Origin of the sequence: Umezawaea sp. NPDC059074 (assembly GCF_042738955.1) — a bacterium.
Classification (GTDB): Bacteria; Actinomycetota; Actinomycetes; order Mycobacteriales; family Pseudonocardiaceae; genus Umezawaea.
Window position 1 is genome coordinate 15,633 of the sequence record NZ_JBHYHC010000051.1, and the last position, 53,131, is coordinate 68,763.

Below are 53,131 nucleotides of genomic sequence, written 5' to 3' on the forward strand. Positions count from 1 at the left end.
GGCCCCCGGGGGTGCGCCCCCCCCCCCCCCCCCGGGCCGCTACCGCGTGGCGTCGAGGATCCACTCCACGAGTCCCAGCAGGCCGTCCACGTCGTCCGCCTGGTACATCAGGTCGACGAGGACGTGCCGCACGTCCGTCTGGTCCTGGACCCGCTTGATCGTGTCCGCCACGTCGGCGACGACCGTCGTCGAGCGCACGGTCGGGTAGACCCGCAGGATCGCGTCGAGGGTGGCGGGGTCCCGGCCCAGGTCGGCCCGCATCGCGCGGATGGCCGCCAGCGGCTTGACCACCATGGCGTCGAGGTCGGTCATGCCGGGCGGCGCGACGGCGGGCAGCCAGCCGTCGGCCCGGCGGGCGACCCGGCGCATCGCGGCCGGGGCGAAGCCCGCGAGGTAGACCGGGGGACGCCGCACGGGCTTGAGCGCGGACTTCGTGGCGGGCACCTGCCAGTGCTCGCCGTGGAACTCCGCCGGGTCGGCGGTCCACAACTGCTCCAGCGCGTCGAGGGTCTCGTCGAGCCGGGCGCCCCGCTCCTTCATCGGCACCCCCGCCGCCACGTACTCCTCGGGCGACCAGCCCGTGCCGAACCCCGGCACCAGGCGGCCGCCGCTGAGGACGTCGAGCGTCGTGAGCGTGCGGGCCAGCAGGGCGGGCGGGTACCACGGGGTGTTGAGGATGTTGCTGCCGATCTCCACCCGCTCGGTCGCCGTCGCGGCCACGCCGAGCAGCACGAACGGGTCGAGGATCGCGCTGAACTCCTCGGGGAACGTGTCGGCGCCGTTGTAGCCGATCTCGGGGTCCACCGGGGAGAGCAGCCGGTCGATGACCCACAGGCTGGCAGCGCCCAGCCGTTCGGCCTCCCGCGCGTACCGCGCGACCTGCGGAGCCTGCCAGGCGACCTTGCCGACCTGGGGAAGCGTGAATCCGATCTTCACGAGTCACTCCCTTGGAGAAGCTACTTCTTATTTAGAAGTGCCCCTCGAGATTAGCATCAGCTCATGTCCGACGAGTGCGAACGCGGGGACGCGGCGCTGACCCGCGCGTTCTCGCTGCTGGGTACGAGGTGGACCGGGCTGCTGCTGGGGCAGCTCGGTCGTGGTCCGGCCGGGTACCGGGAGCTGTCCCGGAGCCTCGGCAAGGTGAGCGACTCCGTGCTCGCGGAGCGGCTGGCGACGCTGACCGACGCGGGCCTGGTGTCGCGGACGGTGTCCGACGGCCCGCCGGTGGCCGTGACCTACGCGCTGACCCCGGCCGGGTGCGCGCTGATGCCCGCCCTCCAGCAGATCTCCGACTGGGCGGAGCTCCACCTGCCCGCGTGAACGCCGAAAGGCCCCCCGACCTGGCGGTCGGAGGGCCTTGTCGGTGTGGCGACTACGAGTTGATGGTGTAGCTGTCGCCGTAGACCTTCCACCTGAGCGGCGGGGTGAGGTCGAAGTTGCCCGCGTTCAGGAACACCCGCTGCGCGGTGTCGACGCGCGAGGTGTCCGAGTGCGCCTCCTCCTGCTGCATCGCCCACACGCGGGCGTCCAGGAACGCGTTCAGCCACGCGGTCTCGTCGCCGCCCTGCGACGGCGGCTTCGCCTTGCCCAGCGCGCGGTTGCGGATGCCGCGGAAGCCGGTGCCGCTGCCGTCGCCGTGCATGACGATGGCGTCGTAGTAGATGAACTGGCCGAGCGTGCGGACGCCGTCCGACTTGCCCTGGTTCACGGCGGGGTTGAAGTACACCCGGTCGCGCTCGTCGTTCTGCGACGCCTGGAAGACCGGGTCGCTCGCGGCCGTCTTCCAGTCCCTGGTGTAGTTCGGGTCCAGGCCGTCGTGCGAGTCCGAGCCGTCGACCTCGCGCAGGGCGGGCAGGTACTTCTCCAGCACGTTGCCGGGAGCCCGGTTCGAGTACTCCTGGACGAGCTCCAGCATGTCGTGCGTGCCGGAGCAGAAGCCGATGATGCCGCCGGTGTAGCCGCGGCCGTCGCCGATGTCCTCGATGTAGCCGTACTGCGCCTTCCAGTCCAGCGAGGAGTTCTCCGCGCTGGAGACGAGCTTCATCGCGATTTCCTTCTTGGCGGGGTCGTCCAGGCCGACCGCCGCCGCCCGGACGTCGTCCGCGGCACGAGCGCCGTCGGCGGCCATCGGCCGCGCCAGGGCGCTCGTGGTTCCCGCGGACACGAGCGAGATCGAGAGGGCTGCTACTGCGGCGAGGCGCAGGAGCCTGCCTGAGTTCAGCACGAGAGGAACCTCCGCGGAACAGGGGATGGGACACGGCGGCGGGGTGTCCGTTCGGGTGCCACCCGGCAGGGAGCTGGGTGGGCGATCGCCACCGTAACGGCGTCACCGCCTATTGGGCAACCTTCTTGCCATATCCAGTTTTTCGGAGATTCCTGTTTAACGGCAACGGTTTCCAGGGGAACGTTCGGTCTACTCAGGACGCGAAACGGCCCCCCGACCGAGTGGGTCGGGGGGCCGTTGCCGGTGTGACGACTACGAGTTGATGCTGTAGCTGTCGCCGTAGACCTTCCACTTGAGCGGCGGGTTCAGGTCGAGGTTGCCCGCCTTGAGGAACACGCGCTGCGCGGTGTCGATGCGCGAGGTGTCCGAGTGCGCCTCCTCCTGCTGCATGGCCCACACGCGGGCGTCGAGGAAGGCGTTGAGCCACGTGGTCTCGTTGCCGCCCTGTGACGGGGGCTTCGCCTTGCCGAGCGCGCGCTTGCGGATGTTGCGGAAGCTGGTGCTGTCGTCACCGTCGCCGTGCACGACGATCGCGTCGTAGTAGGCGAACTGGCCAAGGGCGCGGACGCCGTCGGCCTTGCCCTGGTTCACGGCGGGGGTGAAGTACACGCGGTCGCGCTCGAAGTTCTGCGAGTCCTTGAAGACCTGGTCCTTCGCGGCGGTCTTCCAGTCCTTCACGTACGCGTTGCCGAGGCCGGTGTGCGAGTCCGAGCCGTCGACCTTCTTCAGCGCGGGCAGGTACTTCGCCAGGATGTTGTTGGGCGAGCGCTTGGTGTACTCCTGCACCAGTTCGAGCATGTCGTGCGTGCCGGAGCAGAAGCCGATGATGCCCGCGGTGTAGCCGCGGCCGTCGCCGATGTCCTCGATGTAGCTGTACTGGGCCTTCCAGTCCAACGACGAGTTCTCGGCGCTGGAGACCAGCTTCATCGCGATCTCCTTCTTGGCCGCGTTGTCCAGGTCGACCGCGGCGGCGCTGACCCCGTCCGCGGACATCGGCTTCGCGAGCGCAGCCGTGGTGGTGACCGAGGAGACCAGGGCGATCGACATCGTCGCCACCGCGGCCAGGCGCAGGAGCCTGCCTGAGTTGAACACGAAAACCTCCGCGAAAACAGGGGATGGGACACACGGCTGCGGCGGCTGGTGTCTGCATCTTTCGTGAGGCACCCGGTGGGATCTGGGGTGATGGCGGTCACCGTAATCCACGGAAACGCTATTAGGCAACCTTCTTACCCAATTCGTCTGACATGCACTTTTGGACCACTCAGTACCAGTGGTCCAGGTGGGATATGGAGGTCCATTCGCGGACAAATCAGACAGTGGTCCGGACCTGTTGCCTAGCCGACCCGGTACTCGGAGTCCGGCACGTCGGTCACGAACATGTGGCCCGGCGCGTGGGTGATGGCGAACGGCGGCCTCGACGCCATCAGCGCGGCCTGCGGCGTCACCCCGCACGCCCAGAACACCGGCACGTCACCGGGCTCGGCGGCGACCGGGTCCCCGAAGTCCGGCGCGGCCGGGTCGGCGACGCCCAGCGCGGCCGGGTCGCCCACGTGGACCGGCGACCCGTGCACCGCGGGCATCCGGCCGCTGACCCTCGCCGCGGTGTCGACGAGGTCCTCTGGGATCCAGCGCAGCGACACCACCATCGGCCCGTGCACCCGGCCCGCCGGGCGGCACTCGCGGTTCGTCACGAACATCGGCACGTTGCGGCCCTGCTCGACGTGCCGCAGCGGCACCCCGGCCCTCGCCAGGTCGCCCTCGAACGTGAAGCTGCACCCGATGAGGAACGCCACCAGGTCGTCGCGCCAGAACGGCGTGGCGTCGGTCGGCTCCTCGACGAGCGCGCCGTCGCGCCACACCCGGTAGCGCGGCAGGTCCGTCCGCAGGTCGGCGCCGGGCGCGAGGACGGTCCGCGGGCTGCCCGCGTCCGTCACGTCCAGCACCGGGCACGGCTTCGGGTTCCGCTGCGTGAACAGCAGCACGTCGTACGCCCAGTCGGCCGGGACGGCGATGAGGTTCGCCTGCGCGAACCCCGTCGCCAGACCGGCCGTGGGCCCGCTCGCGCGGGCCCGGACCTCCTCCGGTGTCACGTCAGCTCCCGTCCCAGGGTCTCCGGCAGTCCCAGCAGCGCCAGCACCGCGACGCCGTACGCGGCCGCCCCGAACACCATCGCGCCGCCGACGCCCATGCTCTCCGCCAGGAACCCGACGCCCGCCGGGAAGAGCGCCCCGACGGCCCGGCCGAAGTTGTAGGTGAAGCCCTGCCCGGTGCCGCGCACGTCCGTCGGGTACAGCTCCGCGAGGAACGAGCCGAACCCGCTGAAGATGGCCGACGCGCAGAAGCCGAGCGGGAACCCGAGGAACAGCACGGCCGTGTTCGCGCCGGTGGGGATTTGCGTGTAGAGCATGATCAGCACGGCGGACAGGACGGCGAAGAGGGCGAAGGTCTTCTTGCGCCCCAACCGGTCCGTGACGAACCCGCCGCACACGTACCCGATGAACGCTCCGGAAATCAGGAACGCGTAGTAGCCCGTGGTGTTGATGACGGACAGTCCGCGCTCGGTCTTGAGGTACGTCGGCAGCCAGGTGGCGAGCGTGTAGTACCCGCCCTGCACGCCGGTCGCCAGGAGGGCGGCGAAGAACGTGGTCTTCCTCAGGTCCCTGGCGAAGATCGCCGAGAAGTTCCGCGTGCTCTTCTCGCGCTGCTCCACGGTTCCCGGAGCGTCCTGCACCGTGCGTCGGATGTAGAGGATCAGCACCGCGGGCAGCGCCCCGGTCCAGAACATGATCCGCCACGCCAGGTCCGGCCCCGCCACGGAGAACACGACGGTGTAGACCACCACCGCCAGCCCCCACCCGACCGCCCACGCGCTCTGGATGAACGCCACGGCCCGCCCGCGGTACTCCGGCTTCGAGTACTCGGCCACCAGGATCGCCCCGGCGGCCCACTCCCCACCGAACCCGAGCCCTTGCAGGCCGCGGAACACGAGCAGCATCTCGTAGCTGGTGGCGAACCCGCAGAGGACCGTGAACACGGCGTAGGTGAGGACCGTGAGGAGAAGGGTCCGCACCCGCCCGATCCGATCGGCCAACACCCCGGCCACCGCACCGCCGAGCGCGGAGAGTACCAGCGTGGCCGTGTTCAACAGCCCGGCTTGGCCTTTGGAGATCCCGAAGAACGACGTGATCGCCACGAGGCTGAGGGGAAGGATCCAGTAGTCGTAGGAGTCGAGGCCGTAACCGCCGAACGCCCCGACGAACGCCCGCTTACCACGCGGTCCAAGCGACCTGAACCAGCCTTGCCGAGCCTCCGGGGTCGTGGATGTCGTACTCATTCGCACCTCTCAACGGGTCTCGCGATGGGTGGGGGGAGAGTTTGTGCTGTGGCTCACACGGTAGGGGATTGTTGAACAATCCTTCAAGGGGGCAATCGGCGGAAGCTTCCGCTTGTGGCGGGGTGCATTCGGGTGTGCCCTGGAGGGTTGGGGGTTCGGAGGGGGGCGGTGCAGGGAGCGGCTGCTCGGCGAGTGTGGTGTGTGGGTGGCGGTGGAGGGTTGGGGGTTTGGCGGGCGGGCGGTGTGTGGGTGGGCGGTGATGGGCTGCTTGGCGGGGGTGGTGTGTGGGCAGTGGAGGGCTGCTCGGCGGGGTTGGGCGTCGATGGGAAGTGGAGGGCTATTTGGCGGGGTGGCGTGCGGGCGGGCTGCTCGGCGGGGTGGCGTGTGAGTGGGCTGTCCGGCGGGGTGGCGCGTGGGTGGTGGCGTGCTGTTCGGAGGGGTGGCGAGCGGGGCCCAGCCGTCTTGGCGGGTGGCTGGTGGAATGAAGACTTGGCGAGTGGCGGCGGTGCCGGGCCGCTTTGGTGCCATGGATGCCCGCCGAGGGGGCGGTCGGCGGGGCGGTTGGGAATCGCTGCGGGTGGCTTCTGCTGGTGGATCGCTTCGGTGGCTGCGGTGGGGGCGACTCGCGCCCTCTGCCGCAATCTGCCGCGACTCCGGAGACGACCAGCCCAGGTGACCGGTCCACTCAGGCCGCGCCGCAGCCCCCAAGCCGGTGAACGGTCCATTCGGCCGAAACGGCAGCCCAAGGAGGCCGGGTGAACGGTCCGTTCAGTCCATGCCGTGCCCCTGGGGGCTGGTGAGCGGTCCATTCAGCCTGAATGGCAGGTTCTCGAAGGCTGGTGAACGGTCCGTTCAGCCGGATCCGACTTGGCGCGAGGGCCGATGGTTGGCCCGCTCGACCCCGATGCGACTCTCCGGTTCGGTCGCCGAGCTTGATGAACGGTCCATTCAGCCGGAACCGGCTGCGAGCCCGGTGAACGGTCCATTCAGCTCGAACCGCAGGGATTCCGAGGTTCGTGAACGGTCCGTTCGGCTGGACTCGGCGCGGTGTGGGACTGGGTGAATGGACCGTTCAACCCTCGCACTGCTCCGGCTCGGCTGCCGGGTGTTGGTGAACGGTCCGTTCGGTCGGGCTCGGTGAGGTCTGAAGCGGGTGAGTGGACCGTTCGATTCCCTGCCGCTCCGACTCGGTCGCCAAGTGTCGGTGAACGGACCGTTCAGGCGGAACGGGCGAGCCGCGAGGTCCGGTGAACGGGCCGTTCAGCCCCAACCTCGCGGCCCCGCACCTAGTTCGGGTTCGGCAAGTGCCCGAACTCGGCCAGCGGTACCGGCACGGCGCGCAAAGCGCTCAAGATGCCCGCCTCCCGGTGCAGCATCCGGCGGACCAAGCGCAGTCTCCGGGCCGCCGAGGTCTCCTCCAGCAGTCGCTGCCGGTCCTCCAACGCCAACAGGCAATCCCCCGCCAGCAGGTACGACAACAGCTCGTGCGTGGTTTCCGCTGGTGGTGGGGCCCAGTCTTCCTTGTGCCACGCGGCGGCGCAGTAGCGCTGGTGGGCGGCGCGGGCGGAGTCGGCCATCAAGGGCAGGACTTCGGCCACGGGTGGGGGTGTCGGGGTGTCCGGTAGCCATTCCACCTCGCCCACCAGGTACGGCGCGGCGGTGTGGTCCACCGACAGCAGCTTGAAGCGTTGTTCGCCGCGGGTGACGATGTCGAACCTGCCGTCGTTGAGCCTGCGCGCTTCGCGGAGCAGGGCGGAGCAGCCCACTTCGCGCATCGACGCCACGTTGTCGGTGCCCATCGCCCAGCCCTCGCGCAGCGAGATCACGCCGAACTGGCGGTCCGGCAGGACGCCGGTGACCAGGTCGACGGTCAGCTGGCGGTACCGGGGCTCGAAGATGTGCAGCGGCAAGGACGCTCCGGGCATCAGCACGGTGCCCAGCGGGAACAGGGGGAGCGTCTCGGTCACGCCTTCACGTTACGACGTGGCGGTCGTGCCCGCCGGACGGCCGGTCGACGGCGGGCGCAGCACGGCGAACTGGTCGGTCACCAGGATTCCCCTTGCGCTGAAACGGAAAAGGGCCGCGGGCCTGCCGCCGGTGGGGCCGGGTGGGCTGGTGTCGCCGGTGGGTTCCAGCAGGCCGCGGCGGGAGAGGACGCGTTGCAGGTTGGTGGCGGAGACCCGGTAGCCCAGTGCCGCGGAGTACAGCTCGCGGAGCGCGGAGATGGTGAAGTCCGGTGGCGCCAAGGCGAATCCGAGGTTCGTGTACGACAGCTTCGAGCCAAGCCGGTGCCGGGCCTTGTGGATGATCGACCGGTGGTCGAACGCGGTCACGGGGAGGTCGTCGACCGGGAACCACTCGGTGTCCGCGGGCACGACCGGGTCGATGTCGGAGGGCACCAGGCCGAGGAACGCGGTCGCCACGACGCGCGGTCCGGGGACCCGGTCCGGGGCGCTGAAGACCGACAGCTGCTCCACGTGCGAGAGCTGCCTGACGTCGACCTTCTCCGCCAGCTGGCGGCGGATCGAGGCCTCGATGTCCTCCCGGTCGCCGAGCGCGCCGCCGGGGAGTGACCACCGGTGAGCGTGCGGTTCCCGAGCGCGTCGCCAGAGCATGACCTGGAGTGATCCGGCTCTCACCTGGAGTACTGCGGCCAACACCTCATGTCCCGCGAGACCCACGGGCTGATACTATCGGTCACGTTTTCGACCCAAAGGCGAAAACCTCGGAGAGTCGCGAGGAGGACCCCATGGTCGCTACCGCATATGTGGAGCGAACCTCAGACGGCGCGTACGACGGCATCGAGGCCGACGCGTCCTGGCGCGCGGAGGTGCTCGAACTCGCACGTCAGCGCGACGCGGTGATCCTCGCCCACAACTACCAGCTGCCCGAGATCCAGGACATCGCCCACCACACGGGCGACTCGCTCGCGCTGAGCCGGATCGCGGCCGCCAGCGAGGCCTCCACGATCATCTTCTGCGGCGTCCACTTCATGGCCGAGACCGCGAAGATCCTGGCCCCGCAGAAGACCGTGCTGATCCCGGACGAGCGGGCGGGCTGCTCGCTCGCCGACTCGATCACCGGCGCGCAGCTGCGCGAGTGGAAGGCCGAGCACCCCGGCGCGGTGGTCGTGTCCTACGTGAACACCACGGCCGAGGTGAAGGCCGAGACGGACATCTGCTGCACGTCCTCGAACGCGGTCGACGTCGTCGCCTCCATCCCCGCCGACCGCGAGGTGCTGTTCCTGCCGGACCAGTTCCTCGGCGCGCACGTGAAGCGCGAGACCGGCCGCGAGAACCTGCACATCTGGGCGGGCGAGTGCCACGTGCACGCGGGCATCAACGGCCCCGAGCTGGCGGCGCGCGCGGCCGAGGACCCCGAGGCCGACCTGTTCATCCACCCGGAGTGCGGCTGCGCCACCTCGGCGCTCTACCTCGCGGGCGAGGGCATCGTGCCCGCGAACCAGGTCCGCATCCTCTCGACCGGCGACATGATCACCGCCGCGCGCGGGACCACGGCGAAGTCCGTGCTGGTCGCGACCGAGATCGGCATGCTGCACCAGCTGCGCAAGGCCGCGCCGGAGATCGACTTCCGCGCGGTGAACGACCGGGCGTCGTGCAAGTACATGAAGATGATCACGCCGACCGCGCTGCTGCGCTGCCTGCGCGAGAACAAGGACGAGGTGCACGTCGACCCGGAGACCGCCAAGCGGGCGCAGGCGTCGGTGCAGCGGATGATCGAGATCGGCAAGCCCGGCGGCGGCGAGTGAGGCCGCGGTGGGAGGCCCGTGCCGACCTCGTCGTGGTCGGCACGGGGGTGGCGGGCCTGACGGCCGCGCTGCGCGCCCACGAACTGGGCCTGCGGGTCCTCGTCGTCACGAAGGCCAGCGGGCCGGACGGCAACACGCGCTGGGCGCAGGGCGGCGTCGCCGTCGTGCTGCCCGGTGAGCACGACGAGGGCGACACGGTCGACGCGCACATCGGCGACACGCTCGTCGCGGGCGCGGGCCTCTGCGACACCGACGCCGTCACCGCGGTCATCTCCGGCGGACCGGAGGCGGTCACGCGGCTGCGCGAGCGCGGCGCGGTGTTCGACGCCAAGCCGGACGGTCACCTGGCGCGCACCCGCGAAGGCGGGCACACGGCGTTCCGCGTGGTGCACTCCGGCGGCGACGCGACCGGGGCCGAGGTCGAACGGGCGCTGCTCGCGGCCACGGTCGACGGTCGACTGCCGGTGCTGGAGCAGCACGTCGCGGTCGACGCGCTGCGGACGCCGCTCGGCGCGGTGTGCGGGCTGCTGGTGCTGGACGGCAACGGCGTCCCCGGCGTGATCGGCGCGCCCGCGGTGCTGCTGGCCAGCGGCGGGCTCGGCCAGCTCTACCAGGCCACGTCCAACCCCGAGGTCGCCACCGGCGACGGGCTGGCGCTGGCGATGCGGGCCGGGGCCATGGCCGCGGACGTCGAGTTCGTCCAGTTCCACCCGACCGTCCTGTACACCGGTCGCGGCGCGCGCGGCCGCTGCCCGCTGATCACCGAGGCCGTCCGCGGCGAGGGCGCGGTGCTCGTCGACGCGACCGGCGCGCGGGTCATGAAGGGCGTGCACCCGTTGGAGGACCTGGCTCCTCGCGACGTGGTCGCGGCGGCCATCACCCGGCACATGGCGGCCGGTCCCGGCGGGGTCGACGACCACGTGTTCCTCGACGCCACCGGTCTCGGCTCGATGGCGACCCGGTTCCCGACCGTCCACGCGGCCTGCGTCGCGGCGGGCGTCGACCCGGCGCACGACCCGATCCCGGTCGCCCCGGCGGCGCACTTCGCGTGCGGCGGCGTGATGGCCGACGTCGACGGGCGCACCGCCGTCACCGGCCTGTACGCGGCGGGCGAGGTGGCCCGCACCGGGCTGCACGGCGCGAACCGCCTGGCGTCCAACAGCTTGCTGGAGGGACTGGTCGTCGGCACGCGGTCCGCCGAGGCCATCGCGGCGGACTTGGCGCTGGGCCTGCTGGCCGACCCGAAGGCCGCGCTCGACCCGGTGCTGCCGACGGCCCCGGTCGCCGACCGCGACTCGCTGCAACGGGTCATGAGCCGGTACGCGGCCATCGGCCGGGACGCCGAGGGCCTCGCGGTCGTCGGCTCCGTGCTCGACCTGTCCACTGTGGACCGGGTGCTCGACACCCGGCGGCTGGTGGAGGACGCGGCGCTGACGCTGGCGGCGCGGGCGCTCATCGCGGCGGCCGCCGAGCGGACCGAGTCGCGCGGCTGCCACGTGCGGACCGACCACACCGAACGGGACGAGGTGCGCTGGCACCGGAGCCAGGTCGTCCGGCTCACGCCGACCGGCCAGCCCGTGCTCGCGGATCCCGTCATGGCCTGGGGAGCGGCATGACCACGCTGGACCTGGAAGACGCCCGCCGGGCGATCGCGCTGGCGCTCGCGGAGGACCTCCGCTACGGCCCGGACGCGACGACGGAGGCGACCGTGCCCGCCGACGCGGTGGCGGTCGCCGAGCTGACCCCGCGCGCGGCGGGCGTGCTGGCCGGGGTCCCGGTGGCGCTGGAGGTGTTCGGCTCCGGCGTGGAAGTTCTGTCGCACAAGCAGGACGGGGAGAAGGCCGTGCCCGGCGAGCCCGCGCTGGTCGTGCGCGGCAGGGTGCGCGACCTGCTCACCGCCGAGCGCACGGCGTTGAACTTCCTCACGCACCTGTCCGGCATCGCGACCGCCACGGCGGCGTGGGTCGACGCGGTGGCGGGCACGAAGGCCCGCATCCGCGACTCCCGCAAGACGTTGCCCGGCCTGCGTTTGCTGGAGAAGTACGCGGTCCGCTGCGGCGGCGGGGTCAACCACCGCATGGGTCTCGGCGACGCCGTCCTGATCAAGGACAACCACGTCGTCGCGGCGGGGTCGGTGAAGGCCGCCATGGCGGCGGTCCGCGCCCACGCCCCCGACCTGTTCTGCGAGGTCGAGGTGGACAGCCTCGACCAGCTCGACGAGGCCGTCGCCGAGGGCGCGGAACTGGTGCTGCTGGACAACTTCACGCCCGAGATGTGCGTCGAGGCCGTCCGCCGGGCGGGCGGGGTCCCGCTGGAGGCGTCCGGCGGGCTCACGCTGGCCGTCGCGAGGGCGTACGCCGAGACCGGCGTCGACTACCTCGCCGTCGGCGGGCTGACGCACTCCTCGCCCGCGCTGGACCTGGGCATGGACCTGCGCTAGAGCGGGCTCGTCGCGAACGGGCGCAGGTACGGGAGCTGCGGCAGGCGTTCCGCGCCGTAGAGGAAGCGGGCGAGCAGCACGGTCAGCCACGGCGCGCTGAACCCGGCCAGGCACAGGGGTTCCGCGGCGGCGAAGTTCAGGAAGCACACTGCCCGCGGCGGGTCGGCGGTGAACTCCACGACGCTGTCGTGGTCGAAGGAGAGCCACCGGCCCGCCGCGAAGCACAGCGTGCGCCGGTCCGTCACGACCGTGCGCGCCGCGCAGTGCTCGCGCCACTGCGGGGCCGCCAGCTGCTCGGCCCGGTTCCTCGCCATCGAGTTGCCGACGGCGTTCGCGGCCAGTCCCGCGGCGACGAACAGCGGCGAGCCGAAGAAGAAGCCGCTGTTCGTCTCGTAGCCGACGTCCATGGCGTAGAACCGCGAGTACGTCAGTGTCACGTCGGAGTACGACGTCTCACCCGGTGCGAGGCGCACGGGCGTGAAGACCGGCTGTGGCTCGCCGCCCGCCGACAGGTGCCGGTACAGGTGGGTGGCCGCGCCCCACGCCTGGTACCACTCAGCCGAGTTCGTCATGCCCGTGCCCCATGCGCTGAGAAGATCATCCGGACGGTCTCCGCGGTCCGCAAACGTGCGGAAACCTCCCGGTCAGAGCCGCCGGTTCGCCAGCACCGGCAACGTCCGCCGAGCGCTCTCCACGGCCTCCGCGTCGATCTCCACCACCAGCAGGTCCGGTTGCGCCCCAAGGCTTCCCACGACGTTGCCCAACGGGTCCGCGACCGTGCTGTGCCCGACGCCGGTGGGCGCGGACCCGAGGTCGACGCCCGGATCGGCCTGCCCGCACGCCAGCACCCACGAGGTGCAGTCCAGCGCCCGCGCCCGGACCAGCAGCTCCCACTGCTCGACCTTCCCCGGCCCGGCGCCCCACGACGCCCCGAGCAGCACGGCGGACGCGCCCTGGTCCGCCAGCGCCCGGAACAGCTCGGGGAAGCGGATGTCGTAGCAGGTGGCGATGCCCAGCGTCAGCCCGTCGACCTCGATCGTCACCGGCTTCGCGCCCGGCGCGACCGTGCTCGACTCCTGGAACCCGAACGCGTCGAACAGGTGGATCTTGTCGTAGCCGAGGTGCACGTCCGCCCCCGTCACCAGCAGCGTGTTGGTCACCCGGCCGTCCGCGGTGGGCGTGAACATGCCCGCGACGACGACCACGCCGTGCTCCACGGCGATGGCGCGCACGGCCGTCGCCCACGGGCCGTCCAACGGCTCGGCGATCGGCTTGAGGGACACCCCGAACCGGCACTGGGTCGCCTCGGGGAAGAGGACGACCCTGGCGCCGTCGGCGGCGGCGCGGCGGACCCCGTCGCGCACCAGGTCGAGGTTCTCCGCGGGGTCGGTGGTCGAGCTGATCTGGCTGAGCGCGATGCGCACGGGGTGATCCTCCTCTGGTATACACACAGTATGCAGGTGTCCGGTCGCGACAAGGCGTACGAGTTCCTCAAGGACACCATCCTGGCCGACCCCGAGATGCAGGGGCGGTTCATCAGCGAGCAGGACGTGGCCGACCGGATCGGCGTGTCCCGCACCCCCATCCGCGAGGCGCTGCTGCTGCTCGCCGCGGAGGACCTCGTGCAGCTCGTGCCGAAGAAGGGCGCTTACGTGGCCCCGATCTCCGGCCGCCAGGTCGCCGAGCTGATGGAGCTGCGCGGCGTGGTCGAGCGGTTCGCCGCCGAGCGCGTGCTGGCCGCCGGTACCGCGCCGATCAGGGCGATGCGCGAGGCGATCGAACGCCAGACGTCGTTGCGGGGCATGGCGGACGCGCGCGAGTTCATCGACGTCGACCGCCGGTTCCACGCCCTGCTGGTGGCCGCGACCGGCAACGAGCTGATGGGCAAGGTGTACGAGGGCCTGCGGGCACGGCAGGTGCGCGCGGGCGTCGTGGCGCTGTACCGCTCGGAGGGCAGGCAGGACGCGGTGCTGATGGAGCACGAGTCGATCGTGGCCGCGCTCGAGTCCGGGGACGTCGGCGCGGCCACGGCCGCCATCAGCGCTCACCTGGAGTCGACGCTCAAGGTGCTGCTCGGCGCCTGATCCTCTTCGGGATCGCGCCCGAGGTAGAGGCCGATCAGCGTGACCACGCAGGCGATCGTCACGTAGGCCGCGACCAGCACCCAGGTCTTGAACGACGCCAGCAGCGCGGTGAACACCAAAGGCGCGACGGCCCCGCCGATCACGCCCGCGAGGGTGTAGGCGAGCGAGCTGCCGGTGTAGCGCAGCCGGGGCGTGAACTGCTCGGAGATGAACGCCGCCTGCGGGCCGTACATGAACGCGTGGAACGCGAGCCCGACCACGATGCCCAGCACCAGGTACAGCCGCGACCCGGTGTCGATCAGCGGGAAGAACACGAACGGCCACACCGCGCCGCACAGGGCCGCGCCCGCGTAGAGGACCCGGCGGTTCACCCGGTCCGACAGCCACCCGGCCAGCGGCATCAGGACGAGCTGGCACGCCGAGGCGATCAGCACGGCGGTGAGGCCGGCGTTGCGCGGCAGGCCGAGCTGCGTGGTGATGTAGGTCAGGACGAACACGGTGAACAGGGCGTAGAGCACGTCCGGGCCCACGCGGCACAGGACGGCGGCCACCAGCGGGCGGCGCTGGGTGCGGAACACCTCGCTGATCGGCGCGGTCGGCCGGTCGCCGCTCTCCTGGATCGCCTTGAACACCGGCGTCTCCTCCAGCTTCAGCCGGATCCACAGGCCGAACGCCACGAGCACCGCGGACAGCAGGAACGCGACCCGCCAGCCCCACGACAGGAACTGCTCGTCGGTGAGCAGCGCGCCCAGCAGCGCCAGGACGCCGTTCGCCATCAGGTTTCCCGCGGGCGGCCCGATCTGCGCGGCCGACGCCCAGAAGCCGCGCTGCTTGGGATCGCCGTACTCGCTGGACAGCAGCACGGCCCCGCCCCACTCGCCGCCGAGGCCGACGCCCTGCGCGAAGCGCAGCACCACCAGCAGCACGCCCGCGAGGCCGCCGATGGCCGCGTGCGTGGGCAGCAGGCCGATCAGCATCGTGGCGAAACCGGTGATCAGCAGGGTCGTCACGAGCACGCGCTTGCGGCCCAGCGTGTCGCCGAGCCTGCCGAACAGGAACCCGCCCAGCGGTCGGGACAGGTACCCGACGGCGTAGGTGGAGAACGCCAGCAGGGTCGCGGTCAGCGGTTCGGAGCTGGGGAAGAACAGCGGGCCGAGCACCACGGCGGCGGCCACGTTGTAGATCGCGAAGTCGTACCACTCCAGCGCGGTGCCGGAGAGCGACGCGGCGAACGCGCGGATCAATGCGGGCCTGCCCACGGCGGTGGTCTGAGTCGACGGCATCGTGTAATACTGCCTGTATACAACTCGTATGCGCAAGGAGCGGCATGGCAGATCTGCGATTCGACCTCCCCGACGGCAGCACCGTCGCGGTGACCGTCACGACCCTGCTCAACGGCGGCTACGCGGGCCGCAGCCAGGACGACGTGGCCGCCCACGTGCGGGAACTCGCCGAACTGGGCGTTCCCGCGCCGAGCGAGACCCCGAGCCTCTACCCGGTCGCGCCCTACCTCGCGCAGCAGACCGACGAGGTGCCCGCGCAGCACGACCGGACCTCCGGCGAGGCCGAGTGGGCGCTGGTCGTGACCGACGACGACGTGCTCCTCACCGTCGCCTGCGACCACACCGACCGGGCGCTGGAGGTGCACGGCGTGGCGTGGAGCAAGCAGGCCGGGCCCGACGTGCTCGGGCGGAAGGCGTGGCGGCTCGCGGACGTGGCCGACCGGATCGACCAGGTCGAGCTGACCGCGTGGGCCGACGGCGTGGAGATCCAGGTCGGCACGCTCGCCGAACTGCTCGCGCCCGCCTACTGGCTCGACGTGCTGCGGGCCCGTGACCTGCTCCGGCCCGGCACGGTGCTGCTCTCCGGCACCATCCCGATGCGCGAGGGCGTGAACCAGTTCGCGCGGGAGTGGCGGGTGGCGCTGTGCGACCCCGCGACCGGCGACACCATCGAGTGCGCCTACGCCGTGCGCCCACTGCCGGTGGCGATCGGCTGACGGCGGCGGAGCGCACGCACTAGGGTCGGGTGTCGTGCGCTTCCTGTTGCCCCCCGTCCTGCTCGTGGCCGCCGTCGCCGCCTCCGCGTGCACCGGCACGACCACGCCCAGCGCGGAAGGCACGAAGGACAACAGCTCGATCGTGCTCGCCGACGCCACCGAGCCCGCGACGCTCAACCCGTTGCTGGGCTACGGCTCCGAGGGCGTCTCCAAGATCTTCGACGGGCTGGTGGAGCACCGCGCGGACCGCACGCTGCGGCCGCAGCTCGCCGCCGAGGCCCCCCGGCCCGCCGCGGACGGCCTGTCCTGGACGGTGAAGCTGCGCACCGACGTGAAGTTCACCGACGGCACCACCTTCGGCGCGGAGGACGTCGTGGCGACCTACCGGGCGCTGCTCGACCCGGCCTCCGGGGCGACGGTGCGGTCGAAGTTCGCGATGCTCACCGGCGTCGAGCAGCTGGACGCGCAGGACGTCCGGTTCACGCTGTCGAAGCCCTACGCGCCGTTCCCGGACCTGCTCGTCCTCGGCATCCTGCCCAGCGAGGCGCTGGCCGCCGGGGGACCGCTGGCGACCAGCCCGGTCAACACCCGGCCCGTCGGCACCGGCCCGTACCGGCTGACCGAGTGGACCAAGGGCGACAAGATGGTCCTGGAGGCGAACCCCGAGCACCTGGAGGGCGCACCCAAGATCAAGAAGGTCACGGTGGTGTTCGTCCCGGACGACAACACCAGGGCGCAGCGGATGGAGAAGGGCGAGCTGGACGGCACCGACCTGCCGCCGCGGCTGGCCGCGAAGTTCGCCCAGACCACCGGGATGCGCGTGCTCGACCACAGCACCGCCGACCTGCGCGCCATCACGCTGCCCACGGCCAACCCGGTCACCGGCGACCCGGCCATGCGGCTCGCGCTCAACTCCGCCGTCAACCGGCAGGGGATGATCGACACCCTGCTCGCGGGCAAGGGCACGGCCGCGAGCACCCCCGTGCCCGCCGCGCTGCCCGAGTTCGTCGACCCGGACGCGACGTTCCGCTACGACAAGGCGCAGGCCGACTTCCTGCTCGACCAGGCCGGGTGGGTCAAGGGCGCGGACGGGCTGCGGGCCCGCAACGGCGTGACCGCCTCGTTCACCCTCATGTACCCGACCGGCGACGTGGTCCGCAGCGACCTGGCGACCGCGTTCGCCGCCGACGCCAGGGCCGTCGGCGTCGACGTGCAGCTCGCCGGGCTCAGCCGCGAGGCCATCGTGCCGCGGCTGGCCAAGGACGCCGTCCTCGGCGGCGAGGGTGACCCGTTCGACCCCGACCAGGCGCTGTACGGGATGTTGCACACCGGCGCGGCCGCCAACCCCGCCGGCTACTCGAACCCCGAGGTGGACGCGGCACTGGACGCGGGCCGCACGCTGCTCGACCCGGCCCAGCGCGCGGCCGCGTACGTGCAGTTCCAGCGCGCGTACCTCGCCGCGCCCGGCCTGGTGACCCTCGCCTTCGTCTCGCACACCTACGTGGTGCGGGAGAACTGGACCGGCTACCAGCAGGTGGTCGACCCGTCCGTCCACGGCGGCCTGTCGTGGGGCCCGTGGTGGAACCTCCAGAAGTGGACGCCGAAGTGACCAGCGGTGATCGGACGCAGTTCTCGATCGACATCCATCGAGACACCCCCGCCGCGCTCGACCAGGTGTTCCTGGACAGCGCGGGCTCCTCGCTCCCGCCGACGCCGGTGCTGGACGTCCAGCTCGACCACCTGCGCCGCGAGGCCGAGGTCGGCGGGTACCGGGCCGCGGCCGAACGCGCCGACGACTTGGAGGCGGGCTACGGCGTGCTGGCCGAGCTGCTCGGCGCGGACGCCGACGAGATCGCGTTCAGCGACAGCGCGACCCGGTCGTGGCTGGGCGCGTTCGACGCCGTGCCGCTCGCCGAGGGCGACCGGGTGCTGATCACCGAGGTCGAGTACGCGGGCAACGCCGTGCCGCTGCTGCGGCGCGCGGAGGAGACCGGCGCGACGATCGAGACCGTGCCGTCCGACGCGCACGGGCAGGTCGACGTGGCCGCGCTGCGCGAGCTGCTGGACGAGCGGGTCAGGCTGGTGTCGGTGGTGCACGTGCCGACCAACGGCGGGCTGGTGAACCCGGTCGCCGAGATCGCCGCCGCCGCGCACGAGGTGGGCGCGCTGGTGCTGCTGGACGCCTGCCAGTCGATCGGCCAGTTCCCCGTGGGGCTGCGCGACCTGGGCGTCGACATGCTGTCCGGCACCGGCCGCAAGTGGCTGCGCGGGCCCCGCGGCACCGGTGTGCTGGCCGTGCGCCGCGAGGTGCTGCCGCTGCTGCGGCCGAGGCTGGTCGACCTGCGCAGCGGCGAGTGGACGTCGCCGACGACCTACGCGCTGCGCGAGGACGCGCGGGTGTTCGAGCTGTGGGAGTCCTCGGTCGCCGCCAGGCTCGGGCTGGTCGAGGCCGCCCGGTACGCGCTCGGCGTCGGACTGGACACCATCGCGGCCGAGGTCGGCGACCGCGCCAAGCGCTTGCGCGCCGGTCTCGCGGACCTGCCCGGCGTCCGGGTCCGCGACCTGGGCGAGCGGCAGTGCGGCCTGGTCACGTTCACCGTCGACGGGGTCGCCGCCCCCGAGGTGCGGGACCGGCTGGCCGAGGTGGGCGTGACCGTGACGGCCAGCTTCGTCAGCTCGACCAGGATCGACATGGCCAAGCGCGGGCTCGACGAAGTGGTGCGGGCGTCCCCGCACTACTTCGTCTCGCCCGAGCAGGTCGATCAGGCGGTCGCGGCCGTCAGCAGGATTGGCCGATGACCCGCGGCACGCAGTCCGCGTAGCCGAGGAACAGGTCCACGGCGGTGTCGTTGCGGGTCACCTGCGCGGCGATGGCCGTGTCGCGCGGGTAGAAGCCGTTCAGGCCCGTGCCCGACTTCGGGTACATCTCGAAGGTGTAGCTCCAGATCTTGTGCGTGGCCCACATCCAGTCGTTGATGCCGCCGTCGGTGATGTACAGGTCGCTGGACTGCTGCGGCGTGTACCCGTTGCGGCTGGCCATCTGCCGCCCGAGCGTCGCGAAGGCGTTGGCCTGGTCGGCGTTGAGGCCGGTCGCGGTGTCGTTGTAGGTGTAGCCGTAGGGCCACAGGATCAGCTCGGAGTAGGTGTGCCAGTCGATGTGCGCCTTGATCTGCTGCACGCCCCCGACGACCCGCGAGTTCACGAAGTCGCGCACCCGCTGGGTCTCCGGCGCGGAGAACGCGCTCGGGCCGCGGTAGGTCTCGCTCGACCCGGTGCCGCTGGACCCGCCGCAGCAGCCCCACTGGTAGCCCCAGTTGCGGTTCGGGTCGGTGCCGGTGGACGTCGAGTTCGGCTGCCGGTTCTTCCGCCACCCGCGCAGCGTGCCCGCCGCGATGTCGTACTCCGCGCCGTCCGGGTTCACGCTCGGCACGACCCAGATCTCCCGGCTGTCCACCAGCGCCTTGATGGCGGTGTTGGTGGCGTAGCCGTCGGTCAGGCGCTGGATGATGTGCAGGCACATCTCGACGGTCAGGTGCTCGCGGGCGTGCTGGTTGCAGGTGAACAGCACCTCCGGCTTCGCCTGGTCGGCCGAGGGGTTGTTGCTGATCTTCAGCGCGTACAGGGACCGGCCCTGGTAGGACGTGCCGATCGTCTGCAACCGCGCCAGCGTCGGGTGGTCGGCGACGGTCTGGTTCAGCTCGGCCGTCGTCTCGGCGTAGTTGTGGTAGCCGGTGTAGCCGGACGGGAAGTCCAGCGTGCCGATCTCGGCCTTGCCCAGCTGGGCGAGCTGCTCGTCGGCGTCGCCCTTCGACTTCACCGCGAGGCCGGTGGAGCGCAGGGCGCGCAGCTGCGACGGCTCGGCGATCACGGTCAGCTTGTCGCCGTCCATGCCGAGCACGTCGACACCGGTGCGGGCGACCTTGGTGCGCGCCACCGCGTCGGCGGCGGTGACCTCGTAGACCGTGCGCTGGGAGTGCACGGGGGTGGTTTCGGCGGCCACCGGGGCCGCCGCGGCTATCAGGGCCAGGCAGGCTAACGCGACAAGGCCACGTCGTTTCGCGAACATGGGCGTCTCTCCATCATCAGCAGGGGTTTGCGACGGAGTGGTGCTGTTCGAGGGTGGCGCGGTCCGGGTTGTCCAGATAGCGCCGTTTGCGGGGTACGCCCTGCTCCGCACCGGGCTGACAGTTGACACAATTCCGCTTCGCCTAGGCTGAGGGTCATGCTCAACCGCACCGACCTGCGAGGCAGTGTCCCGTCACCGACCGAACTCCGCGCGGTCCTCCCGCGTGCCGAGGTGGACGTGGACGCGGTGCTGCATCAGGTCCGGCCGCTGGTCGAGGCGGTGCGCGAGCGCGGTGCCGAGGCCGCGCTGGAGTTCGGCGAGCGCTTCGACAAGGTGCGGCCGACGTCCGTGCGGGTGCCCGCCGACGAGATCGCCAAGGCCCTCGACGGCCTCGACCCGGCCGTGCGCGCCGCCCTCGATGTGTCGATCGAACGGGCCCGCAAGGTGCACGCCGAGCAGCGCCGGACCGACAAGACGGTCCAGGTCGTGCCCGGCGGCACGGTGACCGAGCGCTGGGTGCCCGTCGCCCGCGTCGGCCTCTACGCGCCCGGCGGACTCGCCGTGCTGGCGTCCAGCGTCGTGATGAACGTCGTCCCCGCGCAGGAGGCGGGCGTGGAGGCGATGGTCGTCTGCTCGCCCCCGCAGGCCGAGTTCGGTGGACTTCCGCACCCGACGATCCTGGCCGCCGCCGCGCTGCTCGGCGTGGACGAGGTGTGGGCCGTCGGCGGCGCGCAGGCCGTGGCGCTGCTCGCCTACGGCGGCGTGGACACCGACGGCGCCGTGCTGGAGCCCGTCGACCTGGTGACCGGGCCCGGCAACCTGTACGTCACGGCCGCCAAGCGGATGCTGCGCGGCCTGATCGGCATCGACGCCGAAGCCGGCACGACGGAGATCGCGGTCCTCGCGGACGCGACGGCCGACCCGGTGCACGTGGCCGCCGACCTGATCAGCCAGGCCGAGCACGACCCGGCCGCCGCGAGCGTGCTGGTGACCGACTCGGTCGAGCTGGCCGACGCCGTGGACGCCGAGCTGGAGCGCCAGGTGAAGGCGACCAAGCACCACGAGCGGGTGCGGACGGCGTTGGGCGGCAAGCAGTCCGGCACCGTGCTGGTGTCCTCTGTGGACGACGGGCTGCGGGTGGTGAACGCCTACGCGGCCGAGCACCTGGAGATCCAGACGGCCGACGCCTCCGCCGTCGCGGCACGGGTCCGGTCCGCTGGCGCGGTCTTCGTCGGCCCGCACTCGCCGGTGTCGCTGGGCGACTACTGCGCGGGCTCCAACCACGTGCTGCCCACGGGCGGCTGCGCCCGGCACTCGTCCGGGCTGTCGGTGCAGACGTTCCTGCGCGGCATCCACGTGATCGACTACTCCGAGGACGCGCTGCGCGAGGTGGCGGACCACGTCGTGGCCCTGGCCAACGCCGAGGACCTGCCCGCGCACGGCCAGGCCGTGAGGGCGAGGTTCGCCCGATGAAGCCGGTCGGCGAGCGCGTGGAGCTGTCGGACCTGCCGCTGCGGGAAGACCTGCGGGGGCGCACGCCGTACGGCGCTCCGCAGTTGGAGGTGCCGGTCCGGCTCAACACCAACGAGAACCCGTACCCGCCCACGCCCGCGCTGGTGGCGGACGTGGTGGCGGCGGTCGCCGAGATCGCGAGCGAGCTGCACCGGTACCCGGACCGCGACGCGCTCGCGCTGCGGTCGGACCTCGCGGCGTACCTCGCGGACGCGACCGGCGTGCCGCTGACCGAGCGGAACCTGTGGGCCGCCAACGGGTCGAACGAGATCCTCCAGCAGATCCTCCAGGCGTTCGGCGGCCCCGGCCGCACGGCGCTGGGGTTCGAGCCGTCGTACTCGATGCACCCGATCATCGCCGCGGGCACCCGCACCGAGTGGTCGCCCACGCCCCGCCGTGAGGACTTCTCGCTGGACACCGAGCGGGCCGCCGAGATCGTGGCCGAGCGGCAGCCGGACGTGGTGTTCGTGACCAGCCCGAACAACCCGACCGGCCAGAGCGTGCCGCCGTCGGAGCTGCGCGACCTGATCGCGGCGGCCCCCGGCGTGGTCGTCGTGGACGAGGCGTACGCGGAGTTCTCGCCGCGCCGCAGCGCCGTGGAGCTGATCGAGGAGTTCCCGGCGAAGCTGATCGTCAGCCGCACCATGAGCAAGGCGTTCGCCTTCGCGGGTGGACGGCTGGGCTACCTGGCCGCCGCGCCCGCCGTGGTCGACGCGCTGCTGCTCGTGCGGCTGCCGTACCACCTGTCGGCGCTGACGCAGGCCGCCGCCCGCGCCTCGCTGCGGCACGCCGCCGAGACGCTCGGGTCGGTGGCGAGGCTGGCCGCCGAACGCGACCGGGTCGCGGAGTCGTTGGCGGGACTGGGTTTCCGGGTCGTCGAGAGCGACTCGAACTTCCTGCTGTTCGGCTGGTTCGAGGACGCCCACGCGACCTGGCGGTCCTATTTGGAGCGTGGCGTCCTGATCAGGGACGTCGGCATCGCAGGGCACCTGCGGGTCACCATCGGAACGCCCGAGGAGAACGACGCCTTCCTCGCGGCGAGCAAGGAGGTTCGTCGGTGAGTCGGGTCGGCAAGGTGGAGCGCGCCACCAGCGAGTCGTCGGTGTACGTCGAGATCGACCTCGACGGCACCGGCCAGGTCGAGATCGACACCGGGGTGCCGTTCTACGACCACATGCTCACCGCGTTTGGCGTGCACGGGAGCTTCGACCTCAAGGTCCGCGCGACCGGCGACGTGCACATCGACGCGCACCACAGCGTCGAGGACGTCGCGATCGTGCTCGGCCAGGCGCTGCGGGAGGCGTTGGGGGACAAGAAGGGCATCCGCCGCTTCGGCGACTGCTGGATCCCGATGGACGAGACCCTCGCGCACGCGGCGGTCGATGTCTCGGGCCGCCCGTACTGCGTGCACATCGGGGAACCGGAGCAGTTCAACACGTTCACGATCGGCAACAACTACCCGTTCGTGCTGAACCGGCACGTGTTCGACTCGCTGGCGTTCCACGCGCAGATCGCGCTGCACGTCCGCGTCGAGTACGGCCGCGACCCGCACCACATCACCGAGGCCGAGTTCAAGGCCGTCGCGCGGGCGCTGCGCGCGGCCGTCGAGCCGGACCCGCGGGTGGTGGGCGTGCCGTCCACCAAGGGCGTCCTGTAATGCCGAAGGAGTACGTCGGCATCGGGCTGCTGGCCCTCGCGGGCTTCCTGCTCGGTGGCGTGTACAGCACGTGGAAGACGGCCAAGGCCGTGGCGGTCGTGCTCGGCTTTTGCGGGGGGGGGGCGGGGGGGGGGGGGGGGGCGTGGCTGCTCTGTGGGGGGGCCGCCCCCCCGGCCGGGGGGCGGCCCCGGCGGGGCCCGCTCCAGCCCTTAGACGCCCGCGAGTTCCGCCGCGCGGCGCAGCAGCGGCTCGTAGGCGGTCGGGTCGTCCTTGGCGATGACCGGGAAGCCGACGCCGAAGCCGCCGTTGACCCACGAGACGTCGACGCCGGGGTTGGCCGCGTTCGTGCCGTCGGCCAGGAAGACGTGCGGACTGCAATTGACGCGGTCGTTCTCGGCCGCGGCGAACTGGGCCATCACCGCCGCCCTGGCCCGGCCGTCGTCGAGCGCCTCGGCCAGCGCGGTCACGTCCACGACGCCGGTCTTCGCGGCGACGTCGAGGATCTCGTGCCGCAGCGAGATGCACCGGCCGTCCGCCCAGAACGCCCGCCGCAGCGCGCGGTCCAGTTCCTCGCTCGCCTGCCAGGACTGGGCCTTCGCCGCCTGCACGGCCTCCAACGGCGGCAGCATCGTGACCGGGTAGGTCCAGTCCGGGCCCTGCCACAGCCGCCAGCCCGCGTCCGGTTCGAGCGCGCCCACGGTGGCGATCTCGGAGTCGACGCCGGGGCGCTGGTTGACCTCGCGGTTGAACAGCTCCAGCGGGAACGCGCGGTGGTCGAACCAGAGCTTGCCCACCAGGCCGAGCCTCGCCCGCGACTCGTGCAGCCGGTGCACGCCGAGGTGGGCGAAGGAGCAGTTCAGGTCGCTGAAGACCACGAGGGTGTCGGGGCTGGTCGGCAGCCGGCGGTCGTCAGCCACGGGGCACCTCCGCGTCGCGTTCGGGGAAGGCCTTGCACAGCAGGAAGTAGCCCGCGCCCGCCACGACGAACGGCACCACGCAGCTCAGGTCGACACCGCCCGCGATCCCGGCGAGCGGACCGGTGTAGACCGGGTTCGCCGCGAGCAGCAGGCCCAGGACCACGGCGGGCAGGAACGCCGCCACCGCGCGGAGGTTGACCCCCGCGGTGAACCAGTAGCGGCCGGGGCCGAGGAGTTCGTCCGGTGCGTACCGGCCACCCCGCTGGGCGAAGCCGACGAGCATGATCGCCGACCACGGCGCGATGAGCGCGAGCAGGAAGAGGATGAACGTGGAGATGGAGCCGATCGCGTCGTAGGCGATGGCGCCGACGTACAGCACGCCGACGCCCACGGCCGCCATCGCGACCGTGCAGGTCACGCGGGAGGCCTTGCGCGCCACCGAGTTCGCCGTCAGACCGGCGGCGTACACGCACAGCGCGCCCTGCGGGATCGTGCCGAAGAAGCCGAACACGACCACGAACGCGACGAACCACGGCGGCACGACGTCGGTCAGCGCGATCACCCACGGCACGGACGGGTCGGCGAACATGGTCGTCGCCATGATCCCCACGACGAGCGCGATGGCGTTGCTGAGGAACATCGCCAGGCCGTTCCAGCCGACCGCGCTCCGGTCGGTCGTGCCGGGCCTGAGGTGCCGCGAGTAGTCGCCCTGGAGGGTGGCGTAGGTGATGGGCACGGTGACGCCGAACGACACGCCCAGCGCCCACGTGGGCCAGAAGCCCCCGAGCAGCGGGGTGCCGGTGACACCGGGGTCGAAGCCGGGCAGCAGCGCGACCACGAGGCCCAGCAGGACCAGGCCGCCGATCACCGTGACCGCCTTGTAGGTCGCCATCAGCGCGCGCAGGCCGAACACGGCGACCAGCACCACCGCGAGGGCGACGACCGGGATCACCGCCGCCAGCGCGCCGGTGCCGGACGGGGTGCCGAACATCCGCTGGCCCGCCACGAGCACGGCGGTGCCGCCGGTCCACACGGCGATGGCGAAGAAGCCGATGGCCACGCACAGCGTGATGACGTTGGTGACCACCCGGCCGCGCACGCCGAAGTGCGCGGCGCTGGACACGGCGTCGGTGGCGCCGGTCCGCATGCCGAACCGGGCGAGGGGGGCGAAGACGAGCGTGCCGAGCAGCAGGCCCAGCAGGGCGGACGTGACGCTGCCCCACCAGCCGAGGCCGAAGCTGACCGGCACCGAGCCGAGCACGACGACGCCGAACGAGAACTGCGCGGAGTGCCAGATCCAGAGGAACTCGCGCGGGGTGGAGGTGCGGTCCTCGACGGCGACGAGTTCGCCGTCGGGCTTGGCTATCTCACCCAGGTCGGGGCTTTCGACGGACAAGGACATGAGCGGCGGCTCCTGGTCGGGTCGAGGGGGGAGCCCGCCGGCCACGCGGGGAGAGTCGTGGCCGGCGGGCGGGTCAGACGGCCTCCGCGACCTCGGCGGGGACCGGGTAGGGCGCCGGGCCCTCCAGCACGGTCACCTTGAGCGAGCCGCACGGCGGTCCGGCGACCTGGTCGCCGGTCGTCAGGTCGAAGGTGGAGTGGTGCAGCGGGCAGGTGATGCGCAGCCTGCGGTCGTTCACGTAGCCGAACAGCAGCCTGCCCTTGCGGTGCGGGCACTCGGCCTGGGTGAGGAACTTGTGCTCGCCGACCTCCACGAGCAGCAGGTCGGCGTTGAGCTGGCGCAGCACGGCGTTCGTGCGCCCGGCGCTCACCGGACGCTCCTCGCCCTGGCGACCACCGCGTCCACGGCCTCCGCCACGACCGCGCTGGTCAGCTCGACGCCGGTCCACACCTTCCGCAGGTCGACGCCGCGCTCCACGTCCAGGTCGCGGATCGCGGCCTGCATCTGCTTGCTGTGGAAGGCGTCGATGTAGAGGTGCTCGGTGTAGTACCGGTCGTGCCGGACGCCCAGCCGCTTGCTCGCCGCGGCGAAGCTGCGGAACGCGTACAGCACGCTCGACTCGAAGTACGAGTAGGCGCCGAGGAAGTAGTCGGGCTCCGGGGCCCGCGCGGCCAGCCAGTAGAAGAGGCCGACGAACGCGAGCACGCCGTCCTCCGCCCGCGCCACGTGGTGCTCCAGGTCGGTCGGCAGGCCCAGCTCGGCCAGCAGCCCGGTGTAGAGCCCCGCGTGCTCCTGGTCGTCGTTGCCGCAGCCGAACTCGTCGATCAGCACCCGCAGCACGGCCATCCGCGACCGGCCCGGCAGCCGGGGGATGATCGCGAGCAGCGACTGCGACTCGATCATCCCGTCGACCGCGAACTGCGAGACGATCTCCTTGAACTGCTCCAGGGTCGCCTGCTCGGCGATGAACAGGTCGCTCTCGCTCGGGTTGGCCTCCTCGTCCGCCAGCTTCTCGGCCAGCGCCCGCACGAGGTCGCCGCGGGTCGCGAAGTGCGGGGCGTTCGCCTCGATCTCCGCGGCCCGAGCGGCGAAGTGCTTGTGCTCCAGCGCGAGGATGGTCCGGTAGCCCTCGACGTCGGGCACGGACCGGTTGAGCCGGTAGAGGGTGCGCAGCTCCGTGTCCACCAGCTGGGAGGTCATGCCGGCACCACCGATTCCGGCACGACCAGGTCGGTCTCGATCACGCCCCGGCGGACCAGTTCCGCCTTCAGCGGCCGGTACCACTCGTCGGTGAACAGCCCGTACTTCTCGCACGCGGCGTTGATGGCGTCCTGCCGCTCGGGCGTGGGGTCGGCCAGCGCGGCGGTGACCAGGCCCGGCTCCAGGTTCACCAGCGGTCCGATGAACCCGGCCACGCCGCGCACGTCGACCAGCAGGTTCTCCCAGCCCTCGAACACCGGGATCCCGGTGCCGGCCTGGGTCATCGCGGTGGTGAAGGCCGCGTCGCCGCTGGACTCCTTGATGCCGACGATGCCGGGCAGCTTGCAGATCCGCAGCAGGGTGTCGAGCTCGATCCGGTTGCCGGACACGGCCTCCTCGTTGTAGAGGAAGACGCCGACGCCGATCGCCTCGCGGATCCGGCGGAAGTGCTCGACGATCGCGTCCTGCGTGACGTCGACGCCGTACGGCGTGGTCACCACGATCGCGTCCACCCCGAGGTCGACCGCGAGGCGGGCCCGCTCGATCACCTCGTCGGTGGTCGGGAGCTGGATGCCGGACAGCACGGGCAGTCCGCGCGAGTGCTTCCTGGTGGCGGCCACCATCGCCGACCACTGGTCCGGCGAGAGCTTCCAGCCCTCGCCGGTGCTCAGCGTCGGCATCAGCGCCGTGACCTCGTCGCCCAGCGACCCGATCAGGGTGTCCACACTGGACTCCGACACCGCGCCGCCCGCGTCGAGCGGCGTCACGAGCGGCACGATCGCTCCGTTGTAGGCCATTTCCGTCACCTCACACGTCTTCGGGTTTCACCAGCAGTGCCAACGACTCCCGGTACATCCGCTCCAGCGGCTCCGGGAACGGCACCTCGTCGCCGTCCGGCAGCGGGCCGAGCGGCAGGTCGGTCCGGTCGACCAGCAGCGGGTCGACCGTGAACAGCGTTCCGCCGCGGTTGAGGGCGAACGCCACGGTCAGCCGCCGGGTCAGCGGCAGGTCGGCGAGCAGCGAGGACGTGAGCGCGAGGCGCAGGTCCTGCTCGTCGTACCCGACCCGGTCGATCTTCATGTCGGTGTGCAGGTTGTCCATGAACGGGTAGTAGGCGTCCTGCTCCGCGCGGGAGTGGTTGCCCCAGATCACCGCGTCGCACCGCCCGACCTGCTCCAGGCTCATCACGGCGCCCGTGTCCAGGCGTTCCACGAAGAACCGCTTGCCCGCCCGGCGGATCCGGTCGTCCGTGCTGTTCATCGCCATGAACAGCGACGCGTCGATGACGGCCTCACCACTCATCGCGGTCCAGCACCTCGCGCAGGGCGCGCATGGCGCCGTCGAACATCTCCGGCTCGCGGGCCAGCGCCAGGCGGATGAAGCGCTCGCCCTTGACCGGCTCGTTCCAGTAGAAGTAGGTGCCGGGGAGGACGTAGACCTCGTTCTCCAGCAGCTTCTCCTGCAGGCGGGTCGCGGTCAGGCCCTCGGGCTTGATCCGGAACCACGCCACGCTGACGTTCACCGCGGGCTCGACGTACTCGAGCACCTCGCCGTCCAGCATCGACTTGGCCAGCGCCCGGTTCGCGGTGATGACGTCGCGCACCGAGGCGAACTCGTCCTCGATCGAGTCCTCGACGTAGTTCGCCAGGAAGTTCAGCACGAACGGCGAGACGTTGAGCAGCACGCTGGTGTGCAGGTTGTAGACGGCCTCGTGGATGTCGTCGCTGGCGGTGATCATCGCGCACTTGGCGTCCTGCACCGGCCACGTCTTGCCGGTGTCCTCGATCGCCATGTAGCTGACGCCGGAGGACTCCAGCAGCTGGTAGATGTCGAACCGGCCGACGTTGCGGTCGGCCAGCGCGAACGACGCGAAGCACTGGTCGATCAGCAGCAGCTTGCCGTGGTCCACGCAGTAGCGGACGACCTGCTCGAAGCCCTTGCGGCCGTCCTTGAGGAGGCTGAACCCGGTCGGGTTGTTCGGGTCGACCAGGAACAGCGCGTCCGTGTGCACGGTGCGCACCAGGTTGTCGTAAATGGTGTCCGGATCGTGCAGTTCGCTCTCGTTGATCGGTTTGATCTCGACCTGCATGTTCCGCAACAGGTCGACGAGGTTGTCGAAACAAGGCTCGATGAGCGAAACGGACATATCGCGCTGCTTGAGGAACATTGCCGCGACCATCGTCGAGATGCTCGCCGCGTAGGAGAGCATCGTCTTGTTCAATTCAGCCGCGCCCGGTTGCCGGTGGAGCCGGAAGAAGGCCTCGATGAATCGCTTCTCGTAGAACGACTGGAGACCCTCCTCGGCTTCTCGCCATAATTCGGGAAGAGAGTTCACAATCTTGTCCTGGCTGTCCGACTGGCGCTGGTGCGTGTGGGCGTCCGCCAGGTTGAAGCGGGTCTTCAGCGCCAGGATCTCGTGCTGGGTGAGATCGACGAAGCCGCTCACGTCCGGTGTGGCCGTCTCGGGTGCCTGCTGGGCGTTCTGGTCCCTCGTGGTCGTTTCGGTGCTCATGTGGGTAATCCCCCAGGACTGATGATGGGCACGGTGAACAAAGGGACCCGTACGGGTCCCCGAGGTAATTCGGATTCTTTCCGCCGCCGGGTCGGACTGACCAAGTCGCCTGCTGACGGGTGCGTGGCCTCGATGGCATCCACAGCGTAACGAAAGAAACGTCCCCGTAACGGGGGCCCGTGACGCTGCTTCGGTTATCCGCAAGTGGGAAAATAAAAAAGGGCGACACCGGGGGAATTGCTTCCCCGGTGCGCCCGATTTCAAATATGGCGAACGGATTTGTGAGCCTGCGTCAATTCCTCCGGTAAACGGGAATGGTGAGGAGTGCGGGACTCAGGCGGCGGACCGCTTGAGCAGGTCGTCGACGGCGTGCGGGTCGACCGCGCCGATGATCGGCCAGCCCACGCCGTAGTCGCCCGCCCAGCCGACCTCGATGCCGGGGTTGGCGTGGTCCGTGCCGTCCGGCAGGAACAGGTGCGGGCTGCAGTTGACGACCTCGGTCGCCGAGATCGCCGCCTGCTCGGACAGCGCGCGCCGGGCGCGGCCGTCGTCGAGCGCCGCGGCCAGCTCCGGCACGTCGACCACGCCGGTGCTCTCCGCCGCGTCCAGGATGACGTGGTAGTTGGCGATGCTCTTCGACTCGGCCCAGAAGGCCTTGCGCAGCGCCAGGTCCAGCTGCTCGGACGCGCCGAGGCCCTGCTCCTTCGCGGCCTGGATCGCCTCCAGCGCGAGCAGCGTGCTCGACGGGTACAGCCAGTCCTTGTCCTGCCACATCTGCCAGCCCGCGTCGGGCTCGACGCTGCCCATCCTGGCGACCTCGCTGTCGGTGCCGGTCCGCGGGCTCGGCTTGCGGTTCAACAGCTCCAGCGGGAACGCCCGGTGGTCGAACGACACCCGGCCCTCCAGCCCGAGCCTGCGCCGGGCCTCGTGCAGGCGGTGGATCGTCACGTGCGCGAACGAGCACCAGATGTCGGAGAAGACGACGACGACACCGGGTTCGGGCGTCAGGTTGTGCGTGGTCATGGGTTTCCTTCCGGGATCAGACCTGGTGCGCGTCGGCGACGGCCGCCAGTTCGGCCTCGTGGCGTTCCAGCACCGCCTCGACCTCGACGTCCTCCGGCGGCAGCCACGGCGTCATCGACGGGATGCCGCGCATGGCGGTGAGCAGCTCGCCGGTGCGGTTGGTGACCACCGGGCCGTGCGAGCTGAGGATGTGCTTGGGGTTGAGCTTCGCGATGCCGTCGATGACCTTGCCGAACTTCGCCTCGTCGACCAGCGCGGTCCACGGGGCGTTGGCGCGGGTGAACAGCGCGAGCCCGTCGAAGTAGTCCGCCTCGGACACGTCGTGCGCGTGCGTGGCGAACTGCGGCAGCACGGTGCCGAAGCTGTCCGCGCTGAACAGCGCGTCCAACCGCTGGTCGTAGACGGCCAGCGTGGCGGGGGAGTCGTAGGCGGGCGGGCGGAGCAGCGTGATCCGCCGGTCGCCCAGGTCGAGCGAGCGGCCGGGGTTGACCGTGCGGACCCGGTGCCGGGGCACGTTCCAGTACTCGGCGATCCGGTCCACCGAGAGCTGGTTGGTGATCAGCGTCGCGTTCGTCGCGGCGGCCAGGATCTCCCGCAGGCTGCCGATGTGGTCGCGGTCGTCGTGCGTGACGATGATCCAGCGCAGGTCGAGCGGGTCGATCAGCGACCACAGGGCCTCCTCGAACGGCCCCATGTCGATCGGCAGGCCCGCGTCGACGAGCACGGGCTCGTGGGCGCGGATCAGGTACGAGTGCACCGGCAGCACGCCCGCGCCCTCGATGGGCAGCTGCGACGGCAGCACGAAGACCTCGGGCGCGGCGGTGTGGATCGGCAGCATCTTCTTCTCACTCCGGGGTTTCTGGGGCTACTTGGCCACTTGGACCAGCACCGAGCCGATCAGGAGCAGGGCGACACCGGCGATCCGCGCGCCGGTCAGCGGGCGGCGGGGGAGCCGGAACAGGCCGTACTGGTCGATCACGACGGACGCGAGCTGCTGGCCCGCGACGGTGAACGCGACCGTGGTCGCCGCGCCGATCTCCGGGATCAGCAGGAAGGTGACGGTGACGTAGGTGGCCGCGCACGCGCCGCCGAGCCAGCCCCACCACGGCATCTCGCGCAGCGTGCCGAACTTCGGCTTCGGGGTCTTCTTGGACGCCACCAGCACGCCGAGCACCAGCGCGATCGCGATGACCGCGACCACGAAGCTGATCGTCGCGACCGTCAGCGGCGCGCCGAGCTCGTGGCGCAGCAGCGCGTTGACCGCGCCCTGCACCGGCAGCACGCCACCGGCGACGACGCCGAGCACGAGCCAGCCGAGCTGGGTCGACAGCGCGGGGCGGGCGTCGGACGCGACCGCCGTGCCGGGCCCGACCTTCGCGGTCTGGTTGATGCTGCGGACGATCACCGAGATGCCGACCAGCACGAGGGCCGCGCCGAGCACGATCAGCGCGTTCACCGGGACCTGCTTCACGCCGATCAGGCCGCCGAGGTCGAGCACGAGCGACGCGATCATCTGACCGGTCACCCACAGTCCCACCGTGGTCAGCGCGCCGAGGCGGGGGATCAGCAGGATGCCGCTGGTGATGTAGAGCGGGCTCGCGAGCCCGCCCAGCAGGTGCCACCAGGTGACGTCGGACAGGCCTTGCAGCGCTCCGAGGCTGCCCGTGGCGGCGGCGAGGACCGCGAGCAGCACTGCGGCCACCGTCAGCTGGAGCGTGGACGCCCCGTACGGGGTGCCCACCGCGCGGTTCAGCTGCAGGTTCACCGATGCCTGGACGGCGAGGAGCGTGCCGACCAGCAGGGCCGCAGCGAGGAGGGCGATGTACATGGGGCAGACCGTACCGTGGAAGTGGACACGGCGTCCACTTACAGTTTCCGGTGAAGGCGGACGACTTGTCCGTTTTCCCGAACTGCGTAAGGTGGGCCCATGGCAAGTGAGCCGGTGGACGTCGTCCTCTCCTTCGGCGGGCGCCCTCCGACCCGCGAACGGGCCGACGCCGCGCGCAACCGGCTGAAGGTGCTGGTGGCGGCCGAGAAGCTCTTCGCGTCGGCGAACGCCACCGACGTGACCATGGAGGACATCGCCCGCGAGGCGGGTGTCGGCCGCGCGACCCTGTACCGCCGCTACCCGGACCCGGTCTCCATCGCGCAGGCCCTGCTGGGGGAGCACGAGACCGAGTTGCAGCAGCGGATCCTCTTCGGACCTCCGCCGCTGGGGCCGGGCGGCGAACCGGCCGAACGGCTGTCGGCGTTCTACGGGGCCATGGTCGACCTGCTCGAACGCCACCTGCACCTGGTGCTCGGCGCGGAGACCGGCAGGGCCCGCTTCCGCACGGGCGTCTACGGGTTCTGGCGCAAGCACGTCGAGGTGCTGGTCCGGGCGTCGCGGATCGACGCGCCCGCCTCGGTGGTCGACGTCCTGATGGCGCCGCTCGCCCCGGAGCTGTACGAGTACCAGCGCGGCCTCGGCCTCAGCACGGCCGAGATCGCCGACGGGCTCAGGTGGCTGGCGACCCGGACCCTGACCCCGCCCCCGGTGAACGGCCTCCGCCCGCACTGAGCAGGTCCGCCTCGGCCAGCAGCAGGTCGGCGTTCGCCACCAGGAAGTCGCGCAGCTCGACCGGGCGAAGATCGATCGAGTGAACTTCGGCGAGGGCCACCACGTCCGTCTCGAACCGCCCCCGCGTCGGGTCGCCGTACTCGGCCCCGGTGCGCGCCTCGGGGTCCAGCGTGAGCAGCCGGGCCAGGCGGAAGTGCGCCACGGACACCCCGCCCTCACGCCGTTCGCTGGTCAGGAACACCTGCTCGCCGATCACCGCGGTGGCCCCGAGCTCCTCCAGGATCTCCCGTACGACCGTCGCCTCCCGGTCGGCGTCGCCGGGCTCGACGCCACCGCCCGCCGTGGTCCAGTAGACCGGCCGACCGGGCCTGGTCCGCTTGAGCAGCACCAGCCGGTCGTGGTCGTCGAGCAGCACGGCCCGGACGGACCGGCGGACGATCGGCGTCCTCGCACTCATGGGTCTCCGGGAGCGGTCAGTCGGCGGAGTGGGCGGTGTTGTCGATCCAGTGCTGCGCCAGGGAAGCGTCACCGTCGACGGCGAGGCCGTCGAGGGGGAGTCGTCGGGTCAGGGCCGGCAGCAACGACCGTGCCGGGCCGGTCACGGTCACGTCGGCGGGCCGGGTGTCGGACAGGGAGGTCGCCCCGTCCGGCCGCCGTTCGACGAGCCAGTCGCCCGCGTCGGTGGCCCGCCACCGCAGGACTTGACCGGTGCCGCGGAGGGCGTGGGCGGACTCGGCGCGGCGCATCTCCCACGTGGGGGAGGTCAGCATCGCGAAGTGGTTGCCGATCAGCGCGGCCGCCACGACGGCGTCGACCTCGACCGGCCGGTCCGCGGCGATGGCCGCGTCGAAGCCGTGGACCACGGCCTCGTTGACCATGCTCGTCAGCCAGAACCACGTCCCGGACCGCTCGTCACCGGCGGCGTTGAACACCGGCGCGTCGAGGGCGTCGTCGGAGCACGCGGTCGCGACCCGCTCGGCGGACGCCGACAGCCACGCCTGCCACTCGTCGGGACCGGCGGGAGGCGCGGCCATCTCCGTGGGCAGCCGGGTGGGATCGGTGATGCGCCGCTCGATGATCTCCGCGACCCAGTGCTGGGTCTGGCCCAGGTGCAGGACCAGGTCGGTGACGGTCCACTTCGGGGCCGTGGGCACGGCGGCGTCCGGTCCGGCCGCGACGGCCGCCTCCGCCAGGCGCCGGGTGTGGTCGACGATCGCTCGCCGGGCGAGGTCCGCGGTCAGCTCGGTCATCGTGTCGTCCTCCGTGTCGGTGCGAGTGCCTACGACCACGCGTCGAACGGCAGGGGCCCGGATCGACAAGCCCGCCAGAACTTTTCCGACTCAGGAGGAACGTACCTGTCCCGGCAGCTCGGACAGGTACTCCGGCGGCACGGCGGGGGCCAGCCACACGCCGTTCGCGCTCACCCGGAACTCGTGCCCGGCCGCCCGCATCGCGGCCGCGTCGACCACCAGCACCACGGGCCTGCCCCGCCGCGCGCCCACCCGTTGGGCGGTCTCGACGGTCGTGGACAGGTGCACGTCGTGGCGGTTCATCGGGCGCAGGCCGTCGCGGTGGACGTCGGGCAGCACCCGCCCGACCGTGCCGTGGTAGAGCACCGCGGGCGGTTCGGCGACCGGCAGGTCGAGGTCCACGGCCACGCTGTGGCCCTGGCTCGCGCGGATCCGGTCGCCGTCGATCTCGAAGCGCTTCTTGTCGTTGCGCTCCACCACCTCCACGAGCTGGGCGCGGGTGACGCGGAGCGCGGCGAGCAGGTCGTCGACGCCGACCCAGCCCGCGGCGTCCAGGCGCAGGCCGATCGCCTCCGGGTCGTGTCTGAGGTGCTTGGAGAGCCGCTTGGACAAGCGGATCATGTCCTTCTCTTGCATGGGCCACAGCTCAGCACGGCGGATCCCCACCCCGCCACCGGTTTCCGCAGTAGCCTGGCCGTGGACGTCGGGGAGGGCGTCCACGGGGGTGGGGTGGGTGTTTCTTCGCGTCTTCGGCCTGCTGTTTTCGGGGGTGCTGGCTGTGTCCGGGCTGACCGCGTCGGACCTGGTGCGGCAGCCGGACCAGTCCGTGCTGCTGCACAACGTCCGCACGGGCAAGTGCGCGGACGTGCCGGGCTACGGGCCCGGCGAGCCGGACGGGCCGGTCGGCCAGTTCACGTGCGACGGGTCGGCGCACGACAACCAGCGCTGGATCCTGCGCTACGAGGGGAGGTCGCCCAGCAGGCGGCTGACGTACTCGATCTCCAACACCGTCGACGGGCTGTGCCTCGACCTGCCGGACTTCGGCGCGGTCGAGGCGGGCACGGAGGTGTCGGAGTTCAAGTGCCGCACCACGCAGGACAACCAGCTGTTCTTCCTGGTCCGCCGACCGGGCACGGACGCGGTGTGGATCGTGAACCTGGCCAGCCAGCTGTGCCTGGACGTCGACGGCTTCGGCACCGGAGGTGACGACGCGCCGCTCACGCTCTGGTATTGCAGCGACGAGGACGACCACCACTGGCGGCTCGAAGGCCCTTAGGTCCCGCCCTCGGTCGCGGCCCTCAGCTTCGGCGCGCCCGGCCCGTCCGCGGACTGCGCGTCGTCGAAGTTGTGCAGGAAGCAGCTCCGCAGCGACAGGCAGCCGCAGCCGATGCACGACGTGAGCCGGTCCCGCAGCCGCACCAGCGAGTCGATCCGCGCGTCCAGTTCCGTCTGCCACGACTGCGACAGCCTGCTCCAGTCGGCCTTCGTCGGCGTGCGCCCGTCCGGCAGCGTGGCCAGCGCCGCGTGCACGTCCTCCAGGCTCAACCCGACCCGCTGCGCCGTGCGGATGAACGCCAGGCGCCGCAGCACCGACCGCGCGTACCGCCGCTGGTTGCCCGAGGTGCGGTGCGAGGTGATCAGCCCGCGCTCCTCGTAGAACCGCAGCGCCGTGTGCGGCACGCCGCTGCGCTCGGCCACCTGCCCGATGGTGAGGCTCTCCGGCAACTTCGTCACGCGGCCGACCCTACCCCTTGACCTCCACCATGGTCGAGGTTGGACCCTGGGGAGCATGAAACTACGGACCGACAAGGGTTTCGCGGCCCTGCCAGCCCTCTACGCGAGGATGGCGGGCGACGAGAAGCACGACTGGGCGGCGGCGTCGACGCTCGACGTGCTGTGGGTGCTCTACGACCGGGTGCTGGACGTGTCCCCGGACCGGGTCGACGATCCGGGGCGGGACAGGTTCCTGCTGTCCAAGGGGCACGGGCCGATGGCGTACTACGCGGTGCTGGCGGCGAAGGGCTTCCTCGAACCGTCCCTTTTGGACACCTGGACCGAGTGGGACTCGCCGCTGGGGCTGCACCCGGACCGCGTGCTGGTGCCGGGCGTGGAGATCGGCAGCGGGTCGCTCGGCCACGGCCTGCCGATCGCCGTCGGCACGGCGCTCGGCCTGCGGCTGCAAGGGGGGACGCAGCGCGTGGTCGTGCTGATCGGCGACGGCGAGCTGGAGGAGGGCAGCAACCACGAGGCCGTCGCCGTGGCGTCGCGGTTCGGGCTGGACCGGCTGACGGTCGTCGTGGTGGACAACAGGTCCGGCACGCACGGCTGGCCCGGTGGGATCGCGGCCCGGTTCGCGGTCGAGGGCTGGGAAGCGACCACAGTGGACGGTCGGGACCAGGACGCGCTGCACGACGCCCTGATGGTGCCGCACGTCGGCACGCCGCTCGTCGTCGTGGCGGAGGTCCGATGAGCACCATGCGCGAGGCGTTCGCCCGGACCGTGACCGAGGCGATGGAGACCGATCCGCGGCTGGTGGTCGTGCTCGCGGAGATCTCGCGGGACGTCTTCCCGACCACCGATCGGGTGATCAACGTCGGCATCCGCGAGCAGGCGATGGTCGGCGTGGGGGCCGGTCTGGCGCTCAGCGGCATGCGGCCCGTGGTGCACAGCTACGCGCCGTTCCTGGTCGAGCGGCCGTTCGAGCAGGTCAAGCTCGACTTCGGCCACCAGGACCTCGGGGGAGTCCTGGTGAGCGTCGGCGCGTCCTACGACGACCCCGGCTGGGGACGCACGCACCAGGCGCCCGGCGACGTGGCGCTGATCGACACCCTGCCGGGCTGGACGGTCCACGTGCCCGGCCACCCGGACGAGGTGGTGCCGCTGCTGCGCGCCGCGCTCGCCGCCGAGAACCGCGTCTACCTGCGGCTTTCGCTGCGCACCAACGCCCGCGCGTACCCGGTGACGGAGGGGTTCACCGTGGTCCGCAAGGGGCGTCTTGGCGTGGTGCTGGCCGTCGGGCCGATGCTGGACCGGGTGCTGGAGGCGACCGAGGGCGTGGACGTGACGGTGCTCTACGCCGCCACCGTCCGGCCGTTCGACGGCGAGGGCCTGCGCCGCGCCGTGCGCGCGGCCGACCACGCCGACGTGCTGCTCGTCGAGCCGTACCTGGAGGGCACGTCGACCCACGTCGTGGCCGAGGCGCTCGCCGACCTGCCCGCACGGGTGCGATCCCTTGGCGTGCAACGGGAAGCCGAGCTGCACGCGTACGGGACGGTCGAGGACCACGACGCCGCCCACGACCTCGACGTGCTGGGCGTCGCGGCGGCCGTGCGGCGGATGTACGAGCACGGGGGTCAGGCATGATCTAGTCCCGTGAGAGTGCCGAGAACCCTGATCTGGACCGCAGCACCCACCGCGGAGTTGCAGCTCGCCCTGCACCGGGAGGGCTCCGGCCCGGCAGCGCTGGTGCCGGTGACCTCGGGCACCGTGCTGCTGCCCGCGCGCCAAGGCGGTTTCGCGGCGGCGCTGAGACTGGCCGAACGCTGCCGGGAGATCGGCGGAACGGCGCTGGTGCTGCGGTGGGCGGGCGCCACGAGGGTGGGGACGGACGGCGTCCGCACCACCTACCGAGGGTCGGTGCTCTCGGCGATGCGGCTCGTCGGCCCGGTCACGTGGTGGCTGCTCAAGGGGCGGGAACGCGGCGAGCAGGACCTCACCGCGGACGTGACGCAGGTCGTCGGCCTGGTCGACGAGGGCCGCGCGGACACCCACGTGGCCGCGCTGCCGTCGTCGCGCACCGGTCTGGCCGACCTGCCGATCAACACGCTGCTGCCCGTGGTCCCGGTGACGCAGGGCGCGGCGCCGCCCGAACCGCCGCTGACCTAACCTGGTCCCGTGGCACGAGTCGTCGTACTGGACTACGGATCAGGCAACCTCCGCTCCGTCGAGCGCGCTCTCCAGCGCGTCGGCGCCGACGTGGAGGTGACGGCCGACCATCGCGCCGTGCGCGAGGCCGACGGCCTGCTCGTGCCCGGTGTCGGCGCGTACGCGGCGTGCATGGAGCAGCTCAACGGCATCCGCGGCGCCCGGCTGATCGGCGAGCGCCTCGCGGGCGGCCGCCCGGTGCTGGGCGTGTGCGTCGGCATGCAGGTCCTGTTCGACCGCGGCATCGAGCACGGCGTGCGCACCGAGGGCTGCGGCGAGTGGCCGGGCACGGTCGAGCGGCTGGACGCGCCGATCGTTCCCCACATGGGGTGGAACACCGTGCGGCCCGCCGAGGGCACCAGGCTGTTCGCCGGTCTGCCCGACGACACGCGGTACTACTTCGTGCACTCGTACGGCGTGCGCAAGTGGGAGCTGGAGCCCTCCGACGTGATCAAGCCGCCGCTGGTCACGTGGGCCGAGCACGGCACGGACTTCGTGGCCGCGGTGGAGAACGGGCCGCTGTGGGCGACCCAGTTCCACCCGGAGAAGTCCGGCGACGCGGGCGCGCACCTGCTGGAGAACTGGCTCGGCACCTTCAACTAGGCTGAATGGCGTGACTTTCACGCTGCTCCCGGCCGTGGACGTGGTGGACGGCCGTGCCGTCCGACTCGTCCAGGGCGAAGCCGGAACCGAGACCAACTACGGCGACCCGCTGGACGCCGCCCGCGCGTGGCAGCGCGACGGCGCCGAGTGGGTGCACCTGGTCGACCTCGACGCCGCCTTCGGCCGCGGCAGCAACCACGACCTGCTGGCGCGCGTCGTCGGCGAACTGGACGTCCAGGTCGAGCTGTCCGGTGGCATCCGCGACGACGAGTCGCTCGCCGCCGCGCTCGCGACCGGCTGCGCCAGGGTCAACCTGGGCACCGCCGCGATCGAGAACCCCGAGTGGTGCGCGAAGGTCGTGGCCGAGCACGGCGAGAAGATCGCCGTCGGCCTGGACCTGCGGATCACCGAGCGCGGCCACCGCGTGTCCGGTCGCGGGTGGACCACCGACGGCGGCGACCTGTGGGAGGTGCTGGAGCGGCTCGACCGCGACGGCTGCGCCCGGTACGTGGTGACCGACGTCGGCCGTGACGGCATGCTCCAGGGCCCGAACATCGACCTGCTGCGCGAGGTCTGCGCGCGCACCGACGCCCCGGTCATCGCGTCCGGCGGGGTGTCCAGTGTGGACGACGTCGTCGCGCTGGCGGGCCTGTCCCGCGACGGCGTCGAGGGCACGATCATCGGCAAGGCCCTGTACGCGGGCAACTTCACGCTGCCCGAGGCGCTCGCCGCGGTGCGCGCGTCCGCCGAGCTGTAGACCGGTCGGTAGTTGTCATCCCGTGGGATGGTCCTCGACCATCCCACGGGATGTTGTCCGGTGAGCGGCGTCCCCGCCACCGTGTGCCATGCCGATTTTCCGTGGCGCGGGGCACTGGGCGGTGGCGGGATGACCGACTGCTCAGGCCCCCGGAAGCGCCCTGCTCCGCGCGCGGCTGATGGCCGCGGTGATCTCCCCGACGACGTGGACCTCCGCCGCCTGGTGGGTGACCCCGGTCCCGGCCAGCGCTTCCGCCGCCGTCCCCGCGCCCTCGGCCAGCAGGCCGAGCAGCAGGTGTTCGGTCCCGACGAAGGTGTGCCCGAGCCGTAGCGCCTCGCGCACGGCCAGTTCCAGCGCCTTCTTGCAGTGCGTGGTGAACGGCTGCTGCTCCGCGGGCTGCCTGCTCGTCTTGTCCAGCTTCAGCAGCACGGCCATCCGCGTCGTGCCCTCCGACGCCTCCAGGTAGTGCACGGTTTTCGCCCCGAGTCCGCCCGACTCGTCGAGCAGCCCGAGCAGCAGGTGCTCGGTGCCGATGGTCTCGCTGAACCGCGCGTGGTGCCGAGCCAGCAGCACGACCCGCCGCGCCCGCTCGGTGTACCGGTCGAACGACGGCTTCGACAACGCCTCGGCGTCCGGCGACTCCCGCGGCACGAACCGCTTCTGCGCGGCCTGCTTCGACACCCCGATGCTCTCGCCGATCTCGGTCCAGGAGGCCCCGGACCGCCGAGCCTCGTCCACGAAGTGCCCGATCAGGTGATCACCCAGCTCGTCCAGCTGCCCGCTCAACCCGACCGCCGCGGTCAACCGGTCGAGCACCGCGGTGTGCTCCGCCGCCACGACGACGATGAGGTCGGTCAACTGGACCGGCGAGGTGATCATCCGTCAACTCTAGGTTGACGCTTTCGGGCCCGTCAACCGCCGGTTGACGCACTGATGGAAATCCCGATGGACCCCTCGGACCCCCGCCTGATCCGACTCCCGAGAAGCGTCAACTTCCCCATGACGCCGTACTTCTTGCCGATCAACCCCCGCACCCGATCAGTCCCACCCTGGTCCAGCAGTTCAGCCCGCGCGGGCACGGACTCCCCACTGGGCCGCCCCCGCACATCACAAGGCCCGACCAGCACGGCCCCATCCCGCCGAATCCGCTTCACCTTCCCACTGTCCGTCGCGGACCACGCCAACAACCGCTCCCCGTCCCCCACCACCCACACCGGCGTGGCAACAGACCGCCCGTCCTTCCGGAACGTCGTCAACAACAGGTACTTGCCCTCACCGAGTTCACTCAACATCCTGCGGACCCTAGTAGCCCCGAGCCGTTGCGGCAGCAACAAACCTGGCCCTCGAAAACCCACCCGCCAGGGCAAGGCGACGTCGAATTCGCGGCTCTTGCCGCACGCGTCCCCGGCGTGACCCGTCCGTGCGCCGTCGCTCGGGTTGCCGTGGGATCTCGCCGGACCTGTCCACTACCGGTCAACGCCTGTGTGATCTACGTGATGCCGCAGGGAATTTCGTCACTCTGCGCACAAGGGCACGCTGGGAAATCGCACCGTCACCTCGCTCAGCGTGACTAGTCCATTCGGCCGTCTACCGGTGGTGTGAAATCCCCGTCATAGTTCCGCCTCGGATCGGGGGGTCGTTTCAACGTGGGCCGGGGTGAGACCCGGCTTGGGGGGCTACAAGCATGCGCGAACGCGCTACAGCGCGGGGTTTTGCCCTGCGCACATTCGTCCTGGGCGTGGTGCTCGCGGTCGGGGGTGGGGTCCTTCCCGGCCTCTCGCCCGCGGCGGCCGCGGCGCCGGTTCCCGACGAGGTGGCCGACGAGGCCACCGCCGTCGCACTGGCCATGAAGCACGGCAAGCAGATCAGGATCACCTCCGCCACCACGGACACGGCGCAGGTGACCGCCAATCCCGACGGTTCGCTGACGATGCAGGACCACGTGCAGCCCGTTCGGGTGAAGCGCGACTCCGGATGGGTCGACGTCGACCTGAACCTGGAGCGCAAGCCCAACGGTTCGATCGAACCGAAGGCCGCACCCGTCGGCCTGGTGTTCTCCGCGGGCGGCGTCGGCTCGGCGGCCCGCGGTCCGATCGCCCGGCTGGTCAAGGGCGAGCAGGAGGTCGGGTTCGGCTGGGACAGCGACCTGCCCGACGCCGTGATCGACGGGGCGACGGTCACCTACCCGAACGTCCTGCACGACGTCGACCTGCGGCTCACGGCGAACCTCAAGGGGTTCTCCGAGGTGCTGGTCGTGAAGAACGCCGACGCGGCGAAGAACGCGAAGCTCAAGAAGATCACGTTCAAGTCCCACACCAAGGGCGTGAAGATCGAGAAGTCCGCCGCTCCCACGGCGAAGCAGGCGGGCCTGTCCAGTGCGGGCCTCGTCGTCAAGGACACCGCGGGCACGCAGGTGTTCTCCGGTGACGCGTCCCGCATGTGGGACTCCACGGGCGTCACCCGCGACCACGACCCGTTGACGGGCCCCGCGGCGGGCGGTCGCGCGGCGGTCATGGGCGTCGACGTCACGGCGGACGCCGTGGCGATCACCCCCGACCAGGCGTTCCTCGCGGACCCCGCGACCACGTACCCGGTGCTCCTGGACCCCGACTACTCGTGCACCACCTGCTCCAAGGCGCACCACGCCGTCGTCCAGTCCCCACCGGAGTGGCAGCACGCGAAGAACTTCGACCAGACCGGCGGCGACCTCGGCGACCTGAAGGTCGGCTACCTCAACGCCTCGTCGCTGAACGCGTCGGTCAACGGCGTCTCCCGCACCTACCTGCAGATGAACACCGCGGGCATCATCGGGAAGAAGATCAGGAGCGCGACCCTGCACACGCGGGTCATCGCCTCCTACTCGTGCGCGCCGTCCCCGACCGAGCTGCGGTTGGCCGGGTGGATCGACGCGAACACCGACTGGACCAACCAGCCGTTCGTCGGCGGAGCCCCGCTCTCGTCGAACAACCGGTCCAACAACCCCGGTTTCTGCCCGAGCGACGGCGGAGCCGACTTCGACGCCACGTCCGCCGCCGTGAGCGCGGCCGCGAACAACTGGGAGCTCACGACGTTCTCGCTGTCGGCCGCCAACGAGGGCGACCTGAACAACTCGTGGCGGCGCTTCGACCTCAACCCGTACTTCGAAGTGATCTACAACAGCTTCCCGAACACGCCGACCGAACTCGGCATCGAGGCGTGGGGCCCACGGCAGGCCGACGCCCTGCCCTGCGTGCGCGGAGCGAACAGGCCGGTCGTGGCCACCAAGACGCCCCGCCTGCGCGCCCGCCTGTCGGACCCGGACGGGGGAGTGCTCGACGCCGGGTTCCGCCTGCTGAAGGGCACGTTCGACAACTACACGTGGAACGGCCTGGACATCCACGCCGACTGGGTGGGCTCCTCCTCGTTCGCCGAGGTCACGGTGCCCGCGGGCTGGGTGACAGACCAGGGCGTCTACTCGTTCCACCTCTGGTCGGGCGACGGCGACCCCTCGGTCAGCAGCTGGTCGGAGACCTGTGAGTTCGAAGTCGACACCGTCGCACCGAAGACCCCGGTGATCTCCTCGACCGACTACCCGGCGGCGACGCCGAGCGGCAGCACGGGGCAGACCGGCGCGTTCACCTTCGCCACCAACGGCAACACCGGCACCGGTGGCGCGATGGACGTCCAGCGCTACGGCTGGTCGCTCAACGACGACAACGGCGTCCTGAACCAGGTCGTTGTCAAGGCCGCGTCCGGTTCCGTCACGACCTCGATCACCCCGACGCAGAGCGGCACCAACACGCTCTACGTCTACGCCTTCGACCGCGCGGAGAACCGGTCCGCGACCGCCGCGAAGTACGTGTTCTCCGTGGCCGGACCGAGCGGCGCCAAGGGGATCTGGAAGCTGGACGAGTCGTCCGGGACGACCGCGGCCGACACCGGCGGCGGCAACCGGACGTTGACGCTGGCGACCGGTGCGGCCTTCGGCGCCGGCTACTCGGCCAACGGCATGACGGTCAACGGCACGACCGGGCTCGCCACGACGGCCGCCTCGGTGCTGGACACGTCGAAGGCGTTCTCCGTCTCGACCTGGGTGCGGCTCGACAGCGCCGCGTCCACCCGCACCGCGGTGAGCCAGGACGTCGGCACCGCCAGCGCGTTCTCGTTGCAGTACAACAAGACCTTGAACCGCTGGGCGCTGTCGGCCAAGGCGACCCCGACCTCCACCGAGCTCCGGTCGGCCACGTCGCTGGCCGCGCCCGAGATCGGGCAGTGGACGCACCTGGCGGGCGTGTACGAGCCGACGACGCAGAAGCTGTCCCTCTACGTCAACGGCAAGCTGGAGGGTTCGGCCGACGCGCTGCTGTCGACCGCCACCGCCGGGCAGTTGGTCGTGGGCGCGGCCAAGGCGAGCGGCAACCGGGTCGAGCAGTTCGCGGGCGCCGTCGACCAGGTCCAGGTGTGGGACCGGCAGATCACCGCCGTGGAGGCCGCGGGGCTGAACAACACCGGCGTGCTGCGCGCCCAGTACAAGCTCGACGAGCAGACCGGGACCGCGGCGAAGGACGAGGTGTCCGGGCTGAACGGCGTCGTGTCCGGCGCGGGCGCGAGCTGGATGTCCAACACCCGCAACAAGTGGGCCCACTTCGACCAGTCGTGGACCGGCAGCGTCGCGGCCCAGCAGCCGGTGAACTTCCGCACCGACCGCTCCTACACGGTGTCCGCGTGGGTCCGACACGACGGGCTCGACCCGGCGTCCCGCACCGCCTTGTCGGCGACCGACTCGCAGCGTTCGCCGTTCCTCCTCGGCTACCGGCCGTCCCACGGCAAGTGGTCGCTCTACGTCACGCCCGCCGTGGGCGAGGGGTGGCACGCGATGTCCGACGAGGCGGCCGAAGCGGGTAGGTGGACGCACCTGGTGGGCACCTTCGACGCCACGACCGGTCGGATCGCGCTCTTCGTCAACGGCGTCAAGCAGGCCACCTACGTCAACACGCCCGACGGTGGCGGAGTGGTCGGTCGTCAGGGCACGGGTGGGCTCTCCATCGCCCGCGCCGACTGGACCGGTGTGCTCACCGACTACTGGAAGGGCGACGTCGACGACGCCAGGGCCTACTCGGGCGTGCTGACCGACGACCAGGTCCTCCAGGTGTTCAGCGCCACCCCGCACCGCTAGCGGACCCGGCTCCACCTCCTCGTCCGCTCACGCGGACCGCCAACTCCCGAAGGAGTTCTGCTTTGCGCGCTCGATCCAGTCCTTGGCGTACCAGAACCATCGCGCTCGGCGTGGTGGCGGTGCTGGTCGCCTCAGGTCAGCAGGCGGTGGCCGCACCCGCCGCCCACCGCGAACTCCCGGCCCTGCAAACGGAGAAGTCCGTCGCGACCTCTCCGGTGGCGCCTCGTGCGCTGCCCCCGGTCGACAAGCCCGTGACCACGGCGGCCGAGTCGTCGTGGCCTGCGGCCGCACGTGCCGAAGTGGCCCTGTCACCCGGTGGCGCCACCACGAACGCCAAGTCCGCCGCCGCGCCGACGCGCGCGGCGGGAACGCCGGTCTCGGTCGGCATCACCACGACCGACGCCCAGGCCAAGCGGGCGACGCCCGCCAAGGTCGAGGTCGAGGTGTTCGGCCAGGGCGCGACCAGGAACCTCGGCCTCAACGGTGTCGTGTTCTCCTTGGCCGACAAGGGGACCAGCGCGAAGGCCCCGCTCAAGGTCGCCTTCGACTACAAGTCGTTCGCCTCCGCCTACGGCGGTGACTACGGCACGCGGCTCCGCCTCGTGTCGCTGCCCTCGTGCGCGCTGACGACGCCGTCCAAGGCCGAGTGCCGCACCGCCACCCCGGTGGCGGCGACCAAGAACGACGTCGACGCCGGTGTCGTGTCCGGTGAGACGGCGTTCGCCGACCAGGCCCCGATGGCGTTCGCCGTGACGGCGGCCGCGGCGGGCAGCGCGGGCAGCTTCGCCGCCACGTCGCTCGCCCCGGCAGGTTCGTGGAGCGCGGGTGGTTCGTCGGGTGACTTCTCCTACGGCTACCCGATGAGGGTTCCGCCCGCCATCGGCGGCGGCGCCCCCGCGCTCTCGCTGGGCTACTCCTCGCAGAGCCTCGACGGTCGCACCTCGTCGTCCAACAACCAGGCCTCCTGGGCCGGTGACGGCTGGGACCTCGCGCCGGGCGGGTTCATCGAACGGCAGTACAAGCCGTGCGGTCAGGACCTCGGCGGCAACAACGGCCAGACGAAGACCGGCGACCAGTGCTGGTCGACCGACAGCCTGTCGATCAACCTGGTCGGCGTCTCCGGCCAGCTGATCAAGGACCAGGCGACCGGCCGCTGGCGCGCGAAGAACGACGACGGCGCGCGCATCGAGCGCCTGACCGGCGCCCAGAACGGCGACGACGGCGGCGCGGACGACAAGGGCGAGTACTGGAAGGTCACCACGACCAACGGCACCCAGTACTTCCTCGGCCGCAACCGCCTGCCGGGCTGGGCCTCGGGCAAGCCGGAGACCCAGTCGACCTGGACCACGCCCGTCTACGGCAACAACGACGGCGAACCCTGCAAGGCGGCCACGTTCGACGCGTCCTGGTGCAACCAGGCGTACCGGTGGAACCTCGACTCCTCCATCGACCCGCACGGCAACGTGACGACGTACTACTACCAGCCCGAGTTCAACTTCTACGGCCGCAACCAGAGCGCGTCGAAGTTGACGAAGTACGTGCGCGGCGGCTACCTCCTCCGGGTCGAGTACGGCCTGCGGGACAGCGACTACTACGCCAAGCCGGGTGCGAAGGTCACGTTCGACACCGCCGAGCGCTGCCTGGCCACCCAGTCCTTCTCCTGCGACCCGGCGCTGCTGAACACCGCCAACGCCAAGTCGTGGCCGGACGTCCCCGCGGACCAGATCTGCAAGGAGGGCGACCAGTGCTCGAACTTCACGCCGTCCTTCTTCACCCGCAAGCGCCTCACGAAGGTCACCACGGCGGTCGCCACCGCGACCGACTTCCAGCCGGTGGACTCGTGGTCGTTGACGCACGAGTTCCTCAACACCGGTGACGGCCTCGCGCCGTCGCTGAACCTGATGTCGGTCGCCCACACCGGACTCGTCGGCGGCTCGATCACGTTGCCTTCCACGGTGTTCGGCCACACGGCGATGCCGAACCGCGTGGACAGCAGCAGCGACGACAAGTCGCCCATCACCCGGTACCGCCTGACCTCGATCCTCGGTGAGGGTGGCGGCAGCACGACGATCGGCTACAGCCCCGCCGACTGCGTCGCCGGATCGCGGATGCCCGCGTCGCCGGAGACCAACACCTACCGCTGCTACCCGACGTGGTGGGCGCCGGAGGGCGCGCTGGAGCCGTCGCTCGACTGGTTCCACAAGTACGTGGTCACCCTGGTGGTCGACGACGATCGCACCGGCGCGTCGAGCGTGCTGCGGACCCGGTACGAGTACCTCGACCACGACCGCAACCCCGGTGGTGCCGCCTGGCACTACGACGAGAACGAGTTCGGCGACCAGAACCGCCGCACCTGGTCGCAGTGGCGCGGTTACGGCGTGGTCCGGACCGTGAAGGGCGAGGCGGGCAGCGTCCAGTCGATCACCGAGTCGCAGTACCTGCGCGGCATGGACGGCGACAAGCTGCCCTCGGGCACGCGGTCCGTCCAGGTGCCGAACGCCGAGGGCGGACCGGTCGCGGACGTCCAGCGCTTGCAGGGCTTCGTGCGGGAGACCCGCCAGTACAACGGCAGCCAGCTCGTCTCGGCGTCCCTGAACGACCCGTGGGTCTCCGCGCCCACGGCCACCGACGCGGCGGGCAAGCAGGCGCTGCTGTCCGGCTCGAAGGCCGTCCGCGGCCGCACGTTGCTGGAGGACGGGACCTGGCGCCGCACGCAGGTCAACAAGGAGTTCAACTCCGAGGGCATCGTCACCCGCACCGAGGACCTCGGCGACCTCGCGGTGAACGACGACCAGAGCTGCACGCGGACGGACTTCGCCCGCAACGAGACGACGTGGATGCTGTCGTTCGCCTCGCAGGTGCAGACGGTCAAGGGCGCCTGCGACGTGGTGGCGTCCCCGGCGACCATCCTCACCTCGGCGCGGTCGTACTACGACAACCAGGCGCTGGGCGTCGCGCCGACCCGCGGTGACATCACCAAGGCCGAGGCGCTCGACAAGTGGGACGGCGCGGGGCAGAAGTGGGTCACCGCGTCGACGTCGGTCTACGACTCCGTCGGCCGCCCGCTGGAGGTGGTCGACGCCACCGGGCAGAAGACCACCACCGCCTACACCCCCGCGTTCGGCCCGCTCACCGGCCTCTCCAGCAAGAACGCGCTGGGCCACGAGACGAAGGGCGAGCTGAACCCCGCGTGGGGCGCGACGGTCAAGTCGATCGACGCCAACAACCGGGTCGGCGAACTGAGGTACGACGCGCTCGGCCGGGTGGTCGAGGCGTGGAGCCCCGGCCACGACCGGACCGCCACGGGCGTCAAGGCGGACGCGACGTTCGAGTACCAGTACTTCAGCGACAAGCCCAACGTCGTGATCTCCAAGCAGTTGCAGGACAACAACAACACGTACCTGACCGCCTACACGCTCTACGACGGTCTGATGCGCGAGCGGCAGACGCAGGCGCCCGCCCCCAACGGCGGACGCCAGATCTCCGACACGTTCTACGACTCGCGCGGCTTGGCGGCCAAGCAGAACGCCGTCTACTGGAACGACCAGGCGCCGAACGGCGTGCTGTCGGGTGTGCTGGACGTCTCGGTGCCCAACCAGACCATCACCACGTTCGACCACCTGGAACGACCCACCGCGGCGATCTACCGCAAGTTCAACGTCGAGCAGTGGCGCACGTCGACCGGCTACGGCGGTGACCGGGTGCACTCCACCCCGCCTCCGGGCAGCCCCGCCACGACGCTGATCAACGACGCCCACGGCCGCACGCTGGAGAAGCGCCAGTACACCGCGGGGCTCGGCAGTCCCTTCGACACCACCAAGTACGCCTACAACGCGGCCGGTCTCCTCTCGTCGGTGACCGACCCGGTCGGCAACACCTGGACCTACCAGTACGACCTGCGCGGCCGGGCGATCTCGTCGGACGACCCCGACGCCGGCCACAGCTCCAAGGCCTACAACGACGCGGGCCAACTGCTGAGCTCGACCGACGGCCGCGGCAAGACCGTCGCCTACGCCTACGACGTGCTCGGCCGGAAGAAGGCCACGTACGAGGGTTCCACCACGGGCACGAAGCTGGCCGAGTGGGAGTACGACGGCGCACCGGGCGGTCTCGGCATGCCGAAGCTGTCCCGCAGGCTGGTGGACGGGCACGCGTACGAGCAGGAGGTCGTCGAGTACGGCAAGACCGGGTTGCCGACCACCCTGCGGGTGACGATCCCGGACAACGAGGGCGCGCTCGGCTCGGTCTACGAGCTGGACACCGCCTACACGCTGTCCGGCAAGGTCCAGATGGTCAACTACATCGACGCCGAGTCCGGTGGCCGGACCACCATCTCCGGTGAGTCGGTGCGGACGACCTACAACTCCCTCGGCCTGCCGGAGACCACGGTCGGCGGAGCCGTGGGCAGCGGGAACTACGTTTCGAGCACCAACTACTCCAGCTACGGCGAGGTGCTCCGCGAGACGTACGACACGGAGACCCGGCCGAACCTGTGGGTGTCCTACGAGTACGAGGAGGGCACTCGCAGGCTGGCGCGCAACATCGTCGAACGCGAGACCCAGACCGGCAACATCGTCGCCGACCGCAAGTACGGCTACGACCAGTCCGGCAACATCCTCAAGATCGCGGACACGCCGCAGGGCGGCGCTTCCGACGTCCAGTGCTTCGGCTACGACTACCTGCGCCGGATGAACGAGGCGTGGACCCCGTCCTCCGGTGACTGCGGCCAGGCCAAGTCCGCCACCGCGCTCGGCGGCCCCGCGCCGTACTGGCACTCGTGGACGTTCGACAAGACCGGCAACCGCACGACCGAGACCCAGCACGCCTCGGCGGGCAACACGGTCCGGGAGACGACCTTCCCCGCCGCGGGCGCGGCCCAGCCGCACACCGCCCGCTCGGTGAAGACCACGAGTCCCACCGGGATCGCGCAGGACACGTTCGCCTACAACGAGGTCGGCGCGACGACGTCGCGCACGATCGCGGGCAACACGCAGACCCTCGAGTACGACGTCGAGGGCAACGTGTCGAAGGTGACCAACGCCGACGGCAAGGTCTCGCGGTACCTGTACGACGCGGACGGCAAGCGCTTGATCACCAGGGAGCCGTCGGCGGACACGCTGTACGTGTTCGGCCAGGAGATCCGGCTGGAGAAGAACACCACGACGCCGACGTGGACCAGGTACTACTCGCACAACGGCCACGTCGTGGCGATGCGCAACAGCGTCACCGGCATCAAGTGGCTGCTGGCCGACCACCAGGGCACCAACCAGATCTCGGTGGCGGGCGACGCGCTCACCGTGACGCAGCGCAGGCAGCTGCCGTACGGCGGTTCACGCGGTCCCGCCATCGGGGCGTGGGCGGACCGGCACGGTTTCGTCGGCGGCACGAACGACGAGTCCGGCCTGACCAACCTCGGCGCCCGGTTGTACGACTCGTCGTCAGGTCGGTTCCTGTCGGCGGACCCGATCGTGGACAACAACGACCCGCAGCAGATGAACGGGTACGCCTACGCGAACAACAGCCCGGTGTCGGACAGCGACCCCAGCGGTCTGAAGAACTGCGGCCCCGACGGCGTGCTGTGCGGGTACAACCCGGCGGTCAACAGCAGTCCCGAGCAGTACAAGAAGGAACGCGCGACGTTCCTGGCGATCGAGCGGAGCGCCCAGGTCCAGCAACGCCAGCAGAGCGACGCCACCCGCCAGCAGTTGGCGTCGAGCATGGCCGCGGCGGGGATCAGCGAAGCCGACTACGCGAAGGCGTTGGCGGACGCGGCGAAGACCAAGTGGGACGTGATCAAGGAAGTCGCCTGGGAGGTCATCAAGGACCTGTCGGGGTGGAACGACATCGTCGACTGCTTCACCAAGGGCGACATCCTCGCCTGCGGCGGCCTGATCCTGAACCTGGTGCCGATCAGCAAGGTCGGCAAGATCCTCGAAGCCGGGTACAAGGCGGTCAAGGCCGTCAAGACGTTCGACAAGGCGATCACCAAGGCCCGCACGCTGCTGTCGAAGGTCAGCCTCCTCAAGAAGGAGAGCGAAAAAGCGGTCACCGCCTCCGGTTGTCTGGTCGGCAAGCACAGCTTCGTCGCTTCGACACGTGTGCTGATGGCCGACGGGTCTACCAAGGCCATCGCCGAAGTGAGTATCGGCGACAAGGTGAAGGCCACCGATCCCGAGACCGGGGAGACCACGTCACGGGAGGTCGTGGCGACCATCGTCCATTCGGACGAGGGTGACATGACCAAGCTGACCGTTCAGTCCGAGACCGGCTCGGACAACGGATCGGTGGACGCGACGTCCTGGCATCCGATCTGGGTCCAAGCGGAGGGCGACTTCGTCGAGATCGGCGACCTGGAGCCGGGGCAACGACTCACCTCGGCAGACGGTTCACAGCCGGTCGTCTCTGATGTGCGCCACTACGTTCGTGTCGAGCCCGTGTACGACCTGACGATCGAGGGCGTTCACACGTACTACGTGGTGGCCGGCGACACCCCGGTTCTCGTGCACAACTGCGGCGTCGATGTCCAAAAAAGTGATAACAGCATCTCGATCTCGCATGAGGCCTCAGGTAGTGGTGTTATTGCCGACCTCGACGACAGTGGCAACCTGACGCTGATGATGGACAACAATCCCCAGCTCGGCTCTCCGCTTCGGGGCAAGCAGATGTTTGCCGACGTGATGGAACACTTCGGTGATCGAGTAAATTCGATCACCGGCCACTGGCGCTACGGTGACAACCTGGGTGGCTTCAACGCCGCCGTTGCCAATGGTGAGAGTCTTGGGTCGGCTGCTCGCGGCACTTGGACCGGTCAGCGGGCCGCCGAGTATGGTTTCAATCGCGTGAGGATTTTGCAGGCCGATGAGGGAGCTGACGGATTCAATGCCGTATCGGCGTTGTTCCGGTAGGGATTGGGGTCAATTATGGATGATCGCAAGGCTTTCCTTCGGGAAGCCGGGGAGCAGGGGGTTCAGCCACTCGTCGCCGTTCGGAAGATCAAGCGGGACGGACTCTTCGAGGCTGGTAAAGAGTTCAATGTCGCGATAGACTTGAAGGCTGTCTTCGGATTGAGTCCGCACCAGCTGCATGATGTTGTCGGGTGGCTGAAGGGGGTCGTGTCCGATGAAGTGATCGAGAATTCCCTGAGGGTCGAAGGTGATTGACCAGGGCTTGTTGGGATTTTCCCTCTGAGTTGGATTCCCATCGAGTTTCTGATAGTTTTTCCGGCAGTGTTTCGACGGCCTTGCCGAAATTCAATCGGCGAGGCCGTCGATATTTCTGTATGCGTCTGGAAGGTTTGATCGGACAGGATGTGTGCGGCTTGTCGGCCGGGCTTACCGGTTTTCGACGAGCGGGTTTGACTAATTTCTCCGTTGCAGGAGAAAGGCCCGCCGAGATGGTTCGGCGGGCCTTCGGTGGGTTGAGCGGCTGACTACTTCCCGAGCAGGTCCGTGCCCAGTGCCTTCATCTTCTCCGTCATGTCCACGCACTGCGGTGCCTTGGTGAAGGCTTCCTTCAGGGTGGGGTCGTCGGTGAGCTTCTTGATCTGGTCCTGGAGTTTTCCCTGGTCCGCGCCTTCGCCGAGTTTTCCGACCTGGTCGAGGAAGTCGGGGGCGGACGGGTCGATCGTGGCCAGGTCGGATTTCACCTTGGTGAGGGTGGTGCCGTTGTCCTTGAAGAACTTGATCAGTTCCTGGTGCAGTGCCTCGGCTTCCGGGGTGGGGGCGCCGAGGGTTTCCATCTTCTTCGCCGTGTCGGTCATGGCGGTGCCCGCCTTGGTGGCGTAGTTGATCATCGCCGTCTTTTGCGCCACCGGGTCCGGGGTTTCCTGGAACGCGGTCTTCAGTACCTCTACCAGGCCTTCCATGGTCGGCGTGACGCCTTCGCAGAACGCGCCGCTCCACGCCACCGCGTCCGACTTGGCTGCCGGCGCGGCGGTCGAGTTGGTGGTCGACGTGGATGCCGGAGTGGTGGCGGACGGGGTCGATGAACAACCCGTGACGGCCAATACAGTACCGGCGAATGCGCCGAATAGAGCAATGCTGCGCTTCATGTGATCCCCCCATGGTGAATGTGTCCCCCGACTCGCGCGGAGACGTTACCCGATCGGGTGTAACGGCTATGAATCGGGTTGTCCGAAGTGGCCGTTTCGGGTGGGGCGCGCTGATAGCGTTCGGGTAGTGCACAGGATTCTTTTCGTCGTTCTCCTTCTCGTCACCGGTTGTTCCGCGGCCGAATCGGCGCCGACTCCCGAACCCGCCCCCGATCCGATGGTGAAGGTCGACAAGGTGGTGCTGGGCGACCAGGTCACCGGGCCGCTCGGTCTCGTCGTGACCACTCCGCCGACGGCCGGGGTGCGCAAGCTCATCCCGTGCCCCGACCCGCTGCCCTCGGCGGGCAAGGCCGTCGCGGGGAAGTTCGCCGAGTGGAAGGCGGAGAGGGACGGTCGGGTGACGACGGTCGCGCAGTACACCGCGCTGTACCAAGGGGTGGCGGGGCGGGATGTGGTCAAGGAGTCCCGCGCGGTGGCGAGTTGCCACACCCCCACGCCCGACGATGTGGGACTGCAGCCCTACGTCCAGGAGGGGCTCGCGTCCACGAAGCGGTTCGTCGACGACCGGTTCGGCTTCTGCGAGTACCCCGTCGGCGGGGACGACTACACGTGCACGGCGGTGCTCGCCAAGGGCGATGTCGTCACGGTGGTCGCCGTCCACGGTCCTCGTGGCACCGACCCCTCGGTCGATCC

General features: G+C 70.6%; 50 protein-coding genes. 22 read left to right on the forward strand and 28 right to left on the reverse strand.

The genetic code is table 11. From position 1 onward, the window contains the following. Nucleotides 1-39: 39 nt before the first annotated feature. Nucleotides 40-936 carry a TIGR03619 family F420-dependent LLM class oxidoreductase gene (locus ACFWW9_RS23320; RefSeq protein ID WP_390381559.1) on the reverse strand — a complete coding sequence of 299 codons (897 nt, stop codon included), beginning with the start codon at nt 934-936 and terminating at the stop codon, nt 40-42. 63 nt (nt 937-999) lie between these two features. Here ACFWW9_RS23320 and ACFWW9_RS23325 point away from each other — a divergent pair, with 63 nt between their 5' ends. Then, a complete protein-coding gene (locus tag ACFWW9_RS23325) occupies nt 1,000-1,320 on the forward strand; it encodes a winged helix-turn-helix transcriptional regulator (protein ID WP_390381562.1) in 321 nt (106 codons plus the stop codon). 52 nt (nt 1,321-1,372) lie between these two features. On the opposite strand, the gene ACFWW9_RS23330 is transcribed toward ACFWW9_RS23325, so the two are convergent. From ACFWW9_RS23330 to ACFWW9_RS23355, 6 genes are all read right to left on the reverse strand, one after another. Continuing rightward, nucleotides 1,373-2,224, reverse strand: a complete 852-nt coding sequence (locus ACFWW9_RS23330; protein WP_390381565.1) for a chitosanase — start codon at nt 2,222-2,224, stop codon at nt 1,373-1,375. 252 nt (nt 2,225-2,476) lie between these two features. Beyond that, the gene (locus ACFWW9_RS23335; RefSeq protein WP_390381698.1) at nt 2,477-3,271 is read right to left on the reverse strand and encodes a chitosanase; all 795 of its coding nucleotides are present in this window, start codon (nt 3,269-3,271) and stop codon (nt 2,477-2,479) included. 287 nt (nt 3,272-3,558) lie between these two features. Next, nucleotides 3,559-4,314, reverse strand: a complete 756-nt coding sequence (locus ACFWW9_RS23340; RefSeq protein WP_390381568.1) for a putative hydro-lyase — start codon at nt 4,312-4,314, stop codon at nt 3,559-3,561. Then, nucleotides 4,311-5,558: an MFS transporter gene (locus tag ACFWW9_RS23345; protein ID WP_390381571.1), complete on the reverse strand. Its 1,248-nt coding sequence runs from the start codon at nt 5,556-5,558 to the stop codon at nt 4,311-4,313. The genes ACFWW9_RS23340 and ACFWW9_RS23345 overlap by 4 nt, the downstream gene beginning before the upstream one ends. Before the next feature lie 1,286 nt (nt 5,559-6,844). Beyond that, nucleotides 6,845-7,525 carry an LON peptidase substrate-binding domain-containing protein gene (locus ACFWW9_RS23350; RefSeq protein WP_390381574.1) on the reverse strand — a complete coding sequence of 227 codons (681 nt, stop codon included), beginning with the start codon at nt 7,523-7,525 and terminating at the stop codon, nt 6,845-6,847. Between the two features lie 9 nt (nt 7,526-7,534). Then, nucleotides 7,535-8,239, reverse strand: coding sequence for an NUDIX domain-containing protein (locus tag ACFWW9_RS23355; protein WP_390381577.1), 705 nt, complete (start codon nt 8,237-8,239; stop codon nt 7,535-7,537). 68 nt (nt 8,240-8,307) lie between these two features. Here ACFWW9_RS23355 and nadA point away from each other — a divergent pair, with 68 nt between their 5' ends. The 3 genes from nadA to nadC are packed head-to-tail and all read left to right on the forward strand — an operon-like array spanning nt 8,308 to nt 11,767. Beyond that, entirely contained in the window at nt 8,308-9,327 is a 1,020-nt protein-coding gene (gene nadA / locus ACFWW9_RS23360) for a quinolinate synthase NadA (RefSeq protein ID WP_390381579.1), read from the forward strand. Then, on the forward strand, nt 9,324-10,943 hold the full coding sequence (locus tag ACFWW9_RS23365; RefSeq protein ID WP_390381582.1) for an L-aspartate oxidase: 1,620 nt from the start codon (nt 9,324-9,326) through the stop codon (nt 10,941-10,943). The genes nadA and ACFWW9_RS23365 overlap by 4 nt, the downstream gene beginning before the upstream one ends. Continuing rightward, on the forward strand, nt 10,940-11,767 hold the full coding sequence (nadC, locus tag ACFWW9_RS23370) for a carboxylating nicotinate-nucleotide diphosphorylase (RefSeq protein ID WP_390381584.1): 828 nt from the start codon (nt 10,940-10,942) through the stop codon (nt 11,765-11,767). The genes ACFWW9_RS23365 and nadC overlap by 4 nt, the downstream gene beginning before the upstream one ends. Here nadC and ACFWW9_RS23375 read toward each other — a convergent pair. Together ACFWW9_RS23375 and ACFWW9_RS23380 are read right to left on the reverse strand one after the other, a co-directional pair. After that, the gene (locus tag ACFWW9_RS23375; RefSeq protein ID WP_390381587.1) at nt 11,764-12,339 is read right to left on the reverse strand and encodes a hypothetical protein; all 576 of its coding nucleotides are present in this window, start codon (nt 12,337-12,339) and stop codon (nt 11,764-11,766) included. The two genes, nadC and ACFWW9_RS23375, sit on opposite strands and share 4 nt — an antisense overlap. Nucleotides 12,340-12,411: 72 nt before the next feature. Further along, nucleotides 12,412-13,191, reverse strand: a complete 780-nt coding sequence (locus ACFWW9_RS23380; RefSeq protein ID WP_390381589.1) for a carbon-nitrogen hydrolase family protein — start codon at nt 13,189-13,191, stop codon at nt 12,412-12,414. Between the two features lie 30 nt (nt 13,192-13,221). Between ACFWW9_RS23380 and ACFWW9_RS23385 the strand changes: the two genes are divergently transcribed. Further along, nucleotides 13,222-13,851, forward strand: a complete 630-nt coding sequence (locus ACFWW9_RS23385) for a GntR family transcriptional regulator (protein ID WP_390381592.1) — start codon at nt 13,222-13,224, stop codon at nt 13,849-13,851. On the opposite strand, the gene ACFWW9_RS23390 is transcribed toward ACFWW9_RS23385, so the two are convergent. After that, nucleotides 13,812-15,134, reverse strand: a complete 1,323-nt coding sequence (locus ACFWW9_RS23390; RefSeq protein WP_390381595.1) for an MFS transporter — start codon at nt 15,132-15,134, stop codon at nt 13,812-13,814. The genes ACFWW9_RS23385 and ACFWW9_RS23390 overlap by 40 nt on opposite strands. 44 nt (nt 15,135-15,178) lie before the next feature. Between ACFWW9_RS23390 and ACFWW9_RS23395 the strand changes: the two genes are divergently transcribed. The 3 genes from ACFWW9_RS23395 to ACFWW9_RS23405 are packed head-to-tail and all read left to right on the forward strand — an operon-like array spanning nt 15,179 to nt 18,649. After that, nucleotides 15,179-15,850: a DUF2848 domain-containing protein gene (locus tag ACFWW9_RS23395; RefSeq protein ID WP_390381598.1), complete on the forward strand. Its 672-nt coding sequence runs from the start codon at nt 15,179-15,181 to the stop codon at nt 15,848-15,850. 34 nt (nt 15,851-15,884) lie between these two features. Continuing rightward, complete coding sequence (locus ACFWW9_RS23400; RefSeq protein ID WP_390381601.1) at nt 15,885-17,459, forward strand: ABC transporter substrate-binding protein; 1,575 nt, start codon at nt 15,885-15,887, stop codon at nt 17,457-17,459. Then, entirely contained in the window at nt 17,444-18,649 is a 1,206-nt protein-coding gene (locus tag ACFWW9_RS23405) for an aminotransferase class V-fold PLP-dependent enzyme (RefSeq protein ID WP_390381604.1), read from the forward strand. The genes ACFWW9_RS23400 and ACFWW9_RS23405 overlap by 16 nt, the downstream gene beginning before the upstream one ends. Here ACFWW9_RS23405 and ACFWW9_RS23410 read toward each other — a convergent pair. Next, entirely contained in the window at nt 18,630-19,916 is a 1,287-nt protein-coding gene (locus ACFWW9_RS23410; RefSeq protein WP_390381607.1) for a M14 family metallopeptidase, read from the reverse strand. The two genes, ACFWW9_RS23405 and ACFWW9_RS23410, sit on opposite strands and share 20 nt — an antisense overlap. Before the next feature lie 156 nt (nt 19,917-20,072). Between ACFWW9_RS23410 and hisD the strand changes: the two genes are divergently transcribed. The 3 genes from hisD to hisB are packed head-to-tail and all read left to right on the forward strand — an operon-like array spanning nt 20,073 to nt 23,085. Then, complete coding sequence (gene hisD / locus ACFWW9_RS23415; protein ID WP_390381610.1) at nt 20,073-21,389, forward strand: histidinol dehydrogenase; 1,317 nt, start codon at nt 20,073-20,075, stop codon at nt 21,387-21,389. Beyond that, nucleotides 21,386-22,489, forward strand: coding sequence for a histidinol-phosphate transaminase (locus ACFWW9_RS23420; protein WP_390381613.1), 1,104 nt, complete (start codon nt 21,386-21,388; stop codon nt 22,487-22,489). Before hisD ends, ACFWW9_RS23420 begins: the two co-directional genes overlap by 4 nt. Further along, nucleotides 22,486-23,085 (forward strand): imidazoleglycerol-phosphate dehydratase HisB, encoded by a 600-nt coding sequence (hisB, locus tag ACFWW9_RS23425; protein WP_390381616.1) that lies wholly within the window; start codon nt 22,486-22,488, stop codon nt 23,083-23,085. The genes ACFWW9_RS23420 and hisB overlap by 4 nt, the downstream gene beginning before the upstream one ends. A 209-nt stretch (nt 23,086-23,294) precedes the next feature. On the opposite strand, the gene ACFWW9_RS23430 is transcribed toward hisB, so the two are convergent. The 10 genes from ACFWW9_RS23430 to ACFWW9_RS23475 all read right to left on the reverse strand — a co-directional run bounded on the left by ACFWW9_RS23430 (nt 23,295) and on the right by ACFWW9_RS23475 (nt 31,967). Continuing rightward, nucleotides 23,295-24,002, reverse strand: coding sequence for a DsbA family protein (locus ACFWW9_RS23430; RefSeq protein ID WP_390381619.1), 708 nt, complete (start codon nt 24,000-24,002; stop codon nt 23,295-23,297). After that, on the reverse strand, nt 23,995-25,404 hold the full coding sequence (locus ACFWW9_RS23435) for a purine-cytosine permease family protein (RefSeq protein ID WP_390381621.1): 1,410 nt from the start codon (nt 25,402-25,404) through the stop codon (nt 23,995-23,997). The genes ACFWW9_RS23430 and ACFWW9_RS23435 overlap by 8 nt, the downstream gene beginning before the upstream one ends. A gap of 73 nt (nt 25,405-25,477) precedes the next feature. Then, entirely contained in the window at nt 25,478-25,774 is a 297-nt protein-coding gene (locus ACFWW9_RS23440; RefSeq protein WP_390381624.1) for a Rieske (2Fe-2S) protein, read from the reverse strand. Further along, nucleotides 25,771-26,604: an iron-containing redox enzyme family protein gene (locus ACFWW9_RS23445; protein WP_390381627.1), complete on the reverse strand. Its 834-nt coding sequence runs from the start codon at nt 26,602-26,604 to the stop codon at nt 25,771-25,773. Before ACFWW9_RS23445 ends, ACFWW9_RS23440 begins: the two co-directional genes overlap by 4 nt. After that, complete coding sequence (locus ACFWW9_RS23450) at nt 26,601-27,401, reverse strand: dihydrodipicolinate synthase family protein (RefSeq protein WP_390381630.1); 801 nt, start codon at nt 27,399-27,401, stop codon at nt 26,601-26,603. The genes ACFWW9_RS23445 and ACFWW9_RS23450 overlap by 4 nt, the downstream gene beginning before the upstream one ends. Nucleotides 27,402-27,411: 10 nt before the next feature. Continuing rightward, nucleotides 27,412-27,906: a DUF6190 family protein gene (locus tag ACFWW9_RS23455; RefSeq protein WP_390381633.1), complete on the reverse strand. Its 495-nt coding sequence runs from the start codon at nt 27,904-27,906 to the stop codon at nt 27,412-27,414. Continuing rightward, a complete protein-coding gene (locus ACFWW9_RS23460) occupies nt 27,896-29,116 on the reverse strand; it encodes a pyridoxal phosphate-dependent aminotransferase (RefSeq protein ID WP_390381636.1) in 1,221 nt (406 codons plus the stop codon). The genes ACFWW9_RS23455 and ACFWW9_RS23460 overlap by 11 nt, the downstream gene beginning before the upstream one ends. Before the next feature lie 333 nt (nt 29,117-29,449). Further along, nucleotides 29,450-30,139: a DsbA family protein gene (locus ACFWW9_RS23465; protein ID WP_390381639.1), complete on the reverse strand. Its 690-nt coding sequence runs from the start codon at nt 30,137-30,139 to the stop codon at nt 29,450-29,452. Nucleotides 30,140-30,155: 16 nt separating this feature from the next. Then, entirely contained in the window at nt 30,156-30,977 is an 822-nt protein-coding gene (locus ACFWW9_RS23470; protein ID WP_390381642.1) for an MBL fold metallo-hydrolase, read from the reverse strand. A gap of 27 nt (nt 30,978-31,004) precedes the next feature. Next, nucleotides 31,005-31,967 (reverse strand): DMT family transporter, encoded by a 963-nt coding sequence (locus ACFWW9_RS23475; RefSeq protein WP_390381645.1) that lies wholly within the window; start codon nt 31,965-31,967, stop codon nt 31,005-31,007. A 99-nt stretch (nt 31,968-32,066) separates the two neighbouring features. On the opposite strand from ACFWW9_RS23475, the gene ACFWW9_RS23480 reads away from it, so the two are divergent. Then, the gene (locus tag ACFWW9_RS23480) at nt 32,067-32,699 is read left to right on the forward strand and encodes a TetR/AcrR family transcriptional regulator (protein ID WP_390381647.1); all 633 of its coding nucleotides are present in this window, start codon (nt 32,067-32,069) and stop codon (nt 32,697-32,699) included. On the opposite strand, the gene ACFWW9_RS23485 is transcribed toward ACFWW9_RS23480, so the two are convergent. From ACFWW9_RS23485 to ACFWW9_RS23495, 3 genes are read right to left on the reverse strand one after another with little or no spacing between them, the layout of a single operon-like run. Next, on the reverse strand, nt 32,638-33,156 hold the full coding sequence (locus tag ACFWW9_RS23485; protein ID WP_390381650.1) for an NUDIX domain-containing protein: 519 nt from the start codon (nt 33,154-33,156) through the stop codon (nt 32,638-32,640). The genes ACFWW9_RS23480 and ACFWW9_RS23485 overlap by 62 nt on opposite strands. A 16-nt stretch (nt 33,157-33,172) precedes the next feature. Then, nucleotides 33,173-33,988, reverse strand: coding sequence for a maleylpyruvate isomerase N-terminal domain-containing protein (locus tag ACFWW9_RS23490; protein WP_390381652.1), 816 nt, complete (start codon nt 33,986-33,988; stop codon nt 33,173-33,175). A 51-nt stretch (nt 33,989-34,039) separates the two neighbouring features. After that, nucleotides 34,040-34,585, reverse strand: a complete 546-nt coding sequence (locus tag ACFWW9_RS23495) for an RNA 2'-phosphotransferase (protein WP_390381654.1) — start codon at nt 34,583-34,585, stop codon at nt 34,040-34,042. A gap of 97 nt (nt 34,586-34,682) precedes the next feature. Here ACFWW9_RS23495 and ACFWW9_RS23500 point away from each other — a divergent pair, with 97 nt between their 5' ends. After that, nucleotides 34,683-35,225 carry an RICIN domain-containing protein gene (locus ACFWW9_RS23500; RefSeq protein WP_390381657.1) on the forward strand — a complete coding sequence of 181 codons (543 nt, stop codon included), beginning with the start codon at nt 34,683-34,685 and terminating at the stop codon, nt 35,223-35,225. On the opposite strand, the gene soxR is transcribed toward ACFWW9_RS23500, so the two are convergent. After that, nucleotides 35,222-35,683, reverse strand: coding sequence for a redox-sensitive transcriptional activator SoxR (gene soxR / locus ACFWW9_RS23505; RefSeq protein ID WP_390381660.1), 462 nt, complete (start codon nt 35,681-35,683; stop codon nt 35,222-35,224). The two genes, ACFWW9_RS23500 and soxR, sit on opposite strands and share 4 nt — an antisense overlap. A 55-nt stretch (nt 35,684-35,738) precedes the next feature. On the opposite strand from soxR, the gene ACFWW9_RS23510 reads away from it, so the two are divergent. From ACFWW9_RS23510 to priA, 5 genes are read left to right on the forward strand one after another with little or no spacing between them, the layout of a single operon-like run. Beyond that, complete coding sequence (locus ACFWW9_RS23510) at nt 35,739-36,419, forward strand: thiamine pyrophosphate-dependent enzyme (RefSeq protein WP_390381663.1); 681 nt, start codon at nt 35,739-35,741, stop codon at nt 36,417-36,419. Beyond that, nucleotides 36,416-37,312 carry a transketolase family protein gene (locus tag ACFWW9_RS23515; protein ID WP_390381666.1) on the forward strand — a complete coding sequence of 299 codons (897 nt, stop codon included), beginning with the start codon at nt 36,416-36,418 and terminating at the stop codon, nt 37,310-37,312. The genes ACFWW9_RS23510 and ACFWW9_RS23515 overlap by 4 nt, the downstream gene beginning before the upstream one ends. 9 nt (nt 37,313-37,321) lie before the next feature. Beyond that, the gene (locus tag ACFWW9_RS23520) at nt 37,322-37,834 is read left to right on the forward strand and encodes a hypothetical protein (protein ID WP_390381669.1); all 513 of its coding nucleotides are present in this window, start codon (nt 37,322-37,324) and stop codon (nt 37,832-37,834) included. A 9-nt stretch (nt 37,835-37,843) separates the two neighbouring features. Next, nucleotides 37,844-38,476, forward strand: a complete 633-nt coding sequence (gene hisH / locus ACFWW9_RS23525; RefSeq protein ID WP_390381672.1) for an imidazole glycerol phosphate synthase subunit HisH — start codon at nt 37,844-37,846, stop codon at nt 38,474-38,476. A gap of 10 nt (nt 38,477-38,486) precedes the next feature. After that, nucleotides 38,487-39,233, forward strand: a complete 747-nt coding sequence (priA, locus tag ACFWW9_RS23530; protein ID WP_390381675.1) for a bifunctional 1-(5-phosphoribosyl)-5-((5-phosphoribosylamino)methylideneamino)imidazole-4-carboxamide isomerase/phosphoribosylanthranilate isomerase PriA — start codon at nt 38,487-38,489, stop codon at nt 39,231-39,233. Between the two features lie 141 nt (nt 39,234-39,374). On the opposite strand, the gene ACFWW9_RS23535 is transcribed toward priA, so the two are convergent. Both ACFWW9_RS23535 and ACFWW9_RS23540 read right to left on the reverse strand, forming a co-directional pair. Beyond that, nucleotides 39,375-40,112: a Clp protease N-terminal domain-containing protein gene (locus ACFWW9_RS23535; protein ID WP_390381678.1), complete on the reverse strand. Its 738-nt coding sequence runs from the start codon at nt 40,110-40,112 to the stop codon at nt 39,375-39,377. 32 nt (nt 40,113-40,144) lie between these two features. Beyond that, on the reverse strand, nt 40,145-40,525 hold the full coding sequence (locus tag ACFWW9_RS23540) for a PPOX class F420-dependent oxidoreductase (RefSeq protein ID WP_390381681.1): 381 nt from the start codon (nt 40,523-40,525) through the stop codon (nt 40,145-40,147). Between the two features lie 392 nt (nt 40,526-40,917). Here ACFWW9_RS23540 and ACFWW9_RS23545 point away from each other — a divergent pair, with 392 nt between their 5' ends. The 3 genes from ACFWW9_RS23545 (at nt 40,918) to ACFWW9_RS23555 (ending at nt 51,548) form a co-directional block, all read left to right on the forward strand. Continuing rightward, on the forward strand, nt 40,918-44,388 hold the full coding sequence (locus ACFWW9_RS23545; protein WP_390381684.1) for a LamG-like jellyroll fold domain-containing protein: 3,471 nt from the start codon (nt 40,918-40,920) through the stop codon (nt 44,386-44,388). Nucleotides 44,389-44,450: 62 nt separating this feature from the next. Continuing rightward, complete coding sequence (locus ACFWW9_RS23550; RefSeq protein WP_390381687.1) at nt 44,451-51,293, forward strand: polymorphic toxin-type HINT domain-containing protein; 6,843 nt, start codon at nt 44,451-44,453, stop codon at nt 51,291-51,293. 15 nt (nt 51,294-51,308) lie between these two features. Beyond that, nucleotides 51,309-51,548: a hypothetical protein gene (locus tag ACFWW9_RS23555; RefSeq protein WP_390381690.1), complete on the forward strand. Its 240-nt coding sequence runs from the start codon at nt 51,309-51,311 to the stop codon at nt 51,546-51,548. A gap of 269 nt (nt 51,549-51,817) precedes the next feature. On the opposite strand, the gene ACFWW9_RS23560 is transcribed toward ACFWW9_RS23555, so the two are convergent. Further along, nucleotides 51,818-52,438: a hypothetical protein gene (locus tag ACFWW9_RS23560; RefSeq protein WP_390381693.1), complete on the reverse strand. Its 621-nt coding sequence runs from the start codon at nt 52,436-52,438 to the stop codon at nt 51,818-51,820. 220 nt (nt 52,439-52,658) lie between these two features. On the opposite strand from ACFWW9_RS23560, the gene ACFWW9_RS23565 reads away from it, so the two are divergent. Continuing rightward, nucleotides 52,659-53,131: hypothetical protein (locus ACFWW9_RS23565; RefSeq protein ID WP_390381695.1), on the forward strand; the 473-nt coding region annotated here is incomplete at its 3' end.

What these genes read in the sequence shown, in the direction of transcription:
- ACFWW9_RS23325 (WP_390381562.1), top strand. Translation starts at nt 1,000, where the DNA reads ATGTCCGACGAGTGCGAACGCGGGGACGCGGCGCTGACCCGCGCGTTC.
- ACFWW9_RS23335 (WP_390381698.1), bottom strand. Translation starts at nt 3,271, where the DNA reads ATGTCGATCGCCCTGGTCTCCTCGGTCACCACCACGGCTGCGCTCGCG.
- ACFWW9_RS23345 (WP_390381571.1), bottom strand. Translation starts at nt 5,558, where the DNA reads ATGAGTACGACATCCACGACCCCGGAGGCTCGGCAAGGCTGGTTCAGG.
- nadA (WP_390381579.1), top strand. Translation starts at nt 8,308, where the DNA reads ATGGTCGCTACCGCATATGTGGAGCGAACCTCAGACGGCGCGTACGAC.
- nadC (WP_390381584.1), top strand. Translation starts at nt 10,940, where the DNA reads ATGACCACGCTGGACCTGGAAGACGCCCGCCGGGCGATCGCGCTGGCG.
- ACFWW9_RS23375 (WP_390381587.1), bottom strand. Translation starts at nt 12,339, where the DNA reads ATGACGAACTCGGCTGAGTGGTACCAGGCGTGGGGCGCGGCCACCCAC.
- ACFWW9_RS23385 (WP_390381592.1), top strand. Translation starts at nt 13,222, where the DNA reads ATGCAGGTGTCCGGTCGCGACAAGGCGTACGAGTTCCTCAAGGACACC.
- ACFWW9_RS23390 (WP_390381595.1), bottom strand. Translation starts at nt 15,134, where the DNA reads ATGCCGTCGACTCAGACCACCGCCGTGGGCAGGCCCGCATTGATCCGC.
- ACFWW9_RS23395 (WP_390381598.1), top strand. Translation starts at nt 15,179, where the DNA reads ATGGCAGATCTGCGATTCGACCTCCCCGACGGCAGCACCGTCGCGGTG.
- ACFWW9_RS23410 (WP_390381607.1), bottom strand. Translation starts at nt 19,916, where the DNA reads ATGTTCGCGAAACGACGTGGCCTTGTCGCGTTAGCCTGCCTGGCCCTG.
- hisD (WP_390381610.1), top strand. Translation starts at nt 20,073, where the DNA reads ATGCTCAACCGCACCGACCTGCGAGGCAGTGTCCCGTCACCGACCGAA.
- ACFWW9_RS23420 (WP_390381613.1), top strand. Translation starts at nt 21,386, where the DNA reads ATGAAGCCGGTCGGCGAGCGCGTGGAGCTGTCGGACCTGCCGCTGCGG.
- ACFWW9_RS23435 (WP_390381621.1), bottom strand. Translation starts at nt 25,404, where the DNA reads ATGTCCTTGTCCGTCGAAAGCCCCGACCTGGGTGAGATAGCCAAGCCC.
- ACFWW9_RS23445 (WP_390381627.1), bottom strand. Translation starts at nt 26,604, where the DNA reads ATGACCTCCCAGCTGGTGGACACGGAGCTGCGCACCCTCTACCGGCTC.
- ACFWW9_RS23450 (WP_390381630.1), bottom strand. Translation starts at nt 27,401, where the DNA reads ATGGCCTACAACGGAGCGATCGTGCCGCTCGTGACGCCGCTCGACGCG.
- ACFWW9_RS23455 (WP_390381633.1), bottom strand. Translation starts at nt 27,906, where the DNA reads ATGAGTGGTGAGGCCGTCATCGACGCGTCGCTGTTCATGGCGATGAAC.
- ACFWW9_RS23460 (WP_390381636.1), bottom strand. Translation starts at nt 29,116, where the DNA reads ATGAGCACCGAAACGACCACGAGGGACCAGAACGCCCAGCAGGCACCC.
- ACFWW9_RS23465 (WP_390381639.1), bottom strand. Translation starts at nt 30,139, where the DNA reads ATGACCACGCACAACCTGACGCCCGAACCCGGTGTCGTCGTCGTCTTC.
- ACFWW9_RS23470 (WP_390381642.1), bottom strand. Translation starts at nt 30,977, where the DNA reads ATGCTGCCGATCCACACCGCCGCGCCCGAGGTCTTCGTGCTGCCGTCG.
- ACFWW9_RS23475 (WP_390381645.1), bottom strand. Translation starts at nt 31,967, where the DNA reads ATGTACATCGCCCTCCTCGCTGCGGCCCTGCTGGTCGGCACGCTCCTC.
- ACFWW9_RS23480 (WP_390381647.1), top strand. Translation starts at nt 32,067, where the DNA reads ATGGCAAGTGAGCCGGTGGACGTCGTCCTCTCCTTCGGCGGGCGCCCT.
- ACFWW9_RS23485 (WP_390381650.1), bottom strand. Translation starts at nt 33,156, where the DNA reads ATGAGTGCGAGGACGCCGATCGTCCGCCGGTCCGTCCGGGCCGTGCTG.
- ACFWW9_RS23495 (WP_390381654.1), bottom strand. Translation starts at nt 34,585, where the DNA reads ATGCAAGAGAAGGACATGATCCGCTTGTCCAAGCGGCTCTCCAAGCAC.
- ACFWW9_RS23510 (WP_390381663.1), top strand. Translation starts at nt 35,739, where the DNA reads ATGAAACTACGGACCGACAAGGGTTTCGCGGCCCTGCCAGCCCTCTAC.
- ACFWW9_RS23515 (WP_390381666.1), top strand. Translation starts at nt 36,416, where the DNA reads ATGAGCACCATGCGCGAGGCGTTCGCCCGGACCGTGACCGAGGCGATG.
- ACFWW9_RS23535 (WP_390381678.1), bottom strand. Translation starts at nt 40,112, where the DNA reads ATGATCACCTCGCCGGTCCAGTTGACCGACCTCATCGTCGTCGTGGCG.
- ACFWW9_RS23540 (WP_390381681.1), bottom strand. Translation starts at nt 40,525, where the DNA reads ATGTTGAGTGAACTCGGTGAGGGCAAGTACCTGTTGTTGACGACGTTC.
- ACFWW9_RS23545 (WP_390381684.1), top strand. Translation starts at nt 40,918, where the DNA reads ATGCGCGAACGCGCTACAGCGCGGGGTTTTGCCCTGCGCACATTCGTC.
- ACFWW9_RS23555 (WP_390381690.1), top strand. Translation starts at nt 51,309, where the DNA reads ATGGATGATCGCAAGGCTTTCCTTCGGGAAGCCGGGGAGCAGGGGGTT.
- ACFWW9_RS23560 (WP_390381693.1), bottom strand. Translation starts at nt 52,438, where the DNA reads ATGAAGCGCAGCATTGCTCTATTCGGCGCATTCGCCGGTACTGTATTG.